This is a genomic window from Bifidobacterium gallicum DSM 20093 = LMG 11596, assembly GCF_000741205.1.
Classification (GTDB): Bacteria; Actinomycetota; Actinomycetes; order Actinomycetales; family Bifidobacteriaceae; genus Bifidobacterium; species Bifidobacterium gallicum.
Map to the genome: position 1 here is coordinate 1 of NZ_JGYW01000008.1, position 57,671 is coordinate 57,671.

At 59.4% G+C, this 57,671-nt stretch carries 42 protein-coding genes and 2 tRNA genes (1 of these 44 running past the window's edge); 29 read left to right on the forward strand and 15 right to left on the reverse strand.

The window, feature by feature from the left end; translation table 11 throughout:
• Window positions 1-48: 48 nt before the first annotated feature.
• Window positions 49-684 (reverse strand): IS607 family transposase, encoded by a 636-nt coding sequence (locus BGLCM_RS06395; RefSeq protein ID WP_006295949.1) that lies wholly within the window; start codon window positions 682-684, stop codon window positions 49-51.
• A gap of 186 nt (window positions 685-870) precedes the next feature.
• Between BGLCM_RS06395 and BGLCM_RS06400 the strand changes: the two genes are divergently transcribed.
• Window positions 871-2,388, forward strand: a complete 1,518-nt coding sequence (locus BGLCM_RS06400; protein ID WP_044085192.1) for a formate--tetrahydrofolate ligase — start codon at window positions 871-873, stop codon at window positions 2,386-2,388.
• Between the two features lie 122 nt (window positions 2,389-2,510).
• Here the strand turns inward: BGLCM_RS06400 and BGLCM_RS06405 are convergent, their stop codons facing one another.
• Complete coding sequence (locus BGLCM_RS06405) at window positions 2,511-2,855, reverse strand: tautomerase family protein (protein ID WP_006294964.1); 345 nt, start codon at window positions 2,853-2,855, stop codon at window positions 2,511-2,513.
• Between the two features lie 297 nt (window positions 2,856-3,152).
• Between BGLCM_RS06405 and BGLCM_RS06410 the strand changes: the two genes are divergently transcribed.
• The gene (locus tag BGLCM_RS06410; RefSeq protein ID WP_006294963.1) at window positions 3,153-3,710 is read left to right on the forward strand and encodes a GtrA family protein; all 558 of its coding nucleotides are present in this window, start codon (window positions 3,153-3,155) and stop codon (window positions 3,708-3,710) included.
• Window positions 3,711-3,811: 101 nt separating this feature from the next.
• Here BGLCM_RS06410 and BGLCM_RS06415 read toward each other — a convergent pair whose 3' ends face one another.
• Window positions 3,812-5,278 (reverse strand): MFS transporter, encoded by a 1,467-nt coding sequence (locus tag BGLCM_RS06415; protein WP_081450394.1) that lies wholly within the window; start codon window positions 5,276-5,278, stop codon window positions 3,812-3,814.
• A 362-nt stretch (window positions 5,279-5,640) separates the two neighbouring features.
• On the opposite strand from BGLCM_RS06415, the gene BGLCM_RS06420 reads away from it, so the two are divergent.
• The 6 genes from BGLCM_RS06420 to BGLCM_RS06445 all read left to right on the forward strand — a co-directional run bounded on the left by BGLCM_RS06420 (window position 5,641) and on the right by BGLCM_RS06445 (window position 11,247).
• Window positions 5,641-6,300, forward strand: coding sequence for a histidine phosphatase family protein (locus tag BGLCM_RS06420; RefSeq protein WP_006294961.1), 660 nt, complete (start codon window positions 5,641-5,643; stop codon window positions 6,298-6,300).
• Between the two features lie 95 nt (window positions 6,301-6,395).
• Window positions 6,396-7,376: a hypothetical protein gene (locus BGLCM_RS06425; protein WP_044085176.1), complete on the forward strand. Its 981-nt coding sequence runs from the start codon at window positions 6,396-6,398 to the stop codon at window positions 7,374-7,376.
• Window positions 7,377-7,541: 165 nt separating this feature from the next.
• Window positions 7,542-9,116: a glutamate--tRNA ligase gene (gene gltX / locus BGLCM_RS06430; RefSeq protein WP_238548645.1), complete on the forward strand. Its 1,575-nt coding sequence runs from the start codon at window positions 7,542-7,544 to the stop codon at window positions 9,114-9,116.
• A gap of 209 nt (window positions 9,117-9,325) precedes the next feature.
• Window positions 9,326-9,398, forward strand: a tRNA-Glu gene (locus tag BGLCM_RS06435).
• A 51-nt stretch (window positions 9,399-9,449) separates the two neighbouring features.
• Window positions 9,450-9,524: transfer RNA gene (locus BGLCM_RS06440), tRNA-Gln, on the forward strand.
• Window positions 9,525-9,885: 361 nt separating this feature from the next.
• Window positions 9,886-11,247: a metallophosphoesterase gene (locus tag BGLCM_RS06445; protein WP_006294957.1), complete on the forward strand. Its 1,362-nt coding sequence runs from the start codon at window positions 9,886-9,888 to the stop codon at window positions 11,245-11,247.
• 158 nt (window positions 11,248-11,405) lie between these two features.
• On the opposite strand, the gene BGLCM_RS06450 is transcribed toward BGLCM_RS06445, so the two are convergent.
• On the reverse strand, window positions 11,406-12,170 hold the full coding sequence (locus tag BGLCM_RS06450; RefSeq protein ID WP_081450387.1) for an IclR family transcriptional regulator: 765 nt from the start codon (window positions 12,168-12,170) through the stop codon (window positions 11,406-11,408).
• 475 nt (window positions 12,171-12,645) lie between these two features.
• Here BGLCM_RS06450 and leuC point away from each other — a divergent pair, with 475 nt between their 5' ends.
• Both leuC and leuD read left to right on the forward strand, forming a co-directional pair.
• Window positions 12,646-14,049 carry a 3-isopropylmalate dehydratase large subunit gene (gene leuC / locus BGLCM_RS06455; protein ID WP_006294955.1) on the forward strand — a complete coding sequence of 468 codons (1,404 nt, stop codon included), beginning with the start codon at window positions 12,646-12,648 and terminating at the stop codon, window positions 14,047-14,049.
• Between the two features lie 121 nt (window positions 14,050-14,170).
• Window positions 14,171-14,851 (forward strand): 3-isopropylmalate dehydratase small subunit, encoded by a 681-nt coding sequence (gene leuD, locus BGLCM_RS06460; RefSeq protein ID WP_006294954.1) that lies wholly within the window; start codon window positions 14,171-14,173, stop codon window positions 14,849-14,851.
• 118 nt (window positions 14,852-14,969) lie between these two features.
• Here the strand turns inward: leuD and BGLCM_RS06465 are convergent, their stop codons facing one another.
• Complete coding sequence (locus BGLCM_RS06465) at window positions 14,970-16,304, reverse strand: NAD(P)/FAD-dependent oxidoreductase (RefSeq protein ID WP_044085177.1); 1,335 nt, start codon at window positions 16,302-16,304, stop codon at window positions 14,970-14,972.
• Between the two features lie 308 nt (window positions 16,305-16,612).
• Between BGLCM_RS06465 and murA the strand changes: the two genes are divergently transcribed.
• From murA to BGLCM_RS08510, 6 genes are all read left to right on the forward strand, one after another.
• A complete protein-coding gene (gene murA, locus BGLCM_RS06470; RefSeq protein WP_006294951.1) occupies window positions 16,613-17,938 on the forward strand; it encodes a UDP-N-acetylglucosamine 1-carboxyvinyltransferase in 1,326 nt (441 codons plus the stop codon).
• A 114-nt stretch (window positions 17,939-18,052) separates the two neighbouring features.
• Entirely contained in the window at window positions 18,053-19,003 is a 951-nt protein-coding gene (locus BGLCM_RS06475; protein WP_044085178.1) for a lysophospholipid acyltransferase family protein, read from the forward strand.
• A 166-nt stretch (window positions 19,004-19,169) separates the two neighbouring features.
• On the forward strand, window positions 19,170-20,168 hold the full coding sequence (locus tag BGLCM_RS06480) for an NAD(P)H-dependent glycerol-3-phosphate dehydrogenase (RefSeq protein WP_006294949.1): 999 nt from the start codon (window positions 19,170-19,172) through the stop codon (window positions 20,166-20,168).
• Window positions 20,169-20,481: 313 nt separating this feature from the next.
• Entirely contained in the window at window positions 20,482-21,651 is a 1,170-nt protein-coding gene (locus BGLCM_RS06485; RefSeq protein ID WP_006294948.1) for a D-alanine--D-alanine ligase family protein, read from the forward strand.
• A 221-nt stretch (window positions 21,652-21,872) separates the two neighbouring features.
• Complete coding sequence (locus BGLCM_RS06490) at window positions 21,873-22,304, forward strand: DUF4190 domain-containing protein (protein ID WP_044085194.1); 432 nt, start codon at window positions 21,873-21,875, stop codon at window positions 22,302-22,304.
• An 843-nt stretch (window positions 22,305-23,147) separates the two neighbouring features.
• The gene (locus tag BGLCM_RS08510) at window positions 23,148-24,056 is read left to right on the forward strand and encodes a CPBP family intramembrane glutamic endopeptidase (protein ID WP_052295106.1); all 909 of its coding nucleotides are present in this window, start codon (window positions 23,148-23,150) and stop codon (window positions 24,054-24,056) included.
• Between the two features lie 742 nt (window positions 24,057-24,798).
• On the opposite strand, the gene BGLCM_RS06500 is transcribed toward BGLCM_RS08510, so the two are convergent.
• The 3 genes from BGLCM_RS06500 to BGLCM_RS06510 form a co-directional block, all read right to left on the reverse strand.
• The gene (locus BGLCM_RS06500) at window positions 24,799-25,611 is read right to left on the reverse strand and encodes a mechanosensitive ion channel family protein (RefSeq protein WP_006294942.1); all 813 of its coding nucleotides are present in this window, start codon (window positions 25,609-25,611) and stop codon (window positions 24,799-24,801) included.
• Complete coding sequence (locus BGLCM_RS06505; RefSeq protein WP_044085179.1) at window positions 25,604-26,287, reverse strand: TetR/AcrR family transcriptional regulator; 684 nt, start codon at window positions 26,285-26,287, stop codon at window positions 25,604-25,606. Before BGLCM_RS06505 ends, BGLCM_RS06500 begins: the two co-directional genes overlap by 8 nt.
• 164 nt (window positions 26,288-26,451) lie before the next feature.
• Window positions 26,452-27,672 (reverse strand): DUF2974 domain-containing protein, encoded by a 1,221-nt coding sequence (locus BGLCM_RS06510; protein WP_044085180.1) that lies wholly within the window; start codon window positions 27,670-27,672, stop codon window positions 26,452-26,454.
• A 214-nt stretch (window positions 27,673-27,886) separates the two neighbouring features.
• On the opposite strand from BGLCM_RS06510, the gene BGLCM_RS06515 reads away from it, so the two are divergent.
• Window positions 27,887-28,687, forward strand: a complete 801-nt coding sequence (locus tag BGLCM_RS06515) for a putative ABC transporter permease (RefSeq protein ID WP_006294939.1) — start codon at window positions 27,887-27,889, stop codon at window positions 28,685-28,687.
• Between the two features lie 14 nt (window positions 28,688-28,701).
• Here BGLCM_RS06515 and BGLCM_RS06520 read toward each other — a convergent pair whose 3' ends face one another.
• A complete protein-coding gene (locus BGLCM_RS06520) occupies window positions 28,702-29,892 on the reverse strand; it encodes a pyridoxal phosphate-dependent aminotransferase (protein WP_006294938.1) in 1,191 nt (396 codons plus the stop codon).
• Window positions 29,893-30,635: 743 nt separating this feature from the next.
• Between BGLCM_RS06520 and BGLCM_RS06530 the strand changes: the two genes are divergently transcribed.
• On the forward strand, window positions 30,636-33,128 hold the full coding sequence (locus BGLCM_RS06530) for a tetratricopeptide repeat protein (RefSeq protein WP_052295104.1): 2,493 nt from the start codon (window positions 30,636-30,638) through the stop codon (window positions 33,126-33,128).
• Between the two features lie 116 nt (window positions 33,129-33,244).
• Here BGLCM_RS06530 and BGLCM_RS06535 read toward each other — a convergent pair whose 3' ends face one another.
• Window positions 33,245-34,369: a PfkB family carbohydrate kinase gene (locus BGLCM_RS06535; protein WP_052295103.1), complete on the reverse strand. Its 1,125-nt coding sequence runs from the start codon at window positions 34,367-34,369 to the stop codon at window positions 33,245-33,247.
• A gap of 480 nt (window positions 34,370-34,849) precedes the next feature.
• Between BGLCM_RS06535 and rpmB the strand changes: the two genes are divergently transcribed.
• The 3 genes from rpmB to BGLCM_RS06545 all read left to right on the forward strand — a co-directional run bounded on the left by rpmB (window position 34,850) and on the right by BGLCM_RS06545 (window position 39,568).
• The gene (gene rpmB / locus BGLCM_RS08335) at window positions 34,850-35,044 is read left to right on the forward strand and encodes a 50S ribosomal protein L28 (protein WP_006294933.1); all 195 of its coding nucleotides are present in this window, start codon (window positions 34,850-34,852) and stop codon (window positions 35,042-35,044) included.
• 1,077 nt (window positions 35,045-36,121) lie between these two features.
• Window positions 36,122-38,680, forward strand: a complete 2,559-nt coding sequence (locus BGLCM_RS06540; RefSeq protein WP_006294931.1) for an ATP-dependent DNA helicase RecG — start codon at window positions 36,122-36,124, stop codon at window positions 38,678-38,680.
• A 216-nt stretch (window positions 38,681-38,896) separates the two neighbouring features.
• A complete protein-coding gene (locus BGLCM_RS06545) occupies window positions 38,897-39,568 on the forward strand; it encodes an RsmD family RNA methyltransferase (RefSeq protein WP_006294930.1) in 672 nt (223 codons plus the stop codon).
• A 65-nt stretch (window positions 39,569-39,633) separates the two neighbouring features.
• Here the strand turns inward: BGLCM_RS06545 and BGLCM_RS06550 are convergent, their stop codons facing one another.
• Window positions 39,634-43,314 (reverse strand): glycoside hydrolase family 2 TIM barrel-domain containing protein, encoded by a 3,681-nt coding sequence (locus BGLCM_RS06550; protein WP_006294929.1) that lies wholly within the window; start codon window positions 43,312-43,314, stop codon window positions 39,634-39,636.
• A gap of 243 nt (window positions 43,315-43,557) precedes the next feature.
• Here BGLCM_RS06550 and rpsP point away from each other — a divergent pair, with 243 nt between their 5' ends.
• The 5 genes from rpsP to BGLCM_RS06575 all read left to right on the forward strand — a co-directional run bounded on the left by rpsP (window position 43,558) and on the right by BGLCM_RS06575 (window position 48,837).
• A complete protein-coding gene (rpsP, locus tag BGLCM_RS06555; RefSeq protein ID WP_044085183.1) occupies window positions 43,558-44,019 on the forward strand; it encodes a 30S ribosomal protein S16 in 462 nt (153 codons plus the stop codon).
• A 6-nt stretch (window positions 44,020-44,025) separates the two neighbouring features.
• Window positions 44,026-44,259 (forward strand): RNA-binding protein, encoded by a 234-nt coding sequence (locus BGLCM_RS06560; RefSeq protein ID WP_006294927.1) that lies wholly within the window; start codon window positions 44,026-44,028, stop codon window positions 44,257-44,259.
• Window positions 44,260-44,510: 251 nt separating this feature from the next.
• Window positions 44,511-45,158, forward strand: a complete 648-nt coding sequence (rimM, locus tag BGLCM_RS06565) for a ribosome maturation factor RimM (RefSeq protein WP_006294926.1) — start codon at window positions 44,511-44,513, stop codon at window positions 45,156-45,158.
• A 12-nt stretch (window positions 45,159-45,170) separates the two neighbouring features.
• Window positions 45,171-46,277, forward strand: coding sequence for a tRNA (guanine(37)-N(1))-methyltransferase (locus BGLCM_RS06570; RefSeq protein WP_006294925.1), 1,107 nt, complete (start codon window positions 45,171-45,173; stop codon window positions 46,275-46,277).
• A gap of 484 nt (window positions 46,278-46,761) precedes the next feature.
• Entirely contained in the window at window positions 46,762-48,837 is a 2,076-nt protein-coding gene (locus tag BGLCM_RS06575) for an ABC-F family ATP-binding cassette domain-containing protein (RefSeq protein WP_006294923.1), read from the forward strand.
• Between the two features lie 278 nt (window positions 48,838-49,115).
• Here the strand turns inward: BGLCM_RS06575 and BGLCM_RS06580 are convergent, their stop codons facing one another.
• Window positions 49,116-49,841, reverse strand: coding sequence for a type 1 glutamine amidotransferase (locus BGLCM_RS06580; protein WP_044085185.1), 726 nt, complete (start codon window positions 49,839-49,841; stop codon window positions 49,116-49,118).
• Window positions 49,842-49,953: 112 nt separating this feature from the next.
• On the opposite strand from BGLCM_RS06580, the gene cysS reads away from it, so the two are divergent.
• Window positions 49,954-51,606: a cysteine--tRNA ligase gene (gene cysS / locus BGLCM_RS06585; RefSeq protein ID WP_006294921.1), complete on the forward strand. Its 1,653-nt coding sequence runs from the start codon at window positions 49,954-49,956 to the stop codon at window positions 51,604-51,606.
• 30 nt (window positions 51,607-51,636) lie between these two features.
• Here cysS and BGLCM_RS06590 read toward each other — a convergent pair whose 3' ends face one another.
• Entirely contained in the window at window positions 51,637-52,542 is a 906-nt protein-coding gene (locus BGLCM_RS06590; protein ID WP_006294920.1) for a cation transporter, read from the reverse strand.
• Between the two features lie 756 nt (window positions 52,543-53,298).
• Here BGLCM_RS06590 and ffh point away from each other — a divergent pair.
• On the forward strand, window positions 53,299-54,927 hold the full coding sequence (gene ffh / locus BGLCM_RS06595; protein WP_006294918.1) for a signal recognition particle protein: 1,629 nt from the start codon (window positions 53,299-53,301) through the stop codon (window positions 54,925-54,927).
• Window positions 54,928-55,120: 193 nt separating this feature from the next.
• Window positions 55,121-56,554, forward strand: coding sequence for an endonuclease/exonuclease/phosphatase family protein (locus BGLCM_RS08680; RefSeq protein ID WP_006294916.1), 1,434 nt, complete (start codon window positions 55,121-55,123; stop codon window positions 56,552-56,554).
• Window positions 56,555-56,801: 247 nt separating this feature from the next.
• Here the strand turns inward: BGLCM_RS08680 and ilvN are convergent, their stop codons facing one another.
• On the reverse strand, window positions 56,802-57,356 hold the full coding sequence (ilvN, locus tag BGLCM_RS06605; RefSeq protein ID WP_006294915.1) for an acetolactate synthase small subunit: 555 nt from the start codon (window positions 57,354-57,356) through the stop codon (window positions 56,802-56,804).
• An 18-nt stretch (window positions 57,357-57,374) separates the two neighbouring features.
• On the reverse strand, window positions 57,375-57,671 hold the end of the coding sequence (locus BGLCM_RS06610; RefSeq protein WP_044085186.1) for an acetolactate synthase large subunit. The gene runs 1,683 nt beyond the window's last position; the window shows 297 of its 1,980 coding nt (coding positions 1,684-1,980); its start codon lies off the right edge, out of view; its stop codon occupies window positions 57,375-57,377.

Genomic DNA, 57,671 nt, shown 5'->3' on the forward strand with positions numbered 1-57,671 from the left:
GCCCTCGTGAGAGCCGCTTGCTGGGCCGTGGTGGGGTGAAGCTCCGTTCTAAACGCTTTCACTGCGCTCACCTCCTGTACTGGCCTCGCATGTGAGCTGCGGGTCATGTTCGACCTGCTTCTTGTATTTCCTCAACCCATATACGCGGCATGAGAACACGTGGATGATGGAAATGAGGTCTTCTACGAGTTCCTGCTGTGGGCTGGTGTCGGGATTGTTCACCACGACAATCTCACACCCATACCGGTTCGCCAGCTCCTCGAACCAGTCGAACCCGAACCGGACGAACCGGTCTTTGAACGTGATGTACACGGTTTCGGCCTGACCTTGCAGTATGAGGTCGAAGATGAGGTGGTTCCAGTTCTTGCGTTTGTAGTTCAAACCGCTGCCAACGTCGGTGAACACGTCGTCGAGTATCACGCCTTTCGCGTTCACGTAGTCGCGCAAGAACGCGACCTGCGATGCGAGATCGCCTTTCTGCCCGGCCGAGGACACACGCGCGTAGGCGACGTGCAGTCGCTGGGGTTTTTGTATTTTCCCCAGATACGCGAGCACTTGCTCTTCAGTGTAGTAGCGGCGTCCCTGCGGGTTGCGTGCTGCGGGGAAGATACCCGCTTTGTCCCAACGTTGGAGGGTTTTCACGCTCACCCCGAGACGGGCCGCTACATCTTTAGGCTTCAACATGACACCATAATAGATGAAATGACCACGAGTGTCAATTTAATTAACAACAGATGATTGCTCACTGAGCGTGGGCTGGTTCAGATTTTGTATTTCCCATTTTGCATCGCGGCCCGTTTGACCCCCGTTGCCGCCACGTGGCCTACACTGGGCTTCGACAACATTGCCGTCAGCCCGAAAGGATGTTCCGTGACCGGAATCGAAGACTTCACCAAGCCCTATGGCCTTGTGGACAAGATTGATGCATTTGGATATTTGGACTATCTCAAGTCCAATCCTGATGCGCCTCGCAAGCACGGTAAGGTCGTGCTGGTCACGGCCGACACCCCGCTCAAGGCAAGCCGTGGCGAAGGCAAGACGACCACGACGATCGCGATGATCGACGCGTTGCGTGAACGCGGCATTGACGCCGCCGCCGTGCTGCGCCAGCCCAGCATGGGTATTACGGCCGCCGGTTCCAAGGGCGGTGCTTCCGGTGGCGGCAAAGCGTCGCTGACGCATCCCGAACTGATCGACTGGGGTCTGTGCGGCGAAATGGGCGCAATCGAAGCAGCACAGAACCTGCTCGTTTCTTTTGCTGAAAAGGCCATTGACGAAGGCAAGCTCGATACGGTGCTCGTACCGCGCGTCAGCGAAGTGCCGTCGCGCTCGCTGCGCAGCACGATTGTGGATGCGGGCAAGAACAATGTGGCCGAGCGCGTCGTGCTCACACCGACTTGCGAACTCATGCAGATTGTCGTGCTGTCGCGTTCGATGGATGAACTGGCCGAGCGCGTCGGCAACATGACGGCAGGCACGAAGGACGGCAAGGGCGTCAAGTTCAACGAGTTCGTGGACCTGTGGCGCATCACGAACATCCTGACCGACGCCGTCAAGCCGGCCCGCACCGAAACGGTCAACGGTTCTCCCGTGTACGTGCATGGCGGCCCGTTCGCGAACGTGTCGCTCGGCATCCCGACGTTGGCCAGCGTCGAAATGGCCACGGCACTGCATGACGTCGTCATCGTCGAAGCCGGCTATGGCGCCGATGCGGGCGCCCAGAAGTGGCTTGACATCGCCTGCCGCGAGTTCGGCGCCCAGTGGCCGAGCGCAGCCATCGTCGTGACGCGCGCCACGACCTGGCGTGACGACCCCGATCTGCAATGGCGTTATCCATTCCACGTGGAGCGTCTTGAAAACCTTGGCATTCCAACGTTCCCGCTGATTAACCTGTGGGAAGGCGAAGACGAACTCGTCGACGGGCTCAAGGCCACGGCCAACGAATTGGGCTTCCGTACGCCAATCATTGGCAACCTCTACCGTGATGGCGGCGAAGCGTTGGCTCCGCAGCTCGACGGTTTCGCCGAGGCCGTCAGCGTTGAAGACATTCCGGCCACACCTGAAAGCCATCGTGGCACGCCACTGCGCGACAATCTGAACTGGGTGTCCGAGCATGCCTATGGCGTGCCTGCTGAGCGCGTCGTGGAGAAGGCCGGTTTTGAAGCCTCGCTTGCTGAGGCTCAAGAATTGTGCGAGTCGGTCGGTATGAACCTTGACGACCTGGCGCTCGTCGCTGTCAAGTCGCCGGCCACGATGACCGACAATGATGCGTTGCCGGTTCAAGAGCGCACGGTCACGCTCAAGAAAGTCGAGCCGCATACGGGCGCCGGTGTGGTGCATGTCAACTTGACAACATCGCTGACCACGCCTATGCCGAAGATCGTCTGATGCGATCATTGTGCGCATAATCAAAGCCCGGATGCTTGGGATTGCAAGCATCCGGGCTTTGGTATGCATGGTGTTGGCTGGGATCCGGCAGCGGCCATGGACCCCAAGCAGAAATAAAAAAACTAGAAATTCGAGCCGTTCCAGCCCCAGTCGAGTGTGGCTGTGTAACGGATGTAGGTGCGGTCCTCGTTGATGCCGAGCACGTCGTGCAGGCCTTGCATGATCTCGGCCGTGAGCTTTTCCCAAGCCGAACGGTCGACCTTGTTGCCGAACACGTTGACCTCGATGTACGCGGCCGGAGCGTCGTCGCCCGCGAAATAGATCGGCATCTCATCTTCAAACGGGCACATGAGCCAGCTTTCGGACTTGCCGGGCACGGCCGTGATGGCCTGGCCGTAAATGGACTTGAGCGCCTCGCGCTGCTCCTTCGTCGTCTTGACGGAAACGTGCGTATGGATGACGGGCATGGATCCTCCTTGAAGAACGTTTGGTCGAGCTTGCGCCCACATAACGGAGCGCAAGTGTTCATCGTCAAGTCTAGTCAGCGGATGCCAAGTGTGCTGGAAGTTGGTGCTGCGAGAGGAGTGCGCGGGCGTGCACGGCGTAAATGGGCGGCAGCCGGGCGAATACGGGAAATGGGGATGGAGAGGCGCGTGTAGAGGATGTGAGAGATGTGGAAGATGGCGGGTGAATAGGGATGAAGGGGGGTGAGGTGTGAAGTTGTGGACGGTCTCGTGGTTCGTGGGCGCGTGTTAAATGGATGTGTGCGCAAACTCATAGAACAGATCCTGAAATTCGGTGTCGTCGGCGTTATCGCGGCACTGTTGGATTTTGGCATCCTGAACCTGCTCGTGATTTTCCTCCACATGCATAACGTGATCGCGAGCACGATTTCGTTCACGCTGTCGTTTATTTTCAACTACTTGGCCAGCATGAAATATGTGTTCAAGCACAGGCCCGACATGGCACGTTGGATGGAAGTGCTGATCTTCCTGCTGTCTGCCGTGATCGGCCTGATGATGAACAACGGCATCATCTGGTTGTCAACCTACGGCATGAACCGTGATGCGTTCATCACCCAACATGTGGAATACGTGCTGCGCACGAACGTCGGCAAGATTATCGCCACATTCATCGTGGCCGTGTGGAACTTTGTGATCCGCAAGATCTTCCTTGACGACACGCATACGGCGATGATGGCCAAACTGCAGCGCAAGGGCAACATCTATACGGAAGAAGAGCTCGAAGCCAAGTGGGAGCGCAGCCTCGCGCACCGCATCGGCATGTGGTCGATTGAACACACGCCGAAGGGCTGGCACTGAAATCAACGCCGCGTGAAGCGACACGAGCGTGAGCAACGTGAGGGTGCCGCTGGGCTGCTGATTGTTTGACCCGCTGATCTGCTGATCTGCTGGCACTGCAATTAGCGCTGTTCAACGTGACGCGGGTCGAAACTCGTGTCGGGATTGTTGGCCTGCACGGCCGGATCGATGGCCGCAACTTCACGCAACTCCTCACGCTCGGGCTCGTCGAGAGCAATCTCGGTCAGCACGGGCGTTTGTGTACTGATCTTGATCTGGCGGAAGCCGATGAGCGCAACGGCCAGCGACGCGAGAGCGAGCGTCGTGACCACAGCGAAACCGCCCTGCGACCCGTTGCGGTCGATGAACATGCCGGCCACAGCCGAACCGGCCGAACCGCCGATGCTGTTCATAGCGCCCATCCAAGCCATGCCTTCCGTCAAACGTGATTGCGGCACCAAATGCAGCATGATCTGGTTGCCGTTGATCCACGTGGGCGCCTGGCATACGCCAATGATCAAATAAATGATCATGATGACCCACAAATGCTTGGCGAACAGGAACGTGCCAATACCGAGATTGACTACGGCAAGGCAGAAATAGAACCGCTTGTAGAGTGCGATTTGCCAATTTTTGGCGCCATAAATCAGCGCGCCTGTCAGCGAGCTGATCGAAAAACAGGCGAACACAAAGCCCGTCAGCTGTTTTTGGCCGCTTTCCGTGGCGAACGCAATGATTGAGATGCCCGCAGCCGATTGGAATGCGCCCAAACCGAACCATGTGACGCATACGGCCAGCAAACCGGGACCAAAAATCGACTCCTTGCGGCCGCTGTGCGATTGTTCACGCGATTGCTGCCATGCTTGCTCGCCGGCGGCTGTGACCGCAGCCTCGTCCAAACCTTGGGCCCGCGCCTGCGCTTCAGCATCTTGGCGGGCCGTGTCGGCCTTGAGTTGTTCAGCTTTCTCGTTTTCGTGCTCGCGGAACGTTTTGCGCGTCATACCTTCGGCACGTGCGAGTTCGGTCTGACTGGCGGGTTCGGTCGACACGCATGTCAAAAACATCAGCGCGCCAATGATCACGCACACCCCCGTGAACGAGAACGCGAGCAAGCCGGAAATCACAGCCAGAATCGAGGCGAGCGGATTGCCGATGACCCACATCGCCTCATCGGCCACGCTGCACAAGCTCATCGCGCGGTTGATGCCTTCACGGTCATGTTTGAGCAGGTTCGTCCAACGTGCGCGGCTCATCGCTCCCCACGGTGGCACGCAAGCCAGGAACGGCACGATGCAGAACAGTATCCAAGGCGCCACATGCGCTTTGATGCATGTAATGATCGACATGGCCGCAATCAGCCAGATGATCACGAGCGGAATCGACACACGCCGTTGGCCAAACCGGTCCACGAGAATGCCGAGCACAGGACTCAAAATGGCGCCTGCAATGGCTTGCACGGCCGTCAGCGAGCCGGCCAGCGTGTAGTTGTGGTAATAGAACTGCACGCAAATCGTGATCGTCATGCCGACCATCGGGTAGGGCATGCAGGCGATGACAGCGCCGAACGTGAAACGCGCCGTGTGCGGCATGCGCAGCAGTTTGGCGTAACCGCCAAACAGACGGTTGCCAACGTCCTTGATTCCTGAAACGAATGAGTTGCTCACGAGCGGCCTCGAATTGGGAAAGTGGGGTAGGGGATTCTTGAAGATTGTCACCGGTGCCACGAGTGTTGTGTGGCCAGCTTGAGCTTAGCCTAGCACTTTGGTAAATCATGATACAAATGGCATGTTCGCAGAGTTGTGTAAGGGGGTCGTGTGTTTTGGGCTGGGTGGTGAACCAAGATTCAGCCACGTTGGCTAAGGTGGTGGGCAGATCAGCATGACCGATTGCCAAGTTGGCAGATAGCCAGATTGTCAAATTGGCAGATTGTCAAATTGCCAAAGGAGCGCATATGACAGCCACCACAATCAACTTTGTTCGGCACGGCAAGGTGGAGAACCCCGACCATCTGCTCTATGAGCGGCTCCCAGGGTTCCATTTGTCGAAAGTCGGCAAGCGCATGGCCCAAGCCACCGGCCGTTTCATCGCCGACAGCCCGCAACTGAACACGTCGGTCGCCGTATTCTCTTCGCCGCTCGAACGCACGCGCGAAACTGCCGCGGAAATCCTTGCGCCATTGAACACCGTGCGCGAGGCGCGCGGCGAACAAGCGCTTGAACTCGTGACCGATGAACGCATCATCGAAGCGCGCAACGAGTTCCGGGGCAAGCGCATCGGCTACGGTGAAGGGGCGCTCTGGCGCAAAGACAATCTCAAACTCGTGCGCAACCTGTGGAAACCAAGCTGGGGAGAAACCTACCGCGAAATCGCGGCGCGCGTGCATGCGTTCGCCATGGAAAAGGTCGACGAGTTCGCGGGGCAGCAAATCATCGTCGTCTCACATGAATCCCCAATTTGGTCGTACCGGCACATGCTCGAAACGGGGCGTCCGGAACACAACATGTTGTTGCGCAAAACGGCGCTCGCCTCAATCACGTCGATCACATTCGATGCGCGTTCGCATGCCGTGCTCGGCATCGCCTATTTCGATCCGGCCAAGGACGTTCGCTGAACGAATGGTGGCCTGATACCGCACGAAGACCGTTAGAATAGGCGTTGATTGTGCTGATTGTGCATGCGCATGGGATGTGCGGCAGGAGGATGATTATGACACAGTTGTCAGATGGCTCAGTAGAGCAGATTGCCGCAATTCCAGCGCTGCGAGAGGCTGCGCATGCCGCGGCCGAGCTGATGGCGTTGTGGCCGTTGACGAAGGCCGAACAGCTCGATAACGACGCCAAATACGGCGAAGACCTGCAAGTGCGCATCACGCAAATGATTGCGCAAGTGCTGTGCGGGCAACAGATTTCGCGCGCCGACGCCGACTTCGTGTATGAAGGTGCCGATTCGATCCCCGGTGTGGACCAAAGCGTGGTGGAAGCGTTGGCCGCGGCCAATGACGCCTATGACCAGATGGCGTCATACTCCGACGACCATGACGTGCAACTGCTGTTCGACGCCGACGACATGCTGGCGCACAGCGACGCCGCCCATGCGGCCGAAGTGGCCTGGGATGACGATACACGCCAAGTCATCGCCGACTTCCTTAGCGACGCGCAAACCTATGTGCAAACACGCGTTGAAGCGGACGGCCATTGGCTGATCAGCCTCGAACAATCCGTGGTGGCGCAGCGGTTCGCACTGCTCGTGATTGTCGCCGACATGCTGCTGCATGCCGTCAGCGGCATTGGCAAGCATCTGACTGCCGAAATTGGCGGCGCTGACGACCAACGCATCACAACACTCGCGCGCCATGCCGTGCCGCTCGTGCTCGTGGTCAACGAATTCGCCGAGCAGCTGGGCCTGCCGCGACTGTGCTGCAAGCCCGAACGCTTGCATGGCGTGCTTGCCGCGTACGCCACGCCCAACTCCGATACGTTGGCATCCGATTCCTCGCGCGTGCTGGCCGAAGAGCTCGCGCCATTGGCTGTGGCGGAATGGCATCGCCATCGCGACGACGTGCTGTGGGATGCGGCTGAAGCCAAAAAGCGCTCGCGTGAGGAAGATGAGGCCAAGAGCAAGGCCGCGTTGGCGGCGAAGTTCGCGCATGTCAAAGATGATCCGACGAAGAAGACTGTGGAACTGTAGCCGCATGCCCCCTATGGTGCTGTGCGCGCGATGTCGTGCAGCGGCGTCGCGCAGAAGCATCGTGCGCGGTGCCATGCACTGTGCGGCGCACACCGCAAACACGCGTGGCAAACGTGTGTGCCAACCCGCCGCTGCACGTCCTCATGGGGCGCAACAATGGGGCGTATGAGCGACGCTGAAATGGCCGATACGGCCAACATCACAACAACAGAACCTTCCACCGACAAGCCCGCACTGCCCCAGAACGTGCGTGTGCGTTTCTGCCCTTCACCAACGGGCATCCCGCACGTGGGCATGGTGCGTACGGCATTGTTCAACTGGGCTGAAGCACGTCACACCGATGGCACGTTCGTGTTCCGCATTGAAGACACCGATGCGCAGCGCGATTCCGAAGAAAGCTTCAACCAGATCATTGACGCCTTGACATGGTTGGGCATCGACTGGGATGAGGGCATCAACGTGGGCGGCCCTGACGGCCCATACCGCCAGTCGGAACGCGGTGAAATCTACCAGAAAGTCGCCCAGCAGCTGCTGGATGCTGGCTATGCGTATGAATCGTTCTCGACGCCGGAGGAAATCGCCGAGCGCAACGTGGCTGCGGGCCGTCCCAAGGAGTTCGGCTACGACGGCTACGACCGCAATCTGACCGAGGAGCAGAAGGAAGCGTTCCGCAAGGAAGGCCGTCTGCCCGCGATCCGCATCAAGATGCCTGACGAAGACATCGTGTTCGACGACCTGATCCGCGGCCGCATCGAATTCAAGGCCGGTTCCGTGCCTGATTATGTGATCGTGCGTCCGAACGGTGATCCGCTGTATACGCTGACGAACCCTGTGGATGATGCGATGATGCGCATCAACGTTGTGCTGCGCGGCGAGGACCTGCTGAGCTCCACGCCACGCCAGATTGTGCTCTACCGTTATCTGATGGACCTTGGTGTGGCCAAGGAAATGCCCGTGTTCGGCCACATGCCGTATGTGATGGGCCAGGGCAACAAGAAGCTGTCCAAGCGCGATCCGGAATCGAACCTGTTCCTGCATCGCGACCACGGTTTCATCAAGGAAGGCCTGCTCAACTATCTGGCGTTGCTCGGCTGGTCGATCGCTCCCGACAACGACATCTTCTCGATGGACGAGATGGTCAAGGCGTTCGATGTGCGCGACGTGAAGGCCAACCCGGGCCGTTTCGACATTGACAAGGCCATTGCGATCAACGCCGAGCATATCCGCATGCTTGAGCCGCAGGACTTCCTGAACCGTTCGGTGCCGTACCTGTTCCGCGACGGCGTCGTTTCGGCCGCCACGTGGGATGAGCTGACCGACCGCGAGCGCGAAGTGCTCACGGCTTCGGCCGAGCTCGTGCAGACGCGTGTGCGCTTGCTCGGTGAGGTGTCTGGCATGGTGGGTTCGCTGCTGTCGGATGCCGAGTACATTGCGCCTGAGGATGACGCCAAGAAGCAGCTCAAGGCCACGGCCGGCGAGGTGCTGACGGCTGCGATCGCCGCGCTCGATGCTGTGCCTGAAGACCAGTGGCTGACCGACAACCTGCATGAGACGCTGAACAAGACGCTGATTGAGGAGGCCGGGTACAAGCCGCGTCTCGCATTCGGCCCGATTCGTGTGGCCATGAGCGGACGTCGCGTGTCTCCGCCGCTGTTCGAGTCGATGGAGATTATTGGCAAGCCCGTCTCAATGGCTCGCTTGAAGAACCTGCTCGAGCACTTGCCTGAAATCCAGGGCTGAAGATTTCAGGACTGAAGATTTCAGGCTGAGAGCGGTACTGTTCCGTTTATTGATTGCCTAACGACCGGTGAAGCTGCGCGGCGTATGCCGCAATGCTCGCCGGTCGTTGGCGTTCCGACCCGCTGAAAACAGCGCGACACGCCGGGATTTGCGCTCACATAAGGAACCGCGTATATTACTTACTCGTTGCCCCACGGAGCAACGAAGATGCCTCCATCGTCTAGCGGTCTAGGACTACGCCCTCTCACGGCGCCAACACCGGTTCAAATCCGGTTGGAGGTACTCGTTCACCACACGGTTCCATATGGCTCCGCGTTGATGGACATGCCAAATTGGGATGTGGTGTAATTGGCAACACAGCTGATTCTGGTTCAGCCATTCTTGGTTCGAGTCCAGGCATCCCAGCCAATGACCCTCGCAGTTGCGAGGGTTTTTTGTTTTCCGCTGCCACCCGGCTTGCAAGGTTACCAACTCCAGCTGCCTGCCCCTACCACCCACGGGTCCATCCAGCGCAACCGCGGTGCAGACCATCAGGTTTCCCCACGTTTCTTTCCCTCCACACCCCCTATATATGCCGTGTTTTGTACCAGCGTGGTACAACCACAACACACCTGCGCTCCCCAACAACCCGATCCGTACCGTTTTCGTACCACCGTGGTACACAAACGATACGGTTCCGGGGACCACGACGTAGATGTGCGCCATAACCATCCCCGTCGCGTAGCTCCCGTGCTGTGACATGCGCGCGCTTGCACTACAGTAGGGGACTATGACCGAACATATTGCTGAACCACAACCGGGTGTGCTGTCTGTCTCCGCACGCTTGGGGCGTCTGCAATTCCACCATTCCGGCAAGTTTCGCGTGCTGCAGCTCGCCGATGTGCAAGACGGTCCGAAGGTTTCCAAAGACACGATCCGGCTGATTGAAGTGGCTGTCAAGACGAGCCGTCCCGACATTGTCATTTTCACGGGCAACCAGATCGCCGGTTATGATCCGGCTTATGCCGCCACCTACCGTCAGCGCCGCTGGCCCACGCGCCGCAATGCCCGCGTGCCCCGCGATCCGAACGTGCGGCAGGCCGATTTGGATTTGACGATCACTCACGTGCGCGACACAATCAGCCAGTTCACGGCCCCGCTCGCCCAATATGGCATTCCGTGGGCCGTCACCTATGGCAACCACGACTTCCAATGCGGCCTGTCGAACGCGCAAATGGACGCGATCTACCGCGAGTTTCCAGGCTGCATCAACCCCGAACCTCCCGCGCTCGACGGCGAAGGCGCCGCACAGTCCGCAGCACAGTCCTCTGCCCAGTCTGCCGCCACTGATCCGTCGTTGCAGCCGCGTCTCGTCCCGGCGCTGCCCAAGCAGGTCGCCTACGCGTGTGAGGCCGGCACGTTCGCGCTGCCTGTGTCGTCCGCTGATCCCGACCACAAGACCGTGTTCGGCTTGGTGCTGCTTGATTCAGGCGATTACGCGCGTGCAGGCGGGTACGGTTCGCCATCCAAAGCTGCGCTCGAGTTTCTCAACAACGTACCCTCGCGGTTTGGTAATTCCGCGCGCTCGATGGTGTTCCAGCATCTGCCCGTGCCGCAATATTATGAGCTGCTTGAGCCTTCCACGCGCACGGCCGCGCACGCTGTGGAGGGCTACCGTAATTTTTCGGGTCAATATTATGTACTCGACGAGGCCGCTGTGGAGCCCGGCTGTTTTGTGGGGGAGGGCATCAGCTGTCCCGACGTGGACTGCGGTGAGTTTGATTTGCTTGTTGATTCCCGCTCCTACTTCGCGATGGCCGCTGGTCACGACCATCGCAATGCCATTGACGGTCTGGTGCATGGCATCAGACTGATTGCCACACCCACATGCGGATTTGGCTCGTATGGTCCCGTTCCAGCCAAACGTGCGGCGCGTCTGCTCGAATTCGACATCCGTCACCCGTTCAGCCCCAGGTCGCAGCTGCTGGAGTTTGGCGAGCTCGTCGGCAAACCGTCGTCAAAGAAGGCCTATGCCTATGGCATGACGAGTGCGTCGAAGCCTGAGAGCGAAGGCATTGACCTGTTGCATAAGCCCGGCCTGTTCGCGCGGTTGCGCCGCCTGTTCATCCCATCCGAAACCAAAGGCCGTTAACGCCTGCACACACTGATCCTCAATACACACTGATCCTCAATACACACTGGCCCCCAATACACACTGATGCCACGCCTCGGCAATGAGGCGTGGCATCAGTGATGTTGAGAGGACTACACGCTCTAGCGGCTCGCGCTCAGGCGATCCGCTGAGAAGGGTCAGCGCGCGGCACTGGCCTTGACGAGCGCGTCGGTCAAATACTTGCCGGCGGCCATCACGAGCGGTGCGTAGCGGCGTCCTGGATTGGCGCCCATGCGGCCCGAAGGGCCCGAGATCGAGATAGCGGCGATAACCTGGCCCGACGCATTGCGAATCGGAGCGGAAATCGAGCACACACCCTCGTCGCGTTCGTTGATCGATTCAGCCCAGCCGCGCTTGCGCACAGCGGCGAGCTTCGTGGCCGTGAACTTGGCGTGGCGCAGTCCCTGGTGGATGCGTTCGGCATCTTCCCAAGCCAACAGGATCTGGGCGGCCGAACCGGCTTCCATCGAGAGCATCGCGCCAACAGGTATCGAGTCGCGCAGACCGCTGGCACGTTCCACAGCGGCGATGCAGACGCGCTGCTCGCCTTGGCGGCGGTAAATTTGCGCCGATTCACCGGTACGGTCCAGCAGTGTCTGCAGGATCGGGCCGGCGGCGCCGAGCAGACGGTCCTCGCCGGCGGCGGCTGCCAGCTCGGCGAAGCGTGAGCCGAGCACAAAACGTCCGTGCTGGTCACGCAATACAAAACGGTGACGTTCAAGGGCGATGGCCAGACGATGGGCTGTGGGCCGAGCCAGGCCCGTGGTCGTCACGAGCTGGCCAAGCGTGGCCGGTCCTGATTCCAGCGCGTCAAGAATCTTGACAGTCTTGTCAAGCACGCCGACGCCCGAATGGATTTCGCTGTCGGGAACGATGGAAGCAGGTTCATTGGTTTTAGTCATGGTCGCATCCCTCTGAACAGGTGATTGAGTCTTCGCGTTGAGCGTAGTAGTCATGGTTCCAGATTATTGCATCTCACATAATGAAATGCAAAGTCGTCGGAACGTCGATGTGCGATATTTACCCCCTAAAACGTTGGAATAGAGCGGCTGCAACTGTTTCTGCAAAGAATTTGCGCAGATTGCCAGCCTTCACGCTTTCTTTACGAATCCCCCGTGTCTCACATGTCGGCGCTTTTATGGGACCCTCTCGGCTCGCCTCATACTCTAGACAATCAGCATGAGACACACCGTTGCGCAAGGCTCGTGACGATTCCCTCGTCAGGGCTTGGCGAACGGCTCTGGTGCGCCACTGCGTGGGGGTGGCCGCATCCAATGAAATTTGTCAATCACGTGCTGCACCACGGCTGCACAACCGACGTTGACACGTCACTACAAGTCGTCAGGGTATCAAGAGGGTATCAAGGAGGTTCCCGTCATGGGCATGACACTCGCCGAAAAGGTCTGGGCAGACCATCTCGTAGTGCAAGGGGAGCAGGGGGCTCCCGACTTGCTCTACATCGACCTGATGCTGATGCATGAGGTCACCAGCCCGCAGGCCTTTGAAGGACTGCGTCTTGCCGGCCGCACGCCACGCCATCTCGACCAGCTGATCGCGACCGAAGATCACAACACGCCGACGGTCGACATTGACATGCCGAATCCCGACGAAACAAGCGCGTTGCAGTTGACAACGCTTGAGCGCAACTGCCAGGAGTTCGGTGTGCGCCTGCATCCGCTTGGCGACGCCGACCAGGGCATTGTGCACGCGTTCGCGCCGATGCTCGGCCTGACGCAGCCTGGCATGACGATCGTCTGCGGCGATTCGCACACCTCGACGCATGGCGCGTTCGGCGCACTGGCGTTCGGCATTGGCACGTCCGAAGTCGAGCACGTTATGGCCACGCAGACGCTGAGCCTCAAGCCGTTCAAGACGATGGCGATCACGATTGACGGAGACCTGCCCGAAGGCGTGACGGCCAAAGACATCATCCTCGCAATCATCGCGAAGATCGGCACGGGCGGCGGCCAAGGCTATGTGCTCGAATACCGCGGCAAGGCGATCGAACAGCTGTCAATGGACGCGCGCATGACGATTTGCAACATGTCGATTGAGGCTGGCGCACGTGCCGGCATGATCGCTCCCGACGAGACGACGTTCGAATATCTCAAGGGCCGTCCGCACGCCCCGCAAGGCGAGCTGTGGGACCAGGCCGTCGAGTATTGGCGCACGCTGCGCACCGACGACGACGCCACGTTCGACGCCGAGGTCGTGATCACGGCTGAAGATTTGGAACCGTTCGTCACTTGGGGCACGAACCCGGGCCAGGGCCTGCCGATCAGCGCGTCGATTCCCGATCCCGAATCGATCGCCGACGCCACCGAGCGTACGGCCGCCGAGCATGCGATCGAATACATGGGCTTGACGCCGGGCCAGAAGATCAAAGACATCGCTGTGGACACGGTGTTCATCGGTTCGTGCACCAACGGCCGCATTGAAGACTTGCGTGCCGCGGCCGAGATCATGAAGGGCCGCAAGAAGGCCGACTCGATCCACCGCGTGCTTGTTGTGCCGGCGTCCTCGCGCATCCGCCTACAGGCCGAGCAGGAGGGCCTCGACCAGATTTTCAAGGATTTCGGAGCCGAGTGGCGTAACGCCGGCTGCTCGATGTGCCTAGGCGTGAACCCCGACAAACTCGTGCCCGGCGAGCGCAGCATCTCCACATCGAACCGCAATTTTGAGGGCCGTCAGGGCAAGGGCTCGCGTACGCATCTGGCCTCGCCGCAGGTCGCGGCCGCCACGGCCGTGCGCGGCACCATCAGCTCGCCGGCTGATTTGTGAGTTCTTCAACGGCATGGAGGGTGCTGCAGAAATAACAATATTGTTATTTCTGTAGATGCTCCGTGACCATTCCTACCGACGTTAGCCCCACCAGACTGTATAACCCACCCAAGGAACCATTATGGACAAACTCACCACGTTGACGGGCACGGGCGTTCCGCTGCGCCGTTCGAATGTCGATACAGACCAAATCATCCCAGCTGTGTTTTTGAAGCGCGTTTCGCGTACGGGATTTGACGACGCACTGTTTTATGCGTGGCGCCGTGACCCGAATTTTGTGCTGAACCAGCCTGAATATGCCGACGGCAGCATCCTTGTGGCCGGACCGGACTTCGGCATCGGCTCGTCGCGCGAACATGCCGTGTGGGCGCTGCACGACTACGGATTCCGCGTCGTGATCGCCTCGCGTTTCGCCGACATTTTCTACGGCAACACGGCGAAGAACGGCGTGCTGGCGGCGATCATGCCGCAAGAATCGGTGGAACTGCTCTGGAAGCTGCTTGAGGAAGAACCGGGCCGTCAGATGACCGTCGATCTTGAAGCGCGTACGGTGACGTGCGGTGACGTGACGCTGCCGTTCGAAGTCAACGATTACGTGCGCTGGCGTCTGATGAACGGCTATGACGACATTGACCTGACGTTGCAGCATGAGGACGAAATCGCCGCATACGAGCGTATGCGCGCCGAACGTTTCCCGTTCAAACCCAAGACGATCCCGGTATTGAGCGAGCCTGGCGAGAAGATCGAGTCGGCACGCGAACCTGAGCCCCAGGAGTGGGCCGGACCGCTGTCCGAACGCTGAAATGAGCTGGGCCACGCAGTGAGACGTGGCTGATGCACTGAGGGGCTGTACCTATTGCAGGTACAGCCCCTCAACTGTTGGTAGTGCGGTCACGCGAGCACGCCTGGCACGTCGGAAATCACATAGCGCAAGCCTTCATGGCCACAGCGCCGACGAAATAGATCGGCTGGTCGAAGTTGGGCTGGAACAGGAAGTCGACGTTGGCCAGGTCGTCAATCGTGAACTTCGACTGGATCGCCATCGATGTGACGTTCGCAGCACCCGAAATGTCGACGGTCGAGCAGAACTGGCCGCCCTTGACTTCGCGCGTCTTGGGATCCCACGTCAGGATCGACGTGACGGGAGCTGTTGAAAGCATGAACGCGGGGCGGTAATCCTCAACGAGCTCGGTCGAGACGGTGTCGACGCCGCGCACAGCCGCGCCGCCTTGCGTCAAACCGGACGCGGCGAGTGACAAATCGTAGAGCTGCACGGCGCTTGTGGCCTGCGTGCCCATGTATTTGCGCGTGGGCGTTTCAATGTTCGCGCCAACGAGCAGACCCTGACGCACGGCGTTGGTGGCCAGCGGAATATAGTCCTCGCGGCCCGTCGGATTGTAGAACACAGCGGCCGAGTCACCGGCGGCGAACACGTCGGGGTTCGACGCGCGCATGTATTCGTCGGTCACGATCGCACCATTGGGCAGCGTGTCAATCTGGTCGCGCACAAGATCAGTGTTCGGACGGAACCCCACGGCCATGATCGCATAATCGGCCGTATACTCGCCCTTCTCAGTGACAACGGTGACGGAATCCTCAGTCTCGGTAAACTTCGTAATCTTCTGGCCGAGCGCAAGTTTCACGCCATGCTGGCGATACTTGGCCTCAACCTGGTCGGTGATCAGCTTGTCGAAATTGTTCGACAGCACACGATCAGCGCCGTCAACGAGCGTCGTGTGAATATTGATCGTGCTGAACTGCTCGGCCAGTTCGGCACCGATATAGCCCGCGCCAATCACGACGACAGACTTGCCTTGTGAAGCCGTTTCCTTGATGCGCACAGCATCATCCCACGTCTTGCACAGCAGCACGCGCTTGCCGTTGACACCCTCAATCGGCGGAATCACGGGGCGTGAACCCGTGGTCACGACGAGCTTGTCGAATTGCAAGGCTTGCGTGTCGCCCGTTTCAAGGTCCTTGTATTCGAGCTGCTTGGCGTTCACGTCGACGTAGGTCACGTCAGTGCGCATATGCATGGACGCGCCAAGCTGCTCAAGCTGCTCAGGCGACGAATAGAACATTTTCTTCGGGTCCGACACATGGCCGCCAGCCCACAATGCGATGCCGCACGACAGAAACGACAATGTGGCGTTGCGTTCAAACACGTGGACTTGCCAATCAGGGTGGTGCTGCAAAATCGAAGTGGTGGCGAATGTTCCTGCGTGAGTGCAGCCAATAACAGCGACAGTGGTCATGCTTTGCCCTCCTTGCCAAAGGCTTGTCAAATGGTCTGGGGCGGCTTGGCGCGGCGTGAATGCGACCCCGCGCATCCCACCCCATAGGGTGTTCTTTACGGGCATCGTAGAAAACGAATCCTGAAGGAACCATGAAGAAACCAGTTGTTTAGCCGCAAGGAAAGTGCATAGGCAATGGGTGCCGGCGCAGCCGCCTTGGCATTGGCCTGCATGACGGGCGTTGTGGCATGCCTTGAGCATGGCATGGAATAGAATTGGGTCTTTGGCTGTAAGGCATAGTGGAACTCGCTTGCTTGTGAAAGAGGTACGTGGTGGAAAACAAGGATGATGTGTTGCATGTTGAGGGTGGAATCCCGCTCAACGGCTCCATCAAGGTGCGCGGCGCCAAGAACTTCGTCAGCAAAGCCATGGTGGCGGCCCTGCTTGCGCCAGGCACATCAGTGCTCAAAAACGTGCCGGAAATCCGCGATGTGCACGTTGTTTCCGATTTGCTGCGTTTGCATGGCGTCAACGTCAACGTGGATGGCGATGCCGGCATTGTGACGATTGACGCGTCGAACGTGCAACTGGCCGACGTGGCCGACGTCGACACGCTGTCGGGGTCGTCACGCATCCCGATCCTGTTCTCGGGCCCGCTGCTGCACCGCCTGGGGGAAGCGTTCATTCCGGCGCTCGGCGGCTGCAACATTGGCGGACGCCCAATCGACTTCCATCTTGAAACGCTGCGCAAACTCGGCGCCAAAGTCGACAAAGACCATGAAGACGGCATCCACATCACCGCGCCCAACGGTTTGCATGGCGCCAAAATCCATCTACCCTACCCGTCTGTCGGCGCCACTGAACAAACACTGCTGGCCGCTGTGCAAGCCGAAGGCAAGACGGAACTGTCGGGTGCGGCCACCGAACCCGAAATCATGGACCTTGTCAACGTGCTGCAAAAAATGGGCGCGATCATCTCGATCGACGTCGACCGCACGTTCCGCATCGAAGGCGTCAAAGAACTCAAGGGCTACACGCATACGGCGCTGACCGACCGCATCGAAGCCGCATCCTGGGCTTCAGCCGCGTTGGCCACGCATGGCGACGTGTTCGTCAAAGGCGCCACACAGCCCGAAATGGTCACGTTCCTGAACGTGTTCCGCAAAATCGGCGGCGAATTCGACATCACCGACGAGGGCATCCGCTTCTGGCATCCAGGCGGCGATTTGAAGCCTGTGGCCATTGAAACCGACGTGCACCCGGGCTTCATGACCGACTGGCAGCAGCCGCTCGTCGTCGCATTGACACAAGCCAAAGGCTTGTCAATCGTGCACGAAACCGTGTACGAGAACCGCTTCGGCTTCACGAAACCGCTCGTGCAAATGGGCGCCACGATCCAGCTGTACAAAGAATGCCTGGGCTCGCTCGAATGCCGATTCAAGCAAAAGAACTACGAGCATTCAGCCGTGATCTTCGGCCAAACGCCGCTGGAAGGCCGCGACATTGACGTGCCCGATCTGCGTGGCGGATTCAGCCATCTGATTGCCGCGCTCGCAGCCAGCGGACCATCGAACGTGCATGGCATTTCGCTGATCGACCGTGGCTATGCCGATTTCCGTGGCAAGCTTGAAGCGCTTGGCGCTCGCGTCGACTGAAATTCGCGTGAATCTTGCAACCCGGTGCACACTGTTGTTGGTGTACACCGGGTTTTTGTATGCGTGTGGCTGTTGCTGAACGCCGCTGAACACGGGTTGCGGCACAATGGGGGTATGAGTTCCAAAGGTAAACCGTCGCCGCGCAAGGCCGTCAAGCCGTTAAGTGATGAGCAGGTCGCTCGTCTGGCCAAAGAACATGTGCTCGTCGATCCGACGCGTGCGCTGCCGACCGGTCCGCATCGCCAAATCCATCCCACTGAAATCCAGGCGCAGCATCCGCGTGCCACGCAGATGCTGCTTGACGCATGTTCGTGGGTGATCCGCCGTAGCTGCAAGCCGCTCGCGTGGGGATTGGACAACATTCCCGAAGAGGGCGTCTACATTTGCGCGGCCACGCATGTGACCGAGTTCGACGTGTTTATGCCAATGTGCGCACAGTTCCATTTGGGACGCCGCCCGCGCTATATGGCCAAAGCTGAAATGGCCAAATGGCCGATTATTGGCAAATGGTTCCAACTCGTGGGCATGCAGCCCGTCAAACGTCGCGCAGGCCAGGCGCGCGCGATTGAAGAGACGTCGATTGAAATCCTGACGTCGGGCCGGCCTTTGACCGTGTGGCCTGAGGGCACGGTGACGCGTGACCCGAAGAAATGGCCGATGAGCATGAAGAACGGTGTGGGCTTCATTGCGCTTGAGGCTTCGCGCCGTTTGGGCAAAACGATTCCGCTGTACTGCGCCGTGACATGGGGAGCGGCCAGCATCAACCATTGGTTCCCATGGCCCAAGAAGAACGTGGTCATGTGCATCGACACGCAGCTCGATTACTCGGATTTGCTGGCCGATGCAGACACGTGGGGTGATGAGCCGCCTGTCGCATACGCCGACGAGCTGACGCGTCGTGTGCGCGTGCGCATGACCGACATCATGGCCGACATCCGTGGCGTTGAACGTCCTGCGGGGTTCTTCGACTACCGCTCGATGAGTGAAGTGCCCGAAGAACAGCCGTTCGTGACCGATGCGCAGATTGCCGCGCGCGAAGAACAGGGTGCGCAAAACCAGCAGTGAGGCGTGGGCATGCGGGTTAGGAAAGCCCGTGTGGCATGAGCGGAAATACAGATTAATCTCAATTCAAGGATGCCAGCAGCGCAAAAGCCGGAAACGGCCGTGGCGCGCCATAGAATGCTGGAAGTGGCAATGCCAACAAGGGCGTGCGGCCCGAAAAGGAGTGAACATGGCGAAAGTGACGGTGCTCGGAGCCGGTGCATGGGGAACGGCGTTCGGGCAGGTATTGGCCGACGCGGGCAACGATGTGATGATGTGGGCCATTGAACCCGAAATTGTGGAAGCCATCGCGACCCAGCACACGAATCCTGTGCGTTTGCCGTCGGTCAAGCAGCTGCCGGCCAACATGACGGCCACGGGCGATCGTGCCGAAGCTGTGAAGGGAGCCGACTACGTCGTCGTGGCGATCGCGGCCCAGCATGCGCGCGAGGCCCTCGAACCGTTCAAGGACCTGATTGAAGAGACGTCGGGCGTGGTGAGCCTGATGAAAGGCATTGAACAGAGCACGGGCAAGCGCATGGACCAGGTTGTCAGCGAGGTGCTCGACCTACCGGCCAACCGCTTCCTGGCCGTGTCGGGACCGAACCTGAGCAAGCAGGTGGCCGCGCGCGAACCTGCGGCAACCGTTGTGGCGTGCGAAGAAATCGAAAACGCCAAAGCGTTCGCCAAGCTGTGCACGACCGACTATTTCCATGCGTTCGCAACGTACGACGTGATCGGGCTGGAACTGTGCGGATCGTTGAAGAACGTCGTGGCGCTGGCCGTCGGCATGGTGCACGGCGCGGGCTTTGGCGAGAACACGGCGGCCATGGTCGAAACGCGTGGCCTGGCCGAAATCAAGGCCGTGGGCACGGCTGCGGGCGCAATGCCCGAAACGTTCAACGGGCTGGCCGGCGTGGGCGACCTGATCGCCACCTGCGGCTCGCCGCTGAGCCGCAACTATACGTTCGGCGCCAACCTTGGCAAGGGCTTGAGCGTCGAGGAAGCCACGAAGGTGTCGAACGGCGTGGCCGAGGGTGTGGCCACGGCGTCGGCTGTGGTGGAGCTCGGCAAGAAGTACCACGTGGACACGCCGCTGGCCAAGGCGATGCAGCATGTGCTGAACGACGGCATTTCGTGCGAACAGATGTTGGCGGAAATGCTGCCGAAGACGATGCTGACGGAGTAAGGCCGGACGGGGTGCGGCGGCCGGTGCTGGCTGGGGCGGCCCTGTGAACAGCGTGACGGCGAGGCCCGTGGCTGCACGCCATAATGGTGTGTGGTTACGGGCCTCGCGCTAGTGTAGTGCCTGAAGTTCGTTCCCGACCCGACCGGACGAACGGCCGGCGGAATTGAGCCGTTGACGGAGCTGAGCCGTTGATGGAGCCGAGCTGTAGGCGGAGCTGAGCCGTTGATGGAATGCAACTGGTCGCGGAACGCAACTGTTGACGGAACTGAACTGTTGACGGAACCTAATCCCCAAATGGAGCAGTGAGCAGAGTATGACCCAGACAAAGCAGCGTGTGGCGATCATGTATGGCGGCAAGGCCGATGAGCATTCAATTTCCTGCATTTCCACAGCGAGCGTGCTGCGTGCGTTGGATGCCGAACGATTCGAGCCCGTGCTGATCGGCATCACGCGCGATGGCGTGTGGATTGTGGATGGCGAGGACCCGCGTGCATGGGACCTGGCTGCCGGACTGCCGAGCGTGGAGCAGGTGCCGGGGTCCCGTCCGGTGGTGCTTGACATGAGCCAGGGCGGCGACGGATTCTACGCGCGCAATGCTGACGGCACGCTGGAATCGTTGGGCCATATCGATGTGGTGTTCCCCGTGCTGCATGGTCCCAATGGTGAGGACGGCACGATCCAGGGATTGTTCGAGATGCTCGGCGTGCCGTATGTGGGGTGTGGTGTGCTCGCGTCGGCTGCGAGTATGGACAAGCATTATACGAAAGTGCTGCTTGACAATGCGGGCATTGCCGTGGCCAACGGCATCACGCTCGACACGCGTGCGTTTGATGCCGACACGCAGTTTGCCGCCCAAGGTGAGACGCTGCTGAACATGGTCGAGGAAGCCGGACTGCAGTATCCGCTGTTTGTCAAGCCGTCGCGCGCCGGATCGAGTTTCGGTGTGACGAAGGTGGACCGTGCGGGCGATGCCGTGTCCGGGGCCGCGCAATTGGCCGCCGCCGTGTATGAGGCCGCGCAGCATGATTGGCGAGTGCTTGTTGAGCAAGGTGTGGACGCGCGCGAAATTGAATGCGCCGTACTGTGCCCTGTGGCCGGACAGCCTGTGCAAGCGAGTCTGCCTGGCGAAATTGTGCTCGACCGCCGTGCCGAGGGTGACGACCAGTTCTACGATTTTGACAGCAAATACATGGATAAGCAGGCCAGCCATGTGGAAGTGCCCGCGCATTTGCCCGAGGACGTGCTTGAACGCGTGCGCGAAACGGCGATCAAGGCGTTCAAGGCAGTCGACGGTATGGGCTTGAGCCGTGTGGATTCGTTTGTGACGGCTGATGGCGATGTGATTGTCAACGAAATCAACACGATGCCGGGCTTCACGTCGATCAGCATGTATCCCAAGGCGTGGGAGGCCAGCGGTTTGCCGTATGGCGAGCTGATCACGACGCTGATTGAAGGTGCAATCGAGAGTGGGGCGCAGCGCTGAAGCTGAGTGAGGCTGTACTGCGGCTGTAGTGAGAAAGTTTCGTAAGTTTCGGGGGCGTGCGCGTAAACTGGCACGGTATTGCTGTTGATGGGGCAGTGGCGTGACGCTGTATTGGTGATGAATCGGCGACGGACCGGTGACGGGGCGTCGTGAGTATTGTCACTGTCCACAACGGCTGGGCAATCATACAGTTGATTGCAGATACTGTGAAGGAGCAGAACGTGACCGCACCAAATTACAACCCGAACAATGGACCCTCCTACGGCCAACCGCAGCAGCCTCAGCCGCAGTATGGTGAGCAGCCGGCGTATGGCGCACCAGCGCCGCAGGCCCCGAACCCGTATGCACAGAACGCCTACCAGCAGCAGCCGGCAGGGCAGACGGGCTATTACAATCAATCGGCCTATCAGCAGTCCTATACGCAAGAGAAGTACAACGGTTTGGCCATTGCCGGATTCGTGTGCTCGTTCCTGTTCCCGCTCATTGGTCTGATCCTGAGCATCATTGGTTTGAACCAGATCAACAAGAACGGCGGCAAGGGCAAGGGCCTGGCCATTGCAGGCATCATCATCTCGATTGTATTTATGGTGCTCAGCGTGATTGGGACCATGTCGGGCTTCAGTTATGCCCTTCTTAGTTCATTGAATAGCTGACAATTACCGGACCACTTCAGGTTTTTAGGATTACCCAAGGTTTATATGATGGCACAGCCCACGCCGCAGCAACCTATGCCTCAGCCCACGCCGCAGCAAAGTCTGCCTGCGGCGTCCGGCGCTGGACAACCCCTTCAGCCAGCTCAGGGCCCGCAGCCCACGCAACCAGCCCAGCCTTTCCAGCCGGCTCAACCTGTGCAATTTGGGCAGCCAACCCAATTTGGGCAGCCAACCCAATTTGGCCAGCCAATGCAGACTCAGCAGCCGATGCCCGAGCAGTTCCCAGCTCAACCGATAGCTACGCAACCCATGCCAGCAGCCCAGTTTGCCCAGCCTTACGGAACTTCCCAGCAGTGTAATCCGGCTCAGTCTTACGGAATTTCTCAGCCATTCGGCCACGCTCAGCAATTTGGCCCGGCTCAGCAGTTTGACGCTGCTCAGCAGTTCAGTCAAGCTCAGCAGGTCGGCCAACCATTGCCGAACCAACCGATGGCTCCAATCTCGCCGTCAATCTCACCCTCAGTAGATGCGATGGACGCTGGCATGCCACCGGTCTCCTACGGGCAACCGCAGCTGACCTATCAGCCCCAGTTCCAGCCTCAATCTCAATCTCAGCCAGTTTGCCAACCCCAGCCTCAACTCCGGCCGTCCGCGCAATTCGCGCCCCAAAGCACGCCCCAATTCGCGCACGCATACCCCCAGACAGCTCCGGCTGTCCAGGTTCCAGCGGCTCAGGGTGCTCCGGTTGTTCCATCCGCTCCGGCCATTCAGACCGCTGCACCCGCCCAACTTCCGCCCGGCCCGCAGGTCGCCTATCCCGCGTGGGTCGACCCGCTGCGGCTCGTGGCGGCCAAAGCATGCTACAACCGTGTGGCCTTGGGTGCCGTGGTCATGCTGCTGACGTTCCAGGTTATCGTCACGGGCGCCATCCTGGCTTTGAACGCCGCGCACGCGGATCTTGACAATATTTGGCTGACAATGTTCCTGCAGGACTTTGTGCTGTATTTGATCGCGATGCCGCTGGGTTTGCTGACGATGCGCTCTGCCAAACCCGTGCCGACGCAACAATTTTCCATGACTCCGGGCCGTTTTTGCCTATTGTTGCTCATGTGTTTGCCGATCATGTACGGCGGCAATATCATCGGCATTGTGCTTGCCGGGCTCGTCTCGGGCGGCAAGGCATCGAACTCATTGGAGACCACGTTCTCGCAAAGCGTCTGGGCCAATCTTGTGTTCACTGTGATTGCCGCGCCTCTGATGGAGGAGTGGTTCTTCCGCAAGCAGGTCATCTCGCGTTTGCGCCGGTTTGGCGAGAAACCCGCGATTTTGATTTCCGCGATTATTTTTGGTATGGGCCACGCCAACATCTATCAGTTCTTCTACGCGTTCGGTCTGGGACTGTTGTGGGGCTGGATTTACATGCGCACGAGCCGTTTGCGCTACACAATCGCGATGCACATGTTCGTCAACCTCAACGGCAGCATCCTCAGTTCGTGGGCTGCCGAGGCCACGGAACGCAAGGACGTGTGGGCGGCCATCGGCACGATGTATCTGCTGCTCATGATGGGTGGCGCAATCGCCGGTTTGGTATTGCTCATCGTCAAACGCAGCATGTTCATTTTCTACACGGCTCCTGAACAGCTGCCGAAGGGTCAAGCCGGTCCCGTCGCGTTCGGCAACGTCGGCATGATCATGTTCATTGTGGTCGCCGTGCTGTTGACGGCACTTTCAATCATCTCTCAAATGAGTTAATTATTATTTCCGCAGCAGCACCCAATCCTCCAACCACTTCGCCCCGTCTGACACGAATCTACGGGTCGAAGTGGTTGTTATTTTTCTTGGCCTGTTCAGCAAGCCAGTTCAATCTGTTCACGGCGGCTTTCTTCGCGGTGTATTACGTGTTCGTCGTGCGCATGCTGAACATGGATGCCGCGCAGGTCGGCCGAGCGCATCATGGCGTTGGCTGCCGAACCTGCCGGCGCACTTGTGGGCGGTTGGCTCGCCGACGTCATCAACCCCGGCTAGGTATTGGCCGGCTGCGCGCTAGGCATGGCCGTCTCCGTCCTCTGGACCCTAGGCCCCGCCTCCCGCTCCCTCCTCACCTCCGACACCCCCGAATGGCATCGATTCCGCGCGAATATCCCCCTGTTTCGGTCCGGGACGTGCCGCCCCAACCATCAACTTCGGCGAAGGTGTATCTTTCCTGACCAGCTTGGTTAGGAAAGATACGGTTCTGGGCTGGAAGTTGCGTCTTTCCGGACCGGCCTGGTCAGGAAAACCGCATTTTTGGGCTGGAAACTGCGTTTCTTCTAACCAGAGTGGTCAGGAAAACTGCAGTTTTGCTCAAACCCGTATCGTCGTTGTACCTGCGTGGTACAGAAAACGATACGGATTCGCCGGCATCAACCGTTGCGCTCGCCGATCGCCCCGTTCGAAGCCCATCGACTGACTGCTGACCCCACCTTGGGTGGGGTCGGTTCAGGTGTAAGGATTGTTATTTCTGGGGTTGCGCGGTGGCCGTTGTGTCGGCTTGGATGTTTTGCTCAATAAGGCTGCAATGCGCGATGGCGCGCGTTACGCTGTCGGCCAGTGAGCTCAGTTGCACGCCTTGCTTGGCCAATGCGTAAATCTCGCCGGTGATGCCGTAGGGCGACAATCCCGTGAACTTTACAATTGGAGCCATCGCCATATCGAGATATTGCGCGCTGCGCTGCTCCACAAGATCGGCTAATTCCTTGCTGAGCTTGTCGGGATCGGTGCCTGATTTGGCCGTGAATGGCACTTTCACCAAGCCTTCGGTGGTGGGATTGAGCTTCTCGATCGCCGATGTGCTAAGCACGGAGTTCGGTACGAGCACCGTATTGCCCGATCGCGAGCGCACAATCGTTTGACGCCATGTGATGTCTTCCACAACGCCTGTGGTGCCCGAAATCGTGACCACGTCTCCAGGCTGGATCACGTGGCCGACCATCAGGTCGAAGCCGGACACAATGTTCGCAATCCAGTCTTTGAGGCCGAGTGACAGTGCCAAACCGCCGATTCCCAACGCGGTGAACACGGTGGTCGGGCTAACGCCGAACACGGGTTGCAGTACGGCTGTGGCTGCTAACGTCCAGATTAGGATGCGTACAATGTTGACGAACAACGAGACGTTGGGCACACCCGTTTTGGCCAATGCTCGCTGCATGATGCGCGTAATGGTACGCGCAAGCAGCAATGCGAGCAAAAATACGACGACAAGCCAAATGATCTTGCCCGTATTGTTATGGAAGAAATCGGAAACGTTGTGCAGCAGCGCGTCAGGCATAGGCGGGGGCGGCCAGTGAGGCGGTGATGTAGTTGGGCAGCGGGCGTTCCGTGGCGAATGCGCGACGCCAGTATGTGCGCAGGCTCTCTTTGGACATGGCCATGTACAAGCCCATGACGAGCATTGCCGTGTCTTCGTCCATGAGTTCCTCAACGCTGATATCGCCGTCGATCGCCGCCCAATCCTGCAGGATCGAGATCAGGCCGCCGACTGAGAAATTGATCAGCATGCTGGTGCGCTTGTCGATCGTTTCGGGGTCGAGGTCGAGCAGGCTTATGAATGTCAGGCGCATGAAGTCGCGCAGCGACTCGCGCAATTCAGGCGCGCTGTTCGATCCTGTCAACAAGGCCAAACGGTCGATGCGGCGGCGTTGTTCGGGCTGTTCGAGCAGGCTGGTGCAGTAGAAGCGCCATTCGGTTTCGGGGCGCAAATGCATGTGGGCCTGTGGTGTGGCTGGACGGGGTATGTTCTCTACTTCGCGCAAAATGGCGGCGTCGGCCAGTTCGGGCAGTCCAGAGAAGTGGTAATAGAACGAATTGCGGTTCACGTCGGCCATGCGCACCACATCGGTTACGGTAATCCTATGGTATTCGCGGTCGGCCAACAGCTCCCAGAAAGCGTTCTCCATCCTCTCCTTGGCAGGGAGCATGTGGGAATCGCGACGTGGTCTTGGCATCAGTTTCTCCTTTTGAGACCAGTTTACTGGGCAATGTGCTATCAGCTGTTGGCGATGCTATGCGACTGTGAGCCAACCTGTTGACAAGCGTTGTTTCATCGTGGCATCATGCATGGCTATGCAAATTATTGCATAGCCATGCATGATGGTGTGTAAGGCACTGATTACTCTGCGCCAGCTGATCGGTTCACGTCGGGATTGTGGGAGAGCGCAGCGCCCATGATCATGCCCATGACTTGCATAATTACCTTGCGTTGATCGCTATCCAACCCCACGAATTCCGAGAGCATGTCGGGTATCTGACCCAATCCGCTTGTGGCGATTTGTGATGGTCGCTCATGGCCTGAAGCTTCCAATACGCGGAACAATGCGGCGACTCCGCGCTCGATGCGTTCGGGCGGATTGGTGTCGAGCCAATGGTTCATGTCTGCATAAAACTGCTGGGATTTGGGGGAGAGCTCAGGTACTGTGTCAAATTGGTCTCCCTTGGTCAGCCAATTGAATCCGGAATGCTGCATGATGCCATCCACATTTGATTTGACGATGATGTGGTGTTCGCGTTGTGGCATTGTCATCAGCAGGCCAATGATTGACGAGTCAGGCATGACCTTCGTGATGCGGTCGACGATTGCGGCATACTCTTTGCTCGATGCCACACCTGAGGGGAATCCTGGGCCGTCCATCGAGAAAATGCGTTGGATGCGGTCCTGGATGCGTTCTTCCACATTCATCGCCGCATACACGGCCAGGTTGCCGCCTTTGGAATGGCCCGTGAGCATGATTGGACCGTCCCACAATTGCGCCACACGACGTAAATAGTCGGCCGCCATGCGTTGCGCCGGCACGGGATAGGCGTAGGACATGTCAAAATCTTCGCGCCATCCCACGAGCGTGTCATCAGTGCCACGGTATCCGATCACCAACGTCCCGTCAGGAAGCTTGTAGGTGATTGCCGCGAATTGTGTGGCCTGGTCGGTGCGGAATCGCACTTGGGCCGCATTGAGTTCAGAAGAGCTGAACCGTGGATTGCCTGCGAGTGTGCGATAAAACGCTTCGGTCACTTTCCCAGGCACGAACGACGGTTCGGTGGTCGGCGCTTCCTCACCGTCGGCAACAGGGTGGAATTGCGCCATGTCGCGGATCTTGACGCCGTTGTAAGGCACTTGGGCTATGGCGTGGGTGGAAGCCAGCGGATGCTTCCAATCAAACTGTTTGAGACGCTTGGCCAACGTGCCATAACGTTCTTCGAGCTCGTCGAGTGTGGGGATTTCGTCGGGAATCGGACAATAGGCCAACATGGCGTATACGAGCGCGTCCACTTCATTGAACGGTACGACGCTGAAATCCTGGGTTTCCGTCTGCACGTAATCCGTGACGGTCCCCATAACGCCTCCTTCTCGTGCCATACGAATGCAAGTCATGGTAAAAGAACAAGCTTGGAATATAGGCAAAGAATTGTCTAACAAACTGATGATTCACCATCTGCGAAATGATGTGTTCTTGACCAATCGAACAAGACGCATCGGGTCGTGTGTCGCCCGATACAGCCCAGGTTGGCGCGATGTCGGACGTGTCAGTCACAGTGGTCAAATGCCAGCTATGCTCATTGCCTTGGAAAAAGTGTTCCTGTGGTTCCTGTTCTACTCATTTGTGGGGTGGCTCTGGGAAACCTGCCTGAACATCGTCATGAAGAAACGCTTCGTCGATCGCGGTATGCTCAACGGACCGTTATGCCCGATTTACGGATTTGGCGCGATGATCGTGATCTTCGCGCTGGCCGATGAACACGTGTGGTACGTTGTGTTCCTGTCGAGCGGCGTACTCGCCTGCACACTCGAATACGTGACCTCATGGGGCATAGAAAAACTGTTCCATGTGCGCTTCTGGGACTACACGAACAAACCGTTCAACATCAACGGCCGCGTCTACCTCAACGGATTCCTGTTCTTCGGTCTTGGCGCCACCGTCGTCAAAGAATGGGTGCAGCCGCAAGTCATGCATGTGCTAGACATGTGGACGCCACTGGCATTGACGATCACCAGCGGCATTCTGCTGGCGATCTTGCTCGTCGACTTCACGATCACACTGGCCGGCCTGATCAACATGAACAGCCGACTCGGCCATGTGGAACAAGACATCAAAAACCTCAAGAAACAAGAAATCAGCGTGCTCGACGTGGGCATCAACGACACGGACGCGCGACTGGCCGCACTCGAACAAACCGTCAAACACACGTTCTCGTATCAGCAGCGCCGCCTGATCCGCGCCTACCCGAAATTGCAAAGCACACAGCATTCGTTGCAACTCATTGAACAAACACGCGACTTGCTGATGAAGAAAATCCCTAAAAACATTGCCCCCAGCGCTCATCGCAACGCCAAGGGCAACGCAACCAAATAAGCTCCGATCGGTAATCAGCGGCCATAGACTTCGGTCACAAACCTGCGCAATGCAGGAATGGCCGCTTCCACCTTGGACGTATCAAGGCAGAACGACATGCGCACATAGCCAGGCATGCCAAACGAATCGCTCGGCACCATGAACAAGTCATAATGCATGGCCTTTTCACAGAACGCATTCGCATCGTCTTCAAGCGCCTTGGGGAACATGTAGAACGTGCCACCAGGACGCACCACTTCAAAACCAAGCTCAATCAACGTGTCGTACAGCAGCTCCATGTTCTTGCCATACACAGCCAAATCAGCCGTTTCATCAATCACACGGGCTACAGCGCGCTGAATCGACGCACCCGGGCAATTATGCCCAGTGCAACGTGAAATTTGCGTGAACATCGGGCCGAAAATGTCAGCCTGCTCAGCCTTGGGATTCACAGCCACATAACCGATGCGCTCGCCTGGCAGCGACAACGACTTCGAGAACGAATAGCAGCTCAACGTGTTGTCGTAGAACTTGCTCGGATACGGCTGCTCGGCACCATCGAACGTGATCTCGCGATACGGTTCATCAGAAATCAAGAAGATCGCATGCCCGTATTCCTCTTGCTTGGCACGCATCAAATCAGCCAAACGCTGCAATGTGGCAGCCGAATACACAGCGCCCGACGGATTGTTCGGCGTATTAATCAGGATGGCCTGCACGTTCGGATTCATCGCCTGCTCAAGTGCCGCAAAATCAATCTGGAAATCCTTGGGATCGCAAGGCAACACGGTCAACGTCAGCCCGGCGGCCTCGCTGTATGGGCGGTATTCGGGGAAATACGGCGCAAACGTGATCATCTCGTCACCGGGCTTCGTCACAGCGCGGAACGCATGCGCCAACGCAGCCGTGGCACCCGAAGTGGGATAGATGTGGCTGGGCTCATAATCCATCCCAAACCGGCGGTTCAACGAATCAGCCACCGCCTGCGTGAACACGGGAAGGCCAGTGGACGGGCTGTAGCCATGCAACGCGATCGGTGACTCGGTTTCATACAAGTCAATCATCGCTTCGGTAAAGTCATGGGTGGTCGGAACGCTCGGGTTGCCAATCGAGAAATCAAACACATGCTGCTCGCCAACCTCAGCACGACGGGCCGCAGCGCGCTCGCTGATCGCGCGAATGACGGAACGTTCCTTCAGCATGTCTACATAATGCTCGTTAATCATGGCTCTCCTTCGCGGACGGCGGGACTTGCTACCTCCATCTTGGCGCAAACGCGGGCACAAGTCCACGGCACTATTCACGAACGTAAACGTACAGCGGCCACGTCACTGGAGTGTGAACGGGCGGCGCCGCGTTGCGCGGGGTTAATGGGCGTGGCACGGCATAGGTGGGCTGGAATGGACGGGTGACATGGGTGGGCGGATGGACGGGCTGGTCAGGAAGCGGGGAGAGTGGAGGGGCGGTGTCGTGTGGGGGTGCGGGGACTTGCGGGCGTGGGAGAGAAGGGCGTTGATGATGGTGACGAAAGTGGGGGTGAAGGCATGAAGGAGCGGGTGTGCGGGACTGGTAAAGAAGCAGGTGTGATGTGGGACTGCGGGGGGCGCGGGAATTTGCGTGAGGGGGGGCGTGGGGGGAAGGGAGTTGATGATGGGACGAAAGCGGGGTGTGGGCGTGAACTGGCGTGGGTGCGGGTTCGGGAAGGAGTGGGGGTGGCGCAGTGCAGGGTTGCGGGGGCTTGCGTGCGCAGTTTTGAGGAGTTGATGATCGTGAAGAAAACGAGGGACGGGTGTGTGCATGTGGGCGAGCGTACGGACTCGTGAAATCTCTGTGCAAGCTGTGAGATAGAGGCGGACACCCCCTTGACATTCCACTAGGATGCTGAACCCTGGGGTCCACGCGAGTTCACAATGACGCAGACTCGTGGGGCGTAATGAATGAGAATGTATGCAGACGGAAGGCGAAGAGGATGTTCAATAAGCCAGACAACAGCCAGGCGACCGAGTTGTTCCCGCTACCTGAGCAGGATGAGGGTGCGAAATATGTGGTGATTCCGGGTCCGCAGAAAGGATATGTGGCGCTGCAGCTGCCCAACGGCGGCCTGCAAATTCTGGCATGGATGAGCGATGACCTGCGCGTGTATGGCACAGACCAGCCCATTTCCGGCGTTGATGAGGATACGCTGCCGCAGCTGCGCATCGATCCGTGGAGCGGCATCCCGGACACGGGTTCGATCCGCGTCTATGATCCCAAGCAGCCCGGGCGCGTGATGACAATCGGCGAATACGCGATCAATGGCGGCAACTATGAGTTCCGCAGCCTCAATGCTGACCTGGGCGGCGCGATTCAGCGTTCGTTCCCGGTCGCGGAATTCCTGGCGCTCGCGTGGCTGTCGTCGTACTACATTCCGACGCTGCACAACAAGCCTGTTGGCATGGGTGCGGGCCGTATGACCGAAGTCTTTGAAGAAATGATGGGCATGCCGCTGCCCGACGCCATTGACATGATGATCTGGAAAGGCGCGACGAACAATCCCGACGCCACCGACTTCGACCGTTATGTGGCTCGACAGCTCGTGGAAGCCGGTGCAGGCCAGCTGCGCCAGATCGCATCCGAACATGATCTGGGCTTCACGCGTCTGGGCACAAAGATGTTCTGGATTTTCAACATCGACGAGCTCGAAGGGCTGCAGCGCGACGTGGCATTGGCCACGGAAGCCGCGATGAACCGGTTGTCGTTCGTGGATTTGGACGCGCGTGACATTGATGACGAGATGGGCCTGGTCGGCACGGTGAACGAACGTATGGCGTGGAAGTCCACGAGCGACGCGTTGCACATGTTCGCCAAGCATGCCAAGTATGTGGAGGGCGCTTCAAAGAGGCCGAACCAGTATTTGTCGGTGTGTGGCGCTGAAGGCATGACGGGTGGCCCGTGGGATATCAGCACGCGGTTTGCGAACCTGTGCGAGAGCCTCATGTTGATGTTCCGTCTCGAATACCGTTTCGATATTGATCTTGATAACGGTGCGATGGTTATCAACTGCACGGTGCCGACGCCGCTGATGTTCCCCGGCAGTGGTCTGACCGACCAAGGCTGGGTGGACCTGCGTGCGCAGCGTCCGGCCCACGCCGCGTCGTACGCGATGCGTTTGGCCGCGTTGATGGCGCAGATGGCGTTTATGTCAAGCGTGCGTTTGACGAAGGTGACCGTGAACTGCTTGTCGGCCAGCTTGTCGGGAGACTGCGTGCTGTCGCTTGATTTTGACCGCATGCCGTTCCAGATGGCTACGTTGCATGCGTTGACTTCGGGCGCGCTCGACAATCCTGCGCTCGACACTGATCCGTTGGCCATTTACAACCTGATCAAGCCAAGCAAATACTCGTTGCAGTTCACATCTGACCGTGGACTGGCCCCATGTGAGCCGCTGCCGGTGAGCCCCACATTCGCGAGCAAGCATCTGCCCGTGTGGGCTGATGAGCGCGAGTTGCCTGCTGCTCTGGCTCGGCTGCTGAGCGCCAAGCGCGTGTGTGAGCTTGACGTGATGAAGGATGAAGGTTCGGTCTCCGGCAAGGAAATCTGGGATATTTACGAGCAGGCCGAGGATTCGCCAATGACGGCCCAGATGGAACTCGAATCAGTGGCGATGCAGCTGGAAAGCGAAGAGATGGATCACACTGATCCCAACGTCAAGCCGCTGTTCTGCGAGCGCCCGCTGATGCGTGCCCTCGTGGCGTTGGACAATCCGCCGGCCGGCACCACGTATCGCAAGGTGCCTGATGCGTTGTATAACGTGCATTTGCTGCTGGCGCGCATCTACCGTGATACGGGCAATTTCGAGGCGTCGATTAAGCATTCGCGCCAGGCTCAGGCGCTGTCGCCGACCACTCCGCAGGCGCTTGTGGAAGAAGCTGTGACGCATGTGGATGTGAATGATGATTTCTCGACGGCGATTGATTGCTTGATCCGCGCATTGCAGATCGCGTCGATTCCGGCGGATGTGTCGTTCATCTACTATCGTCTGGCGTTTGCCAATTGGCAGCAGGGCAACCAGAAGGTGGCGTTGGCGTGCTACACGCAGGTGTTGCAGAACAAGAACATGCCGCTCTACCAGTCGGCTGCCCGTGAGGTCAGCCAGTTGCTTGATGAGATGCATGACTACGACGAGATCATGTCGGTTGCCGAGTCCACGCATGTGCTCAAGAACGCTGGCATTCCGGTGGCTCCGACCTCGCAGGTGCGTGAGCTGATCGCCAAGTCGGCCATTGGTTTGGTGGATGCGGGCTTCCCGCGTGCAGCCGACGATATGGTCTGGCTGCTGGGCCGCTTCACCGAGGGTGATGTGATCGCCGCTATCGCCACGTCATTGCGTTGGGGCTGCGGTGAGGAAGTGGCGCCGACCGAGTTCCAGAGCGGTTCGCAAGAGGCTATGCTCGATGAGCTCAAGCGCGCGCTTGATCAGTGAGGTGACGCGAATGAGGGTTTGGGCCGTTATGCGGCTTGAGCGGAAATAAATAAAAATGAAGGTGGGTACTGCTTGCTGAAGCGGTACCCACCTTTGTTGTTGATGCTGGTGATGGATCAGGCGTGCGATTCGTTGCGGTCGGTGACGAGCGCGTCGGCCTCCTCGAACGTGGGACAGATCGGGATGCCGTGACGGTTGTGCTGGATCGCGAGCGAGGCGGCGGCGTTCGCGAGCTGGGCGGCCTGCTGCAAGTCCATGCCGTGGGCCAGCGCCGCGCACAGCGCGCCCGTGTGGCACGGACCAGCCGAGCGGATGTGCGTGCCTTTTGTCTCAAAACCGGGGACGTGCTGGACGTCGTGGCCCACATGCTTGATCCACACGCCGTGGCTGCCGCCGCGCAACACGAGCGACGAGCCGAGCGCGTTGCCGAGCTGCTCGCACAGGCTGAACATGCGATCGTCGAAGCCGCCGGAAATGCGCATGCCGAGCGTCTCGTCGATCGTGATGCCCAGATTGTCGGCCAGTGTTGTGGCCTCCTGACGGTTCATTGACCAGATCGGTTTGGCTGCGGCGAGCGCGCGCACGGTGTCGATGTCGGCGTCCCCAAGGCGGCTCGTGGGCGTGATGATCAGGCGGAACTGGCGAGCGTCGGGCTGGCTTTCGGGACGGTCGAGGAAACGGCGGATGCCTTGGGCCGTGCTGTGCAGCAGCGCGACGCCGAGGATGTGGACCACGTCGCCGGTCTCGGGGCGCACGGGATCGTATAGGTGGGCGTCGGCGATCGTTTCGGCGCCGAAATGCTTGATGTATGTTTTCTTTTCGCCGTCGTTGAGGATGACGCGGTAGCCGTTGTCTTGCTGCGTGCTGACGGGACCGATGTGACGGATGCCGGATTCGTGCATGAGTGTGGTGATGTTGTGCGCGAACGGCCCGTCACCCATTGGCGTGGCGATGACGGCCTGCGCGCCCATGCGCGTGGCCGCTTTGGCGACGGGGAAGCTGCCGCTGATCGCGTTGACGGCCTGCTCGGCGACGGTGAAGTCGCCCGGATGCGGGAACGAGTCGAGCGTGAGCATTTCGTCAACCCAGATTTGGCCCAGACTGTAGACGGTCGGGACGTGAGGTGCTGGTGCGGGCTGTGCTGGTGCGGGTTGTGTTGTTGCTGCGGCTGCGGTGGGTTGTGTTGTTGCGGCCTGTGCTGCGGCAGTCTGTTCGGCTGCGCTCGGCTGTGTGTGGTCCATAATCGTTCCCTTCTGACGATGGTGCACCTGGCTGGTTCCGTGTCTTGAATCTGCTGGGCGGATTCAAAGAGGTGGAGATGGACGATTCGTCACACCTGTTACGCCACGGACATCCGCGTCACGACGTCTGTGTTTACCCAAAACCCCTAATTCGAGGATTCATTGCTGAATCTGCACGCAATTGTACTGCATGCGGGGGTGAAGGGGGTAGGAAATTGGGGAATGTTGAAATGGAGAAATGGTGAAGCGCGCGGGTGGGGTGGTTGGGGCATGCGGGCTGAGCGTGGTTGGGTGCCTGAGAAACCGTGTCGGGGGCGGTGATGAAGTGCGTGAAAACCGTTGGCGGATAACGGTTTTTGCGTTTATCCGAGCTGAATTGTACACTTGTGTAGTTGTGTGTTCGCCCATAACCGTGCTTCGTCTTGGTTATCGGTGTAATGCGCAGACTTGCAAGTCAATAGTAAATGTAGGGAGACCATAATGTCTGCTCGTTGCGCAGTGTGTGGCAAGGGACCCAAGAGCGGTTTTTCTGTTACCCACTCTCATATCCGCAATAAGCGCCTCTTCCGCCCGAACCTGCAGCCGGTTCGCACCACGATCGAAGGTGAGAACGTCCGCATTCGCGTGTGCGCGAAATGCCTCAAGGCTGGCAAGGTCGCTCGCGTGAAGGCCTGATTGCTAAGCGATAAACCCCGGAAGCGATTCGCCTCCGGGGTTCTTTCGTATTCGCCTCCCTTTATCTAGGATGCGTCTCCTCTCTGCAATCCGCCTCCCTTCATCCGTAATCCGTCTCCCAATCCGGCCCAATCCGTTCCTCCAAGTCACCTCACAATCTATTTCTTAGAGCTAGTCACATTCCCATAACCTGGCCCACTCCCATAAGCCACCTCCGCAATCCTCTCCTGCGCGCAACGCAACTCCATTTATCCGCAATCTTTCCCTCCCCACAGTTCAGTCCCGCAGTTCAGCCCGATAATCTGACTTTGCAGCTCATCCCCATAATCCGTACCTCCCATCCGATTCCCGTGATTTTCCTCAATCCAACCCCAACGTGCCCCACAATCCGCCCCCACGGTTAGCCCCTGGCAATCCGCTCCCCTCCAAACTGCATCTTTCCTGACCAGGTTGGTCAGGAAAGTAGCGGTTTGGGGGCGAGAATTGCAGTTTTCCTGACCACGCTGGTCAGGAAAGTAGCGGTTTGGGGCTGGAAAGTGCAGTTATTCTTACCAGCCTGGTCAGGGGAGGTGCATTTTGGGCCGGGGAAGTGCAGTTTTGCTTACCAGCCTGGTAAGGGGAGATGCAGTTTCGGCCTAAAAGTTGCGTTTTTCTTGACCGGCCTGGTCAGGAGGGATGCGGTTTCGGGTGGTGAAGTGCGTTTTTCCTGACCGGTCTGGTCAGGTGGGACACAGTTTTGGGTGGGAAAGTGCAGTTTTGCTGACCAGTTTGGTCAGCAGGGATGCAGTTTTGTCCCGGAAATTGCGTCTTCTCTGACCGCGCTGGTCAGGAGGGACGCGTTTTCGCTTGGAAACTGTGGCTGGGCTGGCTGGGGTCCGACGCAACGGGATTGCAGTTTGGGTCCACTACTCGCCCTTCCAACGCAACGGACCCCGGCTCGTCCCTCCAACTCACCTCGTCAGCCGGCTCTCCGGTTCGCCGCTCTTGCCCGCGCTCCAACTTGCCCGCCCCCACCGGTCGGCTCCCGGCTGGACCCCATTCCTGGAGGGCGTGATTCAGCGGCGTCCAGTGGCTAAGATGGAGCGCATGGTTGCCGTCACGCTGAACACCCCGCTCGCTTCGCTGCTCACGAACAAACGCCGCGTGAGTGCGCTCAAATCATTGGGTTTGACCACCGTCTCCGACGCGCTGACCTACTACCCGTTCCGCGTGACCGACCCCGTGCCCGTGCGCGCGCTCAAGGAAGCCCGTTTCGGCGAAAAAATGGCGTGCGTCGCGCAAGTGCGCTACTGCCGCACCGTGCCCATGGCTGCCCGCCGCGGCTCGCGCCTCGAAGTCATCGTCGACGACTCGCCGTCCGCCGCCAGCCGCCAGATGCCGCCCTCGCAGTGCTCGCTCGTATTTTTCTCACATCGCCCGTCCTACGTGGACTGGATGGCCTCGCGTTTGCAGCCCGGCCAACTCATCGTGCTCGCCGGCGACCCGAGTTCGTTCAACGACCGCCTGCAGTTCACGCATCCTGAGATTTTAACTATTTCCCCGCCAGCCACACTAGCATCCTCAGCACTCACATACGACTGCGATTCTGTGCCCGAGGCGCTTGCTCGTGTATGCCGACCACGGCCCGTGTACCATGCTTCATCGCGCATTTCAACCGAGCACATTCACGAGACGATCCTCGGATTGTTGCGCCTGCTTGCAGGCCTTGACATGACGGTGCCCGATCCACAGCAAGGGCCGAGCAACGACGTATCAGTCGCGGCAACCACGTTGTTCGACGCTTCGGAGCACACGCGAACCGCGCTATTGCAAGCCATTCCCGACGTTCTGCCCGAACCCGTGCGCGTGCACAACCATCTGATGCATCGCGCCCAGGCATTCAGCCAGATTCATGATCCGCAGACCGTGCATGCGTTCAAAGACGCGATTGGCACGATGCGGTTTGAAGAGGCGTTCATTTGTCAAACAGCATTGCTGATGAGTCGCGCGGCGGCCAAACAGGGCAACGCGTGGAGCTGCACCGATCAGGTGTTGCGCGAGCAATTCATTGAGCAGCTGCCGTTCTCGCTGACCGCCGGCCAGCAACTCGTGATTGACGCGATCGCGCACGACATGGAACAGGACCATCCGATGCAACGCCTGCTGCAAGGCGAGGTGGGCTCAGGCAAGACTGTGGTGGCTGTGGCCGCAATGCTGCAAGCCGTGGGGTCAGGGCATCAGGCCGTGCTCGTGGCGCCAACACAGGTATTAGCCGAACAGCATGCCGCCTCGATTGCAAAGATGGTCAAGGATTTGGACAGCCAAGACTTTTGTAGCCAATCCGGCTTGAAAAAACCGGACGGCCATGCTAGTGCCAAGGCCCAAGACGATGCATCGGACGCACAGGAAGCACGCAGCGATGATGCGGCTGACGGTGGCAGTGAGGGGGCGCGAGAGGAGCCGGCGACGGCGAAGTCGGTGTCACGAAAACAACAAATCAATATGAACCTGGGCACCCCCCAAGTGCCCGTGTATCTGCTGACGGGCGGCATGAAACTCGCCGAGCGCAGGCGTGTGCTGGCGGCGGCCGCGGGAGGCGAGCCGTGCATTGTGATCGCGACGCACGCCGCGTTTTCCAAAACGTTCCAAGCGCCGAACCTAGCGCTGGCCGTGGTGGACGAGCAGCACCGGTTCGGCGTGGAACAGCGTGAAACGTTGCGCGCCAAAGGCGAGCGTGACCCGCACCTGCTCGTCATGACGGCCACGCCGATCCCGCGCACGGCCGCGATGACATGGTTCGGTGACCTTGACATTTCTGAACTGACGGAACTGCCGGGCGGACGCAAACCAATCCGCACGTTCATTGTTCAGGAAGCGGACGCGACGCGCATGGGGTCGATGTTTGCGTTGATTCGCCAGCGTATTGATGCGGGGGAGCGCGCGTATGTGATTTGCCCGCGCATTGATGCCGATGAAGAGCAGCCGGACCAGGGTGAGGGCGACGGGCCGCAACTGTTTGATGATGGCGAGGAGTCGACACCCAAACCGCCGTTGCATTCTGTGGAGGAGATGTTCACACGGCTGCAGCATTTGCCGCAGTTTGCTGGCGTTGCGTTTGCGCGGTTGACAGGACGAGACGATGATGCTACCAAGAACGCCGTGATGGCCGATTTTTCGTCGGGACGCACGCCGGTGCTCGTGGCGACGACCGTGGTCGAAGTGGGCGTGGATGTGCCGCAAGCCAGTTGCATTGTGATTTTTGATGCGGACCGCTATGGGCTCTCGCAGTTGCACCAGCTGCGCGGGCGTGTGGGCCGAGGAGGCACGAATTCGTGGGCATTCCTGATTTCGCGCGCTGAGGACGGCACGGTGGCCCAGGAGCGGTTGATGGCGATTGAAGGCACGTTGGACGGCGCGCAGATCGCGCAGAAAGACTTGGAATTGCGCGGCGCAGGTGACGTGCTGGGCGATGCGCAGTCGGGTGGCAAGAGCTCGCTCAAACTGTTGCGCGTCGTCAAGGATGCCGGTCTGATTGCGCAAGCGCGTGACGAAAGCGCCGAATTGTTGGAAGCGGATCACGATTTGCACCAATGGCCGCAGCTGGCCGGTGCCGTGCTCGACTTCACGCGAGGCAATGAAGCGTTCTTGCATAGTTGATGGCGCACGTGACTGATGGCGCACGTGGCTGACGTGCCGTGCATCTGACGTGCTGCACGCAGTGTGACGGGGCGCGCAAGTGGGCACCGCAGGGCGCGTCATGAACGCAAGACTCGATGCGAGGCTGGAGGCAGGGTTGAACGCGAGCGCCGCTCGTGAGACTGGAAACGCGTGCCACTCGCGGAACTCGACGCGAGGCTTGCGTAGAGTGAACGTATGCGCATCATTGCAGGACGATTCAAAGGAGTGCCGCTGACCACGCCGCGGTCGGGCACGAGGCCAACGACCGATAGGACTAAAGAAGCCATTTTCTCGCGTTTGGATGCGCGACAGCGTGTGGATGGCGCTCGCGTGCTCGACTTGTATGCGGGCACTGGAGCGTTGGGATTTGAAGCGTTGAGCCGTGGCGCGCAATCCTGCGTATTCGTTGAGTATTCGGCGCCGGCCGCCAAGCTGATCGCACAAACAGCCACGGCACTCAAGGCGCAGCGTGCGTGGGAGCCTTCAATGAGCGTGCACGTGGTCAAGGCCAAAGCTGAACGGTATGTCGAAAAAATGGCCGGCCATCATGAAGATGGTTTGTTTGATCTGGTCCTGATCGACCCGCCGTACGCTGTGACGACCGACGACTGCAATGCGCTGCTCGAACGTCTGGTATCTGGCGAGCTCGTGCACACGCCCCAAGCTGGGCATGATGAAGATCGTCAGGATGAAGCTAGTCATGATGGCCCCGAACAGTACGGCCCGCTGCCGCTGATCATGCTGGAACGCTCCACCCGCTCCAAAGCCCCGACCGCCCCGACAGGTTGGACACTCGCCGACCGCCGCGACTACGGCGAGACAGCCGTGTTCTATTTCTCGCCTGATTGCTCACCCGCGCAAGCCTGAGCAGTCCTGTCCGCGCTCCATGCCGGGCAGGACTCGCTATCTGTCTTGTGGCGCCATCTCGAACTTCAGTTGGCAATCGGCCGCAACGTGATCGCGAATGTGAAGTCCTCGGCATCCAGACGATACCGCTTGGCCAGTTCCGGTCCGCAGCTGTTCGAGCCGACGCCCGACTGCATCACGTCAAGATTGATTACGTTGGCGTCCTCGCAGCGCCGCAACTCATAGTCGTGGGCCGCTGCCGTCATCGCTTCAGCCGTATACGGCAACGCCTGGAAATCAAACGTATCGACGCCGGCAACCGTGTGGCATTCACCGCGATCCGTAGCGTTAGCTCCCGCGTCCGCTTCCGCAAGTATTCCCGCGTCTGCCGCAACCGCGCCCGCATCTCCCGCGGCAATTCCGTGCGTTTCCAGCGCGCTTGCGATACCACGTTCTGCCGCATCCGCGCGTTCCAACGCACCAGCTTTTTCCCGCGCCACCACACCTTCCGACGCGTCCATGCCGTCGCCGGCCAGCGCAAGCAGCGCGCAGCCGTCCCCGGCAATCATGGCCCATGAGCAGTCATGATGATTGCCGTTCTCCTGCGGCCGGATTTCATGCTCACCCAACGTTTCCGGCGTGCCCTCAAACACGCCGTGCCAGCATGAACGATGCTTGTCCACATAACTTTCGTTCGGCCCCAGACCGCAATACGTCACGTTCGGCATGCTGCGCGGCACAAACAGCCGCAGCCCGAACCTCGGCAAATACGGGAATCCCGGCGCGCGATGCACGTCCATATGCAGCGCCACCGCCCCGTCGGCATGCACGGTCCACACGGCATCCATCGTGGCGATGCGCTGCACGCCGGCCGCCACGAGTCCCAGCCGCGCCTTGATTTCAATGGCCGTCACATCCAACGTGTCCGCTGGGTTCAACGCGCCCGACAAGTCCGTCACATCCGTCGCGCCCGCGCCCGCATCTAGACCGGCGTCGTCCCGCCCCGCGCTCGCCACGCCGCTTGACGCCACGGCTTGCACGGCTACGTCGTACGCACGCACGTAGGCCTGGTCATACTGCGCTTGCCGCCATTGTTCTGCAATCATGCGGTCATTGTCGGTTGGCGCGCGCCAAATCTGCACGTCCATCGGCCGGCGCAACAATGAACGGTTCGCAAATCCCATCTCGTCAAACATGCCCGTGCGCTTGTTCAGCGTGTATCGCCACTGCGATCCCGTGATCACATAATGGCTGCTCGTCTCAGCAACGCCGATCACGTCGCCCTGCTCGTCGCCGCCCGCAATTTCGGCGTGCTGCTGCGCCACCCACCGGTTATGCGCGCTCGCGTCGACCACAACCTCGTCGAATCCGAGTTCGAACAGTTCGTCCATAATGCGGTCGCCGGGTTCACCATACGTCACGCCGATCGTGCCGCGCGTCACGGGTTGCCGCGTCAGGTAGCGCACGACGACCGTCAGCTTGCCGTGCTCGCTACCGAGTTCATCGAGCGTTGGGAAATTTTCCAGTGGTATTTCCGCGGTTGCGTGCGCGGCGATATCAAGCTGCTGTGCCGCCGCCTCGCTGAGCAGGTGGTAGCGCTGCATGATGCCGTCGTCATAGAGCTCCCACATGATTGTGACGGCATCGCCCAGTCGCACAAAGTCGAGCATGTTGCGCACGGTCACAGTGCCGCGCTTCCAATCAGCGGCTACGATGCGGGCCGGTCGATGCACGTTTTTGAATTCGTCAAGTCCCGAGTGTGGCGTGCGGTCAGGTGAGACCAAGCCGTCCACGCAGAAGTTGCCATCATGCAGTGTTTCACGTGAATCACCACCGTAGGCATAGATGCGTTGGCCATCGGCGTTGACACCGCGGTCAATCGCGTGGTCGCACCATTCCCAGACGTAGCCGCCAATCATGCCATCAAACCGTTGCATGCAGGCGAAATAGTCCTCAAGGTCGCCTGGGCCGTTGCCCATCGCATGGCTGTATTCACAGAGCAAATACGGCTTGACTTGGCCATCGATACGCAAACCGTTCTCGCCATTGGCGCCATCCACGTCACCCGAGGCATCGGGCTTGGGGCCGTCAGGCGCGAAATAGGCTTCAATCTCTTCAATGGAGGCATACATGCGGCTATGCACGTCGATATTGCGGTAATCGTGGGCATCATGGCCGCCTGGTTCCACGTAACGCGCGCTTTCGTAGTGCGTCAGGCGGCTTGGATCAAATCGTTTCGTCCAGGCCAGTGCGGCCTCTTGGCAGCAGCCGTAGGCGCCTTCATTGCCCATTGACCAAAACAGGATGCTCGCATGGTTCTTGTCGCGTTCCACGCTGCGGCGCACACGGTCCACGGTGGCATCGGTGAACTCAGGATTGTTGGCGATCAGCGCATTCCAGTCAAGTTCGGCGTGTTTGGCATCCTGTGCCGGATTGCCCGTGGAGGGGCGGATTTGGGCGGCTGCCCCATGGGCTTCGTAATCGGCTTCGGCCACCACATAGAAGCCCATGCGGTCAAACAAATCGTAGTATTGCGGCGCATTGGGGTAGTGACTCGTGCGAATGCCGTTGACGTTGTGCTGCTTCATGAGTTCAAGGTCGGCGAGCATCTGTTCGGTGCTGATCGTGTAGCCCGTCACGGGGTCGCAGTCGTGCCGGTTCACGCCGTGGATAGTGATCGGTGAGCCGTTGAGCAGTACGCGCTGATGACGTCCGTCGGGAGTATCAAGGCTGATCTGGCGCAATCCGAGCGGTTGCATCATCGCTTCGCCCGCGCAGCTCAGTTCCAGCGTGTAGCAATAGGGGTCTTCGGCATTCCAGGCATGGGCGTTTGGCACGGTGAGCTCAGCGGTTGCGCGCGCGACAAATGAGCCTCCTTCGCCAGTCGGGTCGTCGGACCATTCCGCCGGTTCTGCCATGATGCCCGCGTTGGGCTGGCTGACCCCGGCGGCCACCTCAGCGCCTGAGGTGTCACGCAAGACGACGGTGACGGGGCAGACGTGGCCATCACGGAAATCAATATCAATGGAGACGTGAGCCTGGCCCTCGTGAAGCGACGTGTGGACGAAGTAATCCCGAATGCCGGACGTGGGGCGAGTCAGCAGATAGACGTCGCGGAAGATGCCCGACATGCGGAACTTGTCTTGGTCCTCAAGATACGTGCCGTCACACCATTTGAGCACGAGCACAGCGAGAGTATTGTCGCCAGGCTGCACAAAATCGGTGACCTCGAATTCGCTAGTGCTGTGCGAAACCTGCGAATACCCAACGAAATCGCCGTTGAGCCACACGTAAAAACAGGAATCGACGCCCTCAAAATTTAAGAATGCACGTGGTGCGGACTCGTCGGGCTCATAATCGAACTGGCGCAAGTAAACGGCGCACGGGTTGTGCTGCGGCACAAAAGGCGGGTCGAGCGGAATCGGATAGCGCACGTTCGTGTACTGGTGATGGTCGAAACCCTGCTGCTGCCAGACGCTCGGCACGGGCGTCGTCGTGTAACCGGCGGAAGGAGTGGGCGCGAACCCCAGATCGTAGAAGGCCGGGCTGAACGCGTTTTTGGCGGCGCTCACCTCGGCGTCGAGGTCGAGCAGGCTTGAGTAATACTTGAAATCCCATTCCCCCGAAAGCAGTTGGAAGCGGTCGGAGTCAAGGCGGCGGTCAACGGACGTGTCCATCGGGTGCGAAGCGGGGATGTAATAAGCGCGGTTGGGCTCGCAGCCGTCGTGCAGCACATGCAGGTCTTCGAAATAGCGCGGAATGAACACGGGGCAGCCTCCTTGCCGGTCGGGCGCGTGCGGAAAATGACGTGCCGGGCGATGCGTCCGCGACCTATTCTACTGGGCGGACGCGCCTTGAAAATTGTAGAGGAGTGTGTTGTATAGTTGCTAGGTTATTTACACACGCGGGACCCTCTCTTACCCGCGGGGTGTAAGGAACACGTGGGTACGCCGATCTTTGCCCCACACTGAAAGGCGCACGCCCACCCCTAACTACCAAGGAGAGCCATTTTGGCAACCAAGATTCGCCTGAAGCGCATGGGCAAGAAGTTCTACGCCATCTACCGTGTGGTCATCATGGATTCGCGCAAGAAGCGCGACGGCAAGGCCATTGAGGAGATCGGTCTGTACAACCCGAACACCCAGCCTTCCACCATCGAGATCGATTCCGAGCGCGCTCAGTACTGGCTCGGCGTTGGCGCTCAGCCGACCGACCAGGTGAAGAACCTGCTCAAGATCACGGGTGATTGGCAGAAGTTCAAGGGCCTCAAGGGCGCTGAAGGTCACCTCAAGACCGTCGCCCCGAAGCCGGAAGCTGAAGTCCTCGTGGCTGAAGCCGAGAACGCAGCCCAGAAGCTCAAGGCCGCCAAGTCGGAAGCCGATGCCAAGGCCAAGGCCGAGGCTGAAGCCGCCGTTGAGGCCGCTGATGAAAAGGTCGAGGCCGCAGAGGCCGCAGAAGCCGTTCAGGAGTGATGCATCATGCTTGCACAAGCCGTGGAACATTTGATCAAGAACATCGTTGATTTTCCAGATGATGTTTCCGTCAAGTCCCATGAGAACGCCCGTGGCGAGCTCATTCGCGTTCGTGTCAACCCCGAAGATATCGGTCGTGTGATCGGCCGTTCGGGTCGTACTGCCAATGCCGTGCGCACCGTGGTGCAGGCCATGGCGGACCACAAGGTTCGCGTGGACATCATGGACGTGCGCCGGTAACGGAAACAAACCCGTTGCCGGGAACGGCAGTTGTATGCCAGTGATGGTGACGGCAGTTGGCCAACGTTGGACGTGGGCAGTGACAGGCTTGCGGTACCGTGGGGTGCCGCGAAGTGCCGTGCTGCCGGAAAGTGCGTCGAACGGTTGAACGGCGCAACGGTTGAACGGAAGCGGTGCGACTGTTGATAGTGCAGCTGGGAGTGGTGTAATTGCGAACAGCTTGACCGTAACAGTTGACGAGTGAATGGGTGATGGCTATGCAGCAGCAAGTGCAAGCAGCAAGCAATCCCAACGACGACCCTCAGCAGATGGATCTGCTGAGGGTCGCTCGCGTTGGGCGTGCGCAAGGATTAAAGGGTGAAGTGACCGTGCAGTCGTTCACGGATGAACCCGAATACCGGTTTGAGCCAGGGTCTGAGCTCTATACCAAAGATGGCGAGCAGACGTTCGTGGTGGAACGCTCGCGCAGTATGAAAAATCGTTGGATTCTCAAGTTTGAGGGCGTGGACGACCGTACAGCGGCCGAAGCGATCAACGGCACCGTGCTCTACGGCGAGGCTGATGATGCTGAAGACATGCTCGAAGAAGACGTGTGGTACGCCAAGGATCTGGTGGGCCTTGAAGTGCGCATGGCACCGGACAACCTGCTGGGTCTTGAAGAAGACCGCCTGATCGGCAAGGTTGTGGACGTGATTGACGGTCCGCAGTGGCTGCTCAAAGTGCGTTTGGCCGAACCTGTGCGTGATGCTGACGGTGTGGTCGTGGAAAAGACGGCATTGGTGCCGTTTGTGGAGCAGATTGTGACGGAAATTGACCCCGAACAGCAGGTGGCTCTGATTAATCCTCCCGGCGGGCTGATTCCGGGACTCGGCGTGATGGATGTGAGCGAGGAGAACTGAACCGTGGCGGACATGGAAATCGACATCGTATCGGTGTTTCCCGAATATTTTGACGTGTTGAACCTGTCGCTGCTGGGCAAGGCGCAGCACAACGGATTGGTTGAAGTGCGCACGCACAATCTGCGTGATTGGACGCATGACGTGCACCAGTCCGTGGATGATACGCCTGTTGGTGGCGGTGCCGGCATGGTCATGAAGCCCGAAGTGTGGGCCGAATGCCTTGACGAGCTGCTCGGGCTCGATCCCGTGGACGATGTGTTGGGCGCAGCGGCGGATGCGGCTGGTGTCGGAGTTGCGGACGTGGTCGATGCTGCCGGGGATTCGCTGACGGGGCCGGTGCTCGAAGAGGGCAATGACGGCAGTGAGTCGCTGGCGTTCGGATCCGTGGTGGCGCAGGTGCTGCAAGATTCGGTGGCCGACCGTGAGGCGGCTGCGGCAGCAGAAGCGGCTGCGGCAGGAGAAGCGGCTGCGGCAGGAGAAGCGGCTGCGGCAGGAGAAACGGCTGGAGAGAGGGTTGAAGAGACGACTGGTCAGCCTGTCGGCGACGGGATGCCTGATCATGGTGCGCAGGGTACGGTACTGATTTTCCCGAATCCGTCAGCGCCATTGTTCACGCAAGCCGACGCGACCGAGCTGTCCACAAAGCGCCATCTGGTGTTCGGTTGTGGACGTTATGAAGGCTATGATGCGCGCATTCCCGAGTACTACCGTGCGCAGGGTGTGGATGTGCGCGAGTATTCGATTGGCGACTATGTGCTCAACGGCGGTGAAGTGGCTGTTTCAGCCATGATCGAGGCGATCACACGCCTGATGCCGGGGTTCATGGGCAACCACGAGTCGATTGTGGAGGAGTCCTATACGGGCTCCAATGCGTTGCTTGAGCATTTCCAATACACGAAGCCGGCCCGCTGGCGTGGCATCGATGTGCCGGCAGTGCTGCTGTCGGGCGACCACGGCAAAGTCGACCGGTTCCGTCGTGATGAGGCCTTGGCCAAAACCGCGCGATTGCGCCCCGATCTGATCGAAGCGCTCAACTGCCATGACCTCGACAAAGCCGACCGCAAAATGCTGATGGCCCTAGGCTGGAACGTCTGCGGCAACCACCCCCGCCGCAGCTAACCATCTGCCCCTCTCCTTGCTGCGGCTACTGCGGAGGCGCGAATCGCCGGAAAACGCATCTTTTCGTACCAGCCCGGTCAGGAGGGATACATTTATGGCCTCGAAACTGCCATTCCCCTGACCGGCCTGGTAAGCGGAGATACATTTATGGCCTCGAAACTGCGGTTTCCCTGACCAGCCGGGTCAGGGGAGATGCAGTTAGGGCACGGAAACTGCAGTTTTCCTGACCGGCCTGGTCAGTGGGGATGCAGTTATGCCGTGAAATGCGGTGGTTCTGACCAGGCTGGTACGGAGAGATGTACTTATGGCCGCGAAAGTGCAGTTTACCTGACCAACTTGGTCAGGGGAGATGCAGTTAGGATCGCAAAAGCGCACATCCCCTGACCAGCCCGGTCAGGAAAACTACATTTATGGCCACCAGCCCACTCGCCGCCATCCCGTGAGTTTCCCCTGAATTATGGCCATCTGATTAGAGTTGGAGCTTATGCCTACGTTTGATCTGGGGCTCGAGCATGTCTCGCTCGCCTTTGCTACGAAAACCGTGTTCACCGACGTCACCCAAGGCGTGTTCGAGGGGGACCGCATTGGCATCGTTGGCCGCAATGGCGACGGCAAATCCACGTTGTTGCGCATGTTCAAAGGCCTGCAGGACCCTGATTCGGGCAAAGTTACCGTGCGCAACGGCCTGACGTTTGGCATGCTCGAACAGCGTGACCCGCTCGACGACAACGCCACAATCCGCCAGGCTGCGCTACACGGCATGGAGGATTATGAATGGGCCAGTCAGCAGCGTTCGCGTGAGATCGTTGAGGCATTGCTCGGCGGCATGAATCTCGACGCCAAGGTTGGCACGTTGTCGGGCGGCCAGCGTCGCCGCGCCGACCTCGCGCGTTTGCTGCTGCAAGAGTGGGATATTCTCGCGCTCGACGAGCCGACGAATCACTTGGACGTGGTCACGATTCACTGGTTGGCTGAACATTTGAAGAATCGCTGGCCCAAGGGGCAGGGCGCGCTGCTGCTCGTCACGCACGACCGCTGGTTCCTCGACGAGGTGTGCGAGTCCATGTGGGAGGTCCACGACGGCGAGATTGAGCCGTTTGAAGGCGGCTACAGTGCGTACATGCTGCAGCGTGTGGAGCGCGATCGTCAAGCCGACGTGCGCGAGACTAAACGCCGCAATCTCGCGCGCAAGGAGTTGGCTTGGCTTTCGCGTGGCGCCCGCGCGCGTTCGACCAAGCAGAAGTTCCACGTCAAGGCCGCTCGCGAGCTCATCGCCGACGTGCCGCCCATGCGCAACACGCTCGAACTTAAGCAGATGGCCACGTCTCGCTTGGGTAAGCAGGTAGTTGACTTGATTGACGTCACGCAGATTTACAACCATCCGCAAGGCGAACTGTCGGCCGCACCCGCCGACAGCTCCACAAACAGCTCCGCCACCAACGCGGCCCCCGTTTCCGCCTCGCACGTCGACATTGTGCTGCCGATGGTCGAAGAGCCGCAAGTGTTCGGTTCGGTCACGATTTCCGTGGATTCCGCCGACGATCCGCGCCTGCACAATGGCGTTGCCCCCGAATCCTCGGCTTCAGCCACCCCCGACGCGCCCGCTGATGCTCAGGAAATCACGGCCGCCCGTGAGGTCACGGTCACGGGTCGCAAGCTGCTCGACGACGTCACGTGGCTCATCGGCCCCGGCGACCGTTTCGGTATCGTCGGCGCGAACGGCGCCGGCAAGTCCACGCTGCTCAAGATTCTCGACGGCACGTTGACGCCGACTCAAGGCCACGTCAACATCGGCAAAACTGTCAAGTTCGCCGTGTTGTCACAGCGGCTTGACGAACTTGAGAAACTCGGCAAATACAAGATCAAGGAAGTATTGAGCCGTTACAAGCCCAGCTACATCGTGGACGGCAAGGAAGTTACGCCGGGCCAGCTGATGGAGCGTCTCGGCTTTGACGCGGCGCAGCTCATGACGCCGATCCGTGACCTTTCGGGTGGTCAGAAACGCCGCATGCAGCTGCTGCTGATCCTGCTCGACGAGCCCAACGTGCTGATCATGGACGAGCCTGGCAACGACCTCGACACCGACATGCTCGCCGTCATGGAAGACCTGCTCGACACCTGGCCCGGCACGCTCATCGTCGTTTCGCACGACCGTTACTTGCTCGAACGCGTCACCGATCAGCAGTTCGCGCTTGTCGGCGGCCAAATCCGTCACCTTCCGGGCGGCGTTCAGGATTATCTCGACATGGTTGAGCAGTTCCGCGCTTCCACCGGTTCCAACAACAATATTGATTCCTCTGGCACCGAAGAGGCCGCTGCACCCTCGAAGCCCAAACTTTCCGGAAAGGCGTTCAACGATGCGCGTCGTCGCGTCTCAGCCATTGAACGCAAACTGTCCAAACTCAGTGGCATGAAGCAGGAATTGGAGCAGCGCATGGCGTCTGCTGATCCAAGTGACTATGAGAGTTTGAACGCGATGAATCGCGAGCTGCAAGACCTCAACAACGAATCAAACGCGTTGGAAGAGGAATGGCTCGAATTGGGCGAACAAATGGAATAACCCCACCATACAATGGCTGCGCTGCCTGCGTGAGGAGGCACCAATCAGCCTGCAGCAGCGTGCGGTAGTGTGTGGGCGGCGTGCGCTGCGCAGCTTACGGCAGTCCGCAGTAGTGTGTGGCATGCGGCTTACATCGGTCTGCAACCTATAGCACAGTGCAGTAGTGTGCACTGTACATCCGGCTATGTCAATGCCATAGTGGACCGGGTCTTGCTGCCGACGCCTTCTGCCGGTTGGGCAGCACCATGCATCTGCCAGATTATAGGTACCTGATGCGCTTAGCGCGACAGCGCTTTGGCGTAGGTGGCGCAGCGGGCTGCGAATCCGGAGAACACGGATTCGGCCAGCGGGCTCAGTTGTCCGTTGACTTCGGCATAGGCTTCGCGCAGCTGTGATTTGGAGCTGTGTGCGGCTTTGAGCTGCTTGACCATGACCGGTTCGTCAAGCCATTCTTCAAGCAGTTGGGGAGTGACCTCAAGATGGAATTGCAATCCGAGCGCTGATCCGAAACGGAACGCTTCCACCTTGGTGTTGGCCGAGCGTGCCAACAATTGCGCGCTATCAGGTAGTGTGACCGTGTCGGCATGCCAGTTGAGCACGGGCAAGCTCTTCGACCACATGTCAAAGTAATCATGGGATTCCACGCGTTTGATTGGCGCCACACCGATTTGCGGTTCACCACGCTTGAGTTTGGCGCCCAACGCCGTGGCGATCAGCTGATGGCCCAAACATACGCCCAACACGGGTTTGCCCACGCTGACGGCGGCGCGGATCAACTTGGTTTCGGCCTTGAGACCTGGGTATTCGTCGAAATCCGTTGCGCCCATGGGACCGCCCATTACCACAATGCCGGCGACTTCATCAAAATCCGGCAGGTCAGGTTTCTTGGCGCCTGCAATGGTCAGCGTTTGCACGGGCAGCTCGCATTCCTCCACATAGGTCCGGATGCGGCCGGGTTTTTCCCATGGCACATGCTGCAGCACAAGAACTTCGGGTTTGCTCATACTGCCCATCTTAGCGAGAAGCCCATGAGCTCACCCCCGTGACCAGAGTGTGGATAGACGATTCATGGGTGGCGCGTGCCATATTGTCATGTAATGCCAATACGCTGGAACCATGACAAAACCGCAGAATAGCACCATTTCCGACGTGTCCGAACTCAAACGTGACGACGCCGTTGCGCCTCAGGTCGGCCGCCCCGCGTTTCCTCAACTCGCCAACGCGGCAGCAGACCTGAAGCTGTACGACACGGCTTCGCATACCGTGTCACAGTTCGAACCGATCAAGCCGGGACAAGTGGGCATCTACGTGTGTGGCGCCACCGTGCAAAGCTCGCCGCACATCGGCCATATTCGTGCGGCAGTCGCATTCGATATCATCCGTCGCTGGTTCGAACGCCTCGGCTATCAGGTCACATTCGTGCGCAACGTGACCGACATTGACGACAAAATCCTTGACAAATCAGCCGCTGCAGGCCAGCAATGGTGGCAGCGCGCCTACCTGTATGAGCGCGAGTTCACCAAAGCATACGACGAACTCGGTGTGGAACCACCCACCTACGAACCGCGCGCCACAGGACACATGATGGACATGGTCGCGTTGATTCAACGCATCATTGACAACGGCCATGCCTACGTGGTGCGCGACGAGCAAGGCAACCCGACCGGCAACGTGTATTTCGACGTGGCCTCGTGGCCGCATTACGGCGAATTGACGCATCAGAAGCAGTCGGAACCCGGCGCACAAATCGATGCCGTGGACGTGGAACTTGACGAAGCGGCACGCGTAGCCGACGCGATGGGCCCCTCAGTCGATACGGCCGGCAACGACAAATACAATCCCGTCGATCCTGCCGACATGTCGCCAGACAAGCACGATCCGCGTGATTTCGCGCTGTGGAAAGCCCCCAAAGACACCGACCCGGTTGATGCGCGCTGGCACACGCCATTTGGCGAAGGACGCCCTGGCTGGCATATCGAATGCTCGGCCATGAGCCACCGCTATCTTGACGGCATGTTCGACATCCATGGCGGCGGTCTTGATTTGCGCTTCCCCCACCATGAGAACGAGATGGCGCAAACATGCGCTGCCGGCTACGATTCAGCAGCCCGCTGGATGCATTCCGCGTGGGTCACGGCCAAAGGCGAGAAGATGAGCAAGTCGCTCGGCAACGGCCTGTCGGTGCCCGTCGTGCTCGCTGAACATCCCGCATGGGTCGTGCGCTACGCGTTGGGCGGTGTGCAATACCGTTCGATGCTCGAATGGTCGGACCAGACATTGGCCGAGGCAACAGCCGCCTATGAGCGCGTAACAAACTTCATCTCGCGCGCCGAAGATGTGCTGGGCGAACAGATCGATCGCGATCAAATCGTGGCAGTGGGCGCTGATGATCTGCCAATCGACTTCACGAACGCGATGAACGAAGACATCAACGTTTCCGGCGCATTGGCCGCCATCTTCACAGCGATCCGCAATGGCAACGCGCTCATGGATGCCAACGCCGATGCGGCCCAAGTACGCGAAAGCCTGCTGCAGGTGCGCGCCATGCTCGACACGTTGGGCCTTGACCCCGAAGCCGAACCGTGGGCGCAAGAAACCTCCAATGCGGCAAACGAAGTGCTCGACCGTCTGATTGCAACCCAGCTTGAAGCCCGCGCCGAAGCGCGCAAAGCCAAGGACTTCGCCACAGCCGATGCAATCCGTGACGCGCTCGCCGCCGCGGGCATCACGATTGAAGACACGCCGCAAGGTCCGACCTGGTCGATTTGATGCCGTGTGCCGGCGTCCACGGACGCCGGCTCAAGCGAACACGAAGTCCACGTGGACCAGATGCATGCGCTTGCGCATCTCGTGCTCCATATGGTCGCGCGCTTGGACCAAATCCTCGATCAAGATGCTATTGCCTTGCGGTACGAGAGTGATGTCAACATCGAAGTTCATACCCGTTTTGAAGATATGGATAGATGAAAATCCAATTCCGGAAGGCATGTATTTCGCAACGATTTGCTCAACGAACCGTTCCATCTCCTCATCCTGATGCACGCCGCCAACGAGCTCGACGAACGCGTCACGCAACACAAGAATCGGCTCCTTGATTGTGAGCAGCACAATGATCGTCGTGATGAAAAAATCGCCAGTGTACCGCAGGAAGTCGAGCGGGGAGTCAGCCGGAAGCAGCCACACGATGACGGCGATGATGCCGATGCCGAGCGAAATCATGCCGTCAATCCACGTACCGTTCGCCTCGGCACGCAACATTGTTGAGACGTTGCCGATCTGCCGGTTGCGGTGGCGGTAGTAGCCCACGAGCACCAGGCAGACGGCGACGGCCGCAATCTGGTAGATCACGACGGGACCAAACTCGGCCGGAGCGCCGACGTGCCGCACAAAATAGTCAATCGCGACCTGCAGCACGTCAAGGAACGAATATACGAGCAGCGTCAGCGTAAACAGCGCCTTGCAGATCGCGTAAATCGGCTCGAGCGCGAACTTGCCGTTCGGATAGCGGTCCGAGGTGCGCACGCTCTGCGAACTCAGCAGCGCGGCGACAGCGCCCGAGACGACAGAAATGAACGTGAACGCCGCGTCGAGGAACATGGCCTTGAGGCCCGTGATGAAGAAGACGACAAAACCGGCGATGACCATGACGATGTTGACGACGATGCCAACCACCAAAGCTTGTTTCTCAATACGTTTCTGATCCATGGTTCCCCCTGGGGTGCTGACCGTGCGGCTGCTGCTGTGCTCTATTCCAGCCTAACCGTTTCCGTCCGGCAGTTTTGCTCAAGGGAAAGGGCGCGTCGCCGCGCTCGCGGTGGTGGGGGAGAAAGGGAGGAGGAGAAAAGAGAGGGGAGGAAGGAGAGGGGGTGCCAAGGAGGCGAGAGAAAGGGAAAAGAAAGGGAAAAGAGAAGAAGAGGCGGAGGCCAGATGGTTGACGCGAGGGGGAGGAAAAGGAAAAGAGAGGGACGGCAGCGTTTGGGGGGAGGCGCTAAACGCGCGCGGAGCGGACTCCATGGTTGCGGGTAAGGCACGCTCAGGTCGAGAAGGCGCTAAACGCGCGCGGAGCGGACACAAGTCCCGCCACTGCAAGCAGTGGAAGGCAGACCGTGGTGAAACGCGAACCAAACAGCCATGAGCGTGGCGCAAGGCTTGGAGCTGGAAGCCGCAAGGCTCCCATGTCAACTAGAACAAACTAGCTGACAACGGAAGGTTGGAGAAGGAAAAAGGAAGGGGATGGCGGAACGGCTTCCCCCAAAGGCCCCGCAACGGCAACGCAAGAGGAACACAGCCCGCGAGCGCAGCGACCGCAACCGCACTTCGGGTAGGGCGGCTTGGCGCCAGGAAACGCGCCCACCCACTTTCACCCCACTCGCTTGCATCTGTTCCTCTCTTACCCCACTGTCACCCGCGTTGGAAAATGCTTCCGGTTTTTCTCCGAGTGCGGCTAAACTTGTGGGCATTATGGCAGCATTTAGTTCTTTGACAGATAGGCTCTCGAACGCGTTCAAGCATCTCAAGAGCAAGGGTAAGCTTTCCGAAACCGATATTGACGGCACGATCCGTGAGATTCGCCGTGCGTTGCTCGACGCTGACGTCTCGCTCGAAGTCGTGCGTTCGTTCACGGGCCGCGTGCGTGAACGTGCGCTCGGAGCTGAGGTTTCCGAGGCGCTGAACCCGGCGCAGCAGGTCGTCAAGATTGTCAACGACGAGCTGACCGATATCCTGGGTCAGGGTGTCGATCGCCCGATTAACTTCGCCAAGCAGCCGCCAACGATTATCATGCTTGCGGGTCTGCAGGGCGCCGGCAAGACGACGCTTGCTGGCAAGCTCGGCTACTGGCTCAAGGATTCGGGTCACACGCCGCTGCTGGTGGCCGCTGATTTGCAGCGTCCGAACGCCGTCACACAGCTTGAAGTGGTGGGCGAGCGCGCGGGTGTGCCCGTCTACGCGCCGGAACGCGGCGTGCAGTCGGATGGCGGCGAGGCTGTGGCCGCACCCGGTCAGACGAGCGGCGATCCTGTCAAGGTGGCGCGTGATTCGATTGAGTATGCGCGCCGCAAGCTCTACGACACAGTCATCATCGATACGGCCGGCCGTTTGGGTGTGGACGAGGAGCTCATGCAGCAGGCTCGTGACATCCGTGACGCTGTGCAGCCGCAGGAAGTGCTGTTCGTAATTGACGCAATGATCGGCCAGGACGCTGTGCGCACGGCCCAGGCGTTCAATGAGGGTGTTGATTTTACGGGCGTCGTGCTGTCCAAGCTTGACGGTGACGCTCGTGGTGGCGCCGCGTTGTCGGTGGCGAGCGTGACGGGCAAGCCGATTTTGTTCGCGTCCAACGGCGAGGGGCTCAAGGATTTCGAGGTGTTCCACCCGGATCGTATGGCCTCGCGCATCCTCGACATGGGCGATATTTTGACGCTGATTGAGCAGGCTCAGCGCCAGTTTGACGAGGAGGAGAGCCGCAAGGCCGCCGAGAAGCTCGCGGAGGGCAGTTTCGGTCTCGACGATTTCCTTGACCAGCTGCAGCAGGTGCGCAAGCTGGGTTCAATGAAGTCGCTGCTCGGCATGATTCCCGGCATGGCTCAGCATCGTAAGGAACTTGAGCAGTTTGATGAGCGCGAGATTGACCGTACGGAGGCGATCATTCGTTCGATGACGCCTGAGGAACGCCGCAACCCGAGCATTATTGACGGCTCGCGTCGCGCTCGTATCGCGTATGGTTCGGGCGTGACGGTGAGCGCTGTGAACGCGCTGCTGCAGCGTTTTGACCAGGCCGCCAAGATGATGAAGCGCATGAGCAACAAGATGGGTATGGGCGCCGGTTTCGGCGGCGGCTCGTCAAAGAAGGGCAAGAAAGGTAAGAAGGGCAAGAAGGGCGGCTCGCGTTCGGGCAATCCGATGAAGCGTGAGGCTGAAGACAAAGCGTTGCGCGCCAAGCTTGCCGGCGGCGCTTCCGGTTCGGCGGGCGGTTCTGCGTTCGTCAAGAAGCCGCAGAATCCCGCGCTTCCGGCCGGTTTGCAAGACATGCTCGACAAGAACGGCGGCATGCCGAACCTTGGCGGCGGCTTGAGCGGTCTGCTGGGCTGAGTTCGGTTCCGCATCGAACGTTGGCTGGTTTGTGCACGTTTCGGCCGTGTGCAAGCCAGCCAAGTTCATATTATGTATTTTGATTTCTGCTGATTCATGGTGGGGCATTGCAGGGCAACATGCCTGGTGGAATCGGCTTGAAGACATGCGATGAAGCCTGATGAAACGTGGCTGAACGGGGAGATTACACGCCATGATGGTCGTACTTTGGATCCTGCTCATCATCTGTGTGCTCTGGTTGGCATTGACAGAAGTTCCTGCGGGCTGGGATGGGCATTGGCAACTGCCGTATGTGATTGCGTTGTCGCAGTTCCTGTGGATTCCGGCGCTGGTGCTCGTGGTCTTGGGCGTGGTTACGCACGAGTGGGGGTATGCGCTGTGTGCGCTGGGCTTGTTTGTGGGTACGATGGCGCGCAAAAGCGAGTATGTGCTCAATGATCTGAAGTCACCCAACACGGCTCAGGCCGTGGCTGACCATTTGGCGCGCAACAAGGCCAAACAGCAGCGCAAACAGCAGGCGGCTGCCGTTAAGACTGATGCGGGAGTGCGTGCTGCAGAAACGGACCAGACTGCGGGGGAGCCGGATGCGAAGGGGGAATCGCGGAAATCAACATCGTCTCAAGTGCAGGGACGTGTGCACGGGCAGTTCAATGTGATGACGCTCAACTGCAGGTACGGCCGGGCTGATGCCGCGCAGATCGTGCGGGAAGTGCGCGAGCGTGACATTGCCGTACTCGCGCTGCAGGAGGTGTCCACGGATCTTGTGACGCGGCTGCGCGCGCAGGGGCTCGACGAGCTGCTGCCGTTCCACGAGCTCGGCGTCAAGCATCCGGAAGATAACGGCGGGTTCAATGGCGTGTGGATCCGCGTGGAACCGAGCTGTTCCGAACCGGAAGCCTGCGATATTCCGGCCGCGGACGTGCCGGCCGTGACAATGCCCGTCAGCAGCCAGCAAAGCATCACATTCGCGAGCGCGCACACGAAGTCGCCGATGCGCGGCTGCAAACAGTGGTCGCAAGGGTGCATCGGATTGGGTGCACTGGTGAACGGCGTACAGGAGCGCGGTGTGCAGGGGGAGCTGGCGGCGCCGCGGGAGATGGTTGCGCAGGAGACGGTGGCGCAGAGTGAGATGATGCAGAGCGAGATGGTGCAGAGCCGCGAGACAGTGCAGGAAACGGTGCGGAGCGGGGATTCGGTGCGTGGGCAGACGACCGAGCAGACGACCGAGCAGGCCACTGAGCAAACGACCGAAACCGTGCGGACGCAAGCTTCGATGGCCGCGTCACCCCACGATATCGTTGTGCTGATGGGAGACCTGAACTCGAGTATTGTGCACCCAAGTTTCCGCAAGCTGCTGGCGTCGGGATTCCGTGACGCGGCGCTGAGCGAGGCGAAGGGGATGCACGCCACGTACCCAAGTTGGCTGCCGTGGCCGCGCATGGTGCTCGACCACATCCTGTTCACGGGGCACGTGCAGGCGTCGGGCGTCGAGTCGTTCGTGGTGACGGGAACGGACCATCTCGCGCTGACAGCTACGCTGACGCTGCCTGCACCCCACAGCATCAATCCGACGTTGCTGGAGGAAGAGGTCAACGCTCACCGCGCCGCTTCGGAAACGTTGCGGTGAATAGGTGAGTTGGTGGGCGGCTGAACGAGCGAGAGCGTGAGAGTCCGAGAAGCGCTGCCATAAACCGCACGAAACAACAAAACATGCCGTGCTTGCCTTCCGGCTTGCACGGCATGTTTTGTTGTAGTTGCACTGAACTGGGAGTCAGGCCGGCCTTCAACTGGCCTTCAACAGGTCCTCAACTGAGCTGCCAACTGAGCTGCAGAAAACTCGAGCAGACCGGCTATCGGCCCAGCGAGCGGCCTGTCTAGCGTCCCGTGATTTCGGAACCCACGACCTTCTCGCTCAGGGCCTTCGGGCCGCGCGTCATGGCGACCGCACCCGAGCGCACGAGTTCGATGATGCCGTAGTTGTCGAGCAGACTCAGCAGCGCGTCGATCTTGCCCGACGCACCCGTCGCCTCAATCGTGAGCGATTCGGGATTCACGTCGACCACGCGCACACGGAACAGGCGCACGATCTCAAGCACGTCCGAGCGGTTCGTCTGGTTGGCCGCGACCTTGATCAGCACAAGCTCGCGCTCCACAGTGGTCGCCTCATCCAGATCCACAATCTTGAGCACGTGCAGCAGTTTGTTGAGCTGCTTGATGATCTGGTCGAGCGGTACTTCGTCAACGGCCGCCGTCACCGTGATGCGCGAAATATCAGGACGTTCCGTCGGCGAGACCGACAGCGAGTTGATATTGAACGCGCGCCGTGCGAACAGTCCTGAGACGCGCGCGAGCACGCCCGGACGGTTCTCCACGAGCACCGACAGCGTATGCAAAGGTGAGCCTGAGTGGGAGGCCGGATAGTTCGTCATGGTTACTCCTTACTCGTTTTACTCGTTCGCTTGAGCTGCGTTGGCGGAAGCGTTGGCGTTGTCGGCGGCGTCAGCTTCGTCGGAAGCGTCGGACGAAAGTCCCGCCACGCGCTGCAGCGGACGCACGCCCGGCTTGTAAATCACGTTGTCGTTTGACTCGCCGGCCGGCACCATCGGGAACACCATCGCGTCTTTCCACACGCGGAAATCGATCAGGACCGGATGGTCGTTCACGCTGTTCGCATACTCGATGGCCTTCTCGGCTTCTTCCTTCGTCGTCACACGGATTGCCTCACATCCGTACGCTTCCGCGAG

What these genes read in the sequence shown, in the direction of transcription:
- leuD (WP_006294954.1), top strand. Translation starts at nt 14,171, where the DNA reads ATGGACAAACTCACCACGTTGACGGGCACGGGCGTTCCGCTGCGCCGT.
- BGLCM_RS06520 (WP_006294938.1), bottom strand. Translation starts at nt 29,892, where the DNA reads ATGATTAACGAGCATTATGTAGACATGCTGAAGGAACGTTCCGTCATT.
- BGLCM_RS06475 (WP_044085178.1), top strand. Translation starts at nt 18,053, where the DNA reads ATGAGTTCCAAAGGTAAACCGTCGCCGCGCAAGGCCGTCAAGCCGTTA.
- ffh (WP_006294918.1), top strand. Translation starts at nt 53,299, where the DNA reads ATGGCAGCATTTAGTTCTTTGACAGATAGGCTCTCGAACGCGTTCAAG.
- BGLCM_RS06415 (WP_081450394.1), bottom strand. Translation starts at nt 5,278, where the DNA reads ATGCCGCACACGGCGCGTTTCACGTTCGGCGCTGTCATCGCCTGCATG.
- BGLCM_RS06425 (WP_044085176.1), top strand. Translation starts at nt 6,396, where the DNA reads ATGACACAGTTGTCAGATGGCTCAGTAGAGCAGATTGCCGCAATTCCA.
- BGLCM_RS06445 (WP_006294957.1), top strand. Translation starts at nt 9,886, where the DNA reads ATGACCGAACATATTGCTGAACCACAACCGGGTGTGCTGTCTGTCTCC.
- BGLCM_RS06465 (WP_044085177.1), bottom strand. Translation starts at nt 16,304, where the DNA reads ATGACCACTGTCGCTGTTATTGGCTGCACTCACGCAGGAACATTCGCC.
- gltX (WP_238548645.1), top strand. Translation starts at nt 7,542, where the DNA reads ATGAGCGACGCTGAAATGGCCGATACGGCCAACATCACAACAACAGAA.
- rimM (WP_006294926.1), top strand. Translation starts at nt 44,511, where the DNA reads ATGGCTATGCAGCAGCAAGTGCAAGCAGCAAGCAATCCCAACGACGAC.
- BGLCM_RS06580 (WP_044085185.1), bottom strand. Translation starts at nt 49,841, where the DNA reads ATGAGCAAACCCGAAGTTCTTGTGCTGCAGCATGTGCCATGGGAAAAA.
- rpmB (WP_006294933.1), top strand. Translation starts at nt 34,850, where the DNA reads ATGTCTGCTCGTTGCGCAGTGTGTGGCAAGGGACCCAAGAGCGGTTTT.
- BGLCM_RS06535 (WP_052295103.1), bottom strand. Translation starts at nt 34,369, where the DNA reads ATGGACCACACACAGCCGAGCGCAGCCGAACAGACTGCCGCAGCACAG.
- BGLCM_RS06530 (WP_052295104.1), top strand. Translation starts at nt 30,636, where the DNA reads ATGTTCAATAAGCCAGACAACAGCCAGGCGACCGAGTTGTTCCCGCTA.
- BGLCM_RS06480 (WP_006294949.1), top strand. Translation starts at nt 19,170, where the DNA reads ATGGCGAAAGTGACGGTGCTCGGAGCCGGTGCATGGGGAACGGCGTTC.
- BGLCM_RS06420 (WP_006294961.1), top strand. Translation starts at nt 5,641, where the DNA reads ATGACAGCCACCACAATCAACTTTGTTCGGCACGGCAAGGTGGAGAAC.
- ilvN (WP_006294915.1), bottom strand. Translation starts at nt 57,356, where the DNA reads ATGACGAACTATCCGGCCTCCCACTCAGGCTCACCTTTGCATACGCTG.
- BGLCM_RS06450 (WP_081450387.1), bottom strand. Translation starts at nt 12,170, where the DNA reads ATGACTAAAACCAATGAACCTGCTTCCATCGTTCCCGACAGCGAAATC.
- BGLCM_RS06395 (WP_006295949.1), bottom strand. Translation starts at nt 684, where the DNA reads ATGTTGAAGCCTAAAGATGTAGCGGCCCGTCTCGGGGTGAGCGTGAAA.
- BGLCM_RS06560 (WP_006294927.1), top strand. Translation starts at nt 44,026, where the DNA reads ATGCTTGCACAAGCCGTGGAACATTTGATCAAGAACATCGTTGATTTT.
- BGLCM_RS06570 (WP_006294925.1), top strand. Translation starts at nt 45,171, where the DNA reads ATGGAAATCGACATCGTATCGGTGTTTCCCGAATATTTTGACGTGTTG.
- BGLCM_RS06540 (WP_006294931.1), top strand. Translation starts at nt 36,122, where the DNA reads ATGGAGCGCATGGTTGCCGTCACGCTGAACACCCCGCTCGCTTCGCTG.
- BGLCM_RS06545 (WP_006294930.1), top strand. Translation starts at nt 38,897, where the DNA reads ATGCGCATCATTGCAGGACGATTCAAAGGAGTGCCGCTGACCACGCCG.
- BGLCM_RS06405 (WP_006294964.1), bottom strand. Translation starts at nt 2,855, where the DNA reads ATGCCCGTCATCCATACGCACGTTTCCGTCAAGACGACGAAGGAGCAG.
- BGLCM_RS06590 (WP_006294920.1), bottom strand. Translation starts at nt 52,542, where the DNA reads ATGGATCAGAAACGTATTGAGAAACAAGCTTTGGTGGTTGGCATCGTC.
- BGLCM_RS06510 (WP_044085180.1), bottom strand. Translation starts at nt 27,672, where the DNA reads ATGGGGACCGTCACGGATTACGTGCAGACGGAAACCCAGGATTTCAGC.
- BGLCM_RS06575 (WP_006294923.1), top strand. Translation starts at nt 46,762, where the DNA reads ATGCCTACGTTTGATCTGGGGCTCGAGCATGTCTCGCTCGCCTTTGCT.
- cysS (WP_006294921.1), top strand. Translation starts at nt 49,954, where the DNA reads ATGACAAAACCGCAGAATAGCACCATTTCCGACGTGTCCGAACTCAAA.
- BGLCM_RS06485 (WP_006294948.1), top strand. Translation starts at nt 20,482, where the DNA reads ATGACCCAGACAAAGCAGCGTGTGGCGATCATGTATGGCGGCAAGGCC.
- BGLCM_RS06500 (WP_006294942.1), bottom strand. Translation starts at nt 25,611, where the DNA reads ATGCCTGACGCGCTGCTGCACAACGTTTCCGATTTCTTCCATAACAAT.
- BGLCM_RS06515 (WP_006294939.1), top strand. Translation starts at nt 27,887, where the DNA reads ATGCTCATTGCCTTGGAAAAAGTGTTCCTGTGGTTCCTGTTCTACTCA.
- BGLCM_RS06505 (WP_044085179.1), bottom strand. Translation starts at nt 26,287, where the DNA reads ATGCCAAGACCACGTCGCGATTCCCACATGCTCCCTGCCAAGGAGAGG.
- leuC (WP_006294955.1), top strand. Translation starts at nt 12,646, where the DNA reads ATGGGCATGACACTCGCCGAAAAGGTCTGGGCAGACCATCTCGTAGTG.
- BGLCM_RS08680 (WP_006294916.1), top strand. Translation starts at nt 55,121, where the DNA reads ATGATGGTCGTACTTTGGATCCTGCTCATCATCTGTGTGCTCTGGTTG.